The following is a 54,203-nucleotide window of genomic DNA, read 5'->3' on the forward strand; positions in this document are numbered from 1 at the left end:
TCGCCACCGAACGCAACCACAACCGCCGCGAACGCCTGCAGCGCCAGGCACAACTCACCGGACCCGCCCCACCACGCAACGACGAAGAACCACCACCCTTCTAGGTGGAGGGTGTCCCTGTGTTCGCGCTGCACGAGGGCGTGCATCACCTCGTTGACATCCGGAGATTTGGCGCTGAGCTGGTCGTCACCTAGACTCTAGGGGTTGCCTTGGGCAGACCTCGGCCGGTGAATCGTCGGCCCCGCGTGCTCTTCGGCGACTAACCGCTTTACAAGACGCGCATGCCAGGTCTTTTGGTGGGTTCTGCTTGCCCCCTGGCGTGCACACGTGAACCAGGTCAGGAGATCGAGTGATTCAGCAAGAATCGCGGCTGAAGGTCGCCGACAACACCGGCGCCAAGGAGATCTTGTGCATCCGGGTGCTCGGCGGTTCGTCGCGGCGCTACGCCGGCATCGGTGACGTCATCGTGGCCACCGTCAAGGACGCCATCCCTGGCGGCAACGTCAAGCGCGGCGACGTCGTCAAGGCCGTGGTGGTGCGCACCGTCAAGGAGCGCAGGCGCCCCGACGGGAGCTACATCAAGTTCGACGAGAACGCCGCGGTGATCATCAAGCCGGACAACGACCCTCGCGGCACGCGCATCTTCGGCCCGGTCGGCCGCGAATTGCGCGAGAAGCGGTTCATGAAGATCATCTCGCTGGCCCCGGAGGTGTTGTAGATGAAGGTCCACAAGGGCGACACCGTCCTGGTCATCGCCGGCAAGGACAAGGGCGCCAAAGGCAAGGTCCTGCGGGCATACCCGGAACGCAACCGGGTGCTGGTCGAGGGCGTCAACCGGATCAAGAAGCACACCGCGGTCTCGACCAACCAGCGCGGAGCGCGCTCCGGCGGGATCGTCACGCAGGAGGCCCCGATTCACGTGTCCAACGTGATGGTGGTCGACTCCGACGGCAAGCCGACCCGCGTCGGCTACCGGGTCGACGAGGAGACCGGCAAGCGGGTCCGCATCTCCAAGCGCAACGGCAAGGACATCTGAGGCTATGACCACGGCAGAGAAGGTGCAGCCGCGCCTGAAGCAGCGTTACCGCAACGAGATTCGCGACGCCCTGCAGAAGCAGTTCAACTACCGCAACGTCATGCAGATCCCGACGGTGACCAAGGTCGTCGTCAACATGGGGGTCGGCGAAGCGGCCCGCGACGCCAAGCTGATCAACGGCGCCGTCAACGACCTCGCGCTGATCACCGGGCAGAGGCCCGAGATCCGCAGGGCCCGGAAGTCCATCGCGCAGTTCAAGTTGCGCGAGGGCATGCCGATCGGCGTCCGGGTGACGTTGCGCGGCGATCGGATGTGGGAGTTCCTCGACCGGCTCACCTCGATCGCGCTGCCGCGTATCCGCGACTTCCGCGGGCTTTCGCCCAAGCAGTTCGACGGTGTCGGCAACTACACCTTCGGGCTGGCCGAGCAGTCGGTATTCCACGAGATCGATGTGGACAAGATCGACCGGGTCCGTGGCATGGACATCAACGTCGTCACCTCGGCGACGACCGACGACGAGGGGCGGGCGCTGCTGCGGGCCCTCGGCTTTCCGTTCAAGGAGAACTGACTAGATGGCTAAGAAGGCATTGGTCAACAAGGCCGCGCGCAAGCCGAAGTTCGCGGTGCGCGGCTACACCCGCTGCAGCAAGTGCGGCCGCCCCCGCGCGGTTTTCCGCAAGTTCGGGCTCTGCCGGATCTGCTTGCGCGAGATGGCGCATGCGGGCGAGTTGCCCGGCGTGCAGAAGAGCAGCTGGTGACAGGACACGGGGACTAGACCATGACGATGACCGACCCGATCGCGGACTTCCTGACGCGTCTGCGCAACGCCAATTCGGCCTATCACGACGAGGTGAGCTTGCCGCACTCCAAGCTCAAGGCCAACATCGCCGAAATCCTCAAGAACGAGGGATACATCAGCGATTACCGGACCGAAGACGCCCGGGTGGGCAAGTCGCTGATCATCCAGCTCAAGTACGGCCCGAGCCGGGAGCGCAGCATCGCCGGTCTGCGCCGGGTGTCCAAGCCCGGGCTGCGGGTGTACGCGAAGTCCACCAATCTGCCGCGGGTGCTCGGCGGCCTGGGCGTGGCGATCATCTCCACGTCGTCGGGGCTGCTCACCGACCGCCAGGCGGCCCGGCAGGGCGTGGGCGGCGAAGTCCTCGCGTACGTGTGGTGAGGGGGTAAGCATGTCGCGCATTGGTAAGCAGCCGATTCCGGTTCCCGCCGGGGTCGACGTGACGATCGAGGGTCAGAACGTCTCGGTGAAGGGACCCAAGGGCTCCCTCAATCTGACTGTGGCCGAGCCGATTCGGGTGGCCCGCAACGACGACGGTGCGATCGTGGTAAGCCGTCCCGACGATGAGCGGCACAACCGCTCGCTGCACGGGCTGTCGCGCACCCTGGTGTCCAACCTGGTCACCGGAGTGACCGAGGGTTACACCACCAAGATGGAGATTTTCGGCGTCGGCTATCGCGTGCAGCTCAAGGGCTCCAGCCTCGAGTTCGCGCTGGGCTATAGCCACCCCGTGGTGATCGAAGCCCCCGAGGGCATCACGTTCGCGGTCCAGTCGCCGACGAAGTTCACGGTCTCCGGGATCGACAAGCAGAAGGTCGGCCAGATCTCGGCGAACATCCGCCGCCTGCGCCGCCCCGACCCCTACAAGGGCAAGGGCGTGCGCTACGAGGGCGAGCAGATCCGCCGCAAGGTCGGAAAGACAGGTAAGTAGCCATGGCGCAAACAACCGCTGACACCGCCGCGCGAAAGCCGGTGGGGCAGAACGTATCCGCGACTCGGCGCCTCTCGCGGGTGCGCAGGCACTCGCGGCTGCGCAAGAAGATCGCGGGCACCCCGCAGCGCCCGCGGCTGGTGGTGCACCGCTCCGCGCGGCACATCCACGTGCAGCTGGTCAACGACGAGAACGGCACCACGCTGGCGGCGGCGTCGTCGATCGAGGAGGACGTGCGGGGCCTGCAGGGCGACAAGAAGGCCCGCAGCGTGCGGGTCGGCCAGCTGATCGCCGAGCGCGCCAAGGCCGCCGGCATCGACACCGTGGTGTTCGACCGCGGTGGATACACCTACGGCGGACGGATCGCGGCGCTGGCCGATGCCGCACGCGAAAACGGATTGCGATTCTGATGAACAACGTCAGCCTGATGACAACTGGAAGGACCGCATAATGGCGGAACAGTCAGCCGGCGGCCCCGAGGCCCGCGGCGACAACCGTGACGCACGCGGTGACGGCCGCGACAGCCGCGGCCGGCGCGACAGTGCCCGCGGCCGCGACCGCGACGGCGACAAGAGCAACTACCTGGAACGGGTCGTCGCCATCAACCGCGTCTCGAAGGTGGTCAAGGGCGGTCGGCGCTTCAGCTTCACCGCGCTGGTCATCGTGGGCGACGGCAACGGCATGGTCGGCGTCGGCTACGGCAAGGCCAAGGAAGTCCCGGCCGCGATCGCCAAGGGCGTCGAGGAGGCCCGCAAGGGCTTCTTCCGGGTCCCGCTGATCGGCGGCACCATCACCCACCCGGTCCAGGGTGAGGCCGCCGCGGGCGTGGTCCTGCTGCGCCCCGCCAGCCCGGGTACCGGTGTGATCGCCGGCGGCGCGGCCCGCGCCGTGCTGGAATGCGCTGGCGTCCACGACATCCTGGCGAAGTCGCTGGGCAGCGACAACGCGATCAACGTGGTGCACGCCACCGTCGCGGCGCTCAAGCTGCTGCAGCGGCCGGAGGAGGTGGCCGCCCGCCGCGGGCTGCCCATCGAGGATGTCGCCCCGGCCGGCATGCTCAAGGCGCGCCGCGAGAGCGACGCCCTGGCCAGCGCGGCCGTGGCGCGCGAGGCGCAGGCTTCGGGGACGGCGTCATGAGCCAGCTGAAGATCACCCAGGTGCGCAGCACGATCGGCGCGCGCTGGAAGCAGCGTGAGAGCCTTCGCACCCTGGGCCTGAAGCGGATTCGCCATTCGGTGATCCGCGAGGACAACCCCCAGACCCGCGGCCTGATCGCGGTGGTCAGGCACCTGGTCGAGGTGGAGTCGGCGCCCGAAGGGAAAACACAGTGACCATCAAGCTGCACGACCTCAAGCCGGCGCCGGGCGCGAAAACACCGCGCACCCGCGTCGGCCGCGGTGACGGCTCCAAGGGCAAGACCGCCGGCCGCGGCACCAAGGGCACCAAGGCCCGCAAGAACGTGCCGGCGACCTTCGAGGGCGGGCAGATGCCGATCCACATGCGGCTGCCCAAGCTCAAGGGATTCCGCAACCGGTTCCGCACCGAGTACGAGATCGTCAACGTCGGCGACATCAACAAGCTGTTTCCCGAGGGCGGTTCCGTCGGCGTGGCCGAGCTGGTGGCCAAGGGTGCGGTTCGCAAGAACGCGTTGGTCAAGGTCCTCGGCGACGGCGAACTGAGCGTCAAGGTCGAGGTGTCCGCGCACAAGTTCAGCGGCAGCGCCCGCGAGAAGATCAGCGCCGCGGGCGGGTCGGCCACCGAGCTCTGATCAGCCGAGCCGCGGAATCACCTCCGCGGCAAGGCGTTCCATCTGTTCCGAGTTCTCGGGAACGTCGACGCCGACCGGGTTGAGCAGCAGGTACTCCGCGCCGGCGTCGATCACCTCGCGCAGCCCGCGCACGACGTCGTCGGGGGTGCCCGACACCGGGACCGCGTCGATGCCAAGCATCTTCCCGTAGATGCGCCGCAGCCCGGCCAGCACCCGGTCGCGGGCCCGCGTCGCGTCGTCGTCGATCATCAGGTACACGCGCTTTCCAATCGTGAAGCGGGCGGGGTCTTTCCGCTGCTCTGAGAGTTCGCGGCGCACCACGGTGACGGCCCCGGCAAAGGCCTCGGTCGTCGACGAGCCGGCGCCCAGGAACGAATCGCCGTGGCGCACCGCCCGCGCGAGCGCCTTGGGGGCCAGGCCGCCGAGCCAGATCGGCGGGTGCGGCCGCTGCACCGGCTTGGGCTGGATGGGGAGGTCGTCGACGTCGCGGAACCGGCCATGGAACGTCACCCTCGGTTCGTCGGACCAGGCCGCCTTCATCAACTTCAGGCCCTCGGTGAAATATGAGATGTACGTTGCCTTCTCGACGCCGAAGGCCTCGAACTTGCGGAAGCCTCCGCCCGTTCCGACGCCGATGTCGAGCCGCCCGTGGCTGAGCCGGTCGACGGCCGTGGCGGCCGACGCCAGCTGCAGCGGATCGTGCAACGACGTCACCAACACGGCCACCCCGAGGCGTAGCCGCTCGGTGCAGGCCGCGCAATACGCCAGCAGCTCCAGGGGGGCCAGCAGCGGCGCCTCCCCGATGACCTGCTCGAGCACCCAGCCCCCCTCGAACCCGAGCTCCTCGGCGCGCGACAGGTAGGAGCGCAGCCCGGGGCCGTCAAAACCGTCGTAATCGGACTGGGGGATCGCGATCGAAAACCTCACCCGTTCACCGTACGGCTACGCTGGGTGGGTATGTTCGCCTTCCTACCTTCCATCCCCGGTTTGCCAAATCTGGGGGCCGAGGTCCGCGCCCTGGCCGGCCGGGTCGACACCGCGCGGCACCACGGCGTCCCCAACGGCTGCGTGCTCGAATTGGATTTGCGCTCGATGCCCCCGGAGACGACGGGCTTCGACCCGCTGAAGCTGATCACCGGCGGCGGCCGGCCGATCGCCCTGCGCGACGCCGTCGCCGCGATCCACCGCGCCGCAAACGACTCCCGCATCGCCGGGCTGATCGCGCGCGTGCAGCTGGCCGCGGCGCCGCCGGCGGCGGTTCAGGAGCTGCGCGAGGCGATCGCGGCCTTCAGCGCCGCCAAGCCGTCGCTGGCCTGGGCCCAGACCTACCCGGGCACGCTGTCCTACTATTTGGCCTCGGCGTTCGGCGAGGTCTGGATGCAGCCCTCCGGCACCGTCGGGCTGATCGGCTTCGCGAGCAACGCGACGTTTCTGCGCGACGCGCTCGATAAGGCCGGCATCGAGGCGCAGATCGTCGCGCGGGGCGAATACAAGTCGGCGGCAAACCTTTTCACCGAGGACGGCTTCACCGACGCGCACCGCGAGGCCGTCACGCGGATGCTGGAAAGCCTGCAGGAACAGGTGTGGCGGGCCGTCGCCGAATCGCGCAAGCTCGAGCCCGAGGCGCTCGACGCGCTCGCCGATCGGGCCCCGCTGCTGCGTGACGACGCGGTGTGCGCCGGCCTGATCGACCGGGTCGGGTTTCGCGACGAGGCCTACGACCGCATCGCCGAACTGATTGGCTTCGAAGGCGATCCGGACGACGAGCCGCCGCGGCTGCACCTGTCGCGCTACGCCGGCGCGGCGCGGCCCCGGCTGGCCCCGCCCGTGCCGCCGGTGCCGGGCCGGAAGCCCAAGCCGGCGTTCGCCGTGATCACGATCGACGGCGCCATCGTCGACGGGCGCGGCGGGCGCCAGTTCTTCCCGCTGGGCGGCTCGACCGCGGGTGGCGACACCATCGCGGCGGCGCTGCGCGAGGCCGCCGCCGACGATTCGGTAGCGGCGATCGTGTTGCGGGTGGACAGCCCGGGAGGCTCGGTGAGCGCGTCGGAGACCATCTGGCGCGAGGTGCACAGGGCCCGCGAGCGCGGCAAGCCCGTGGTGGTGTCGATGGGTTCGGTCGCCGCCTCCGGCGGCTACTACGTCGCGGCCGGCGCCGACGCGATCGTGGCCAACCCGGGCACGATCACCGGCTCGATCGGTGTCATCACGGGCAAGCTGGTGGTGCGCGATCTGAAGGACCGGCTGGGCGTGGCCTCGGACGCGGTGCGCACCAACGCCAACGCCGACGCCTGGTCGGTCGACGCGCCGTTCACCCCGGAGCAGCGGGCGCATCGGGAGGCCGAGGCCGACCTGTTCTACGACGACTTCGTGCGACGGGTCGCCGAGGGCCGCAAGCTGACCGCCGACGCCGTGGAAGTCGTTGCGCGAGGCCGGGTCTGGACCGGCGCCGACGCCCGCGAGCGCGGCCTGGTCGACGAGCTGGGCGGGCTTCGAACCGCGCTGCGCCGGGCCAAGGCGCTGGCCGGTCTCGACGAGGACGCCGACGTCCGCCTGGTCGACTATCCGGGTTCGTCGCTGCTGGACATCGTCCGGCCAAGGGCCTCGTCGCAGCCGGCGGCGTCGCTGCCCGACGCCGCCGCGGCGCTGCTCGGCCGCTCGATCGCCGGGACGCTGGACAACGTCGAACGGACGCTGAGCGGGGCCAGCGCGCTGTGGCTGGGCGACTCGCGCTTTTGAGCTAGTTCGATAGCCTGCCGCTGATGAAGATGATCTCGCCGAGCGGGTCGTCGTGTTCGGCCGGGGGCGCCTCGATGCCGTTGCGCCGGAACAGTTCGGTGCGCGTCACGCCCTCGGCCTGCCACCCCTTGCCGGTCAAGTAGTCGACGACGTGGTTGCGTTCGCCGGTGTAGACCAGCGACGCCATGTCGATGTCGATGCCGTGTTCACGGAAGGCGCCGGACATCTCCCGCACCCGGTCGGCGTCGAAATCGACGATGCCCGGGACGAATTCGGTGGCGATCGTGCTGCCGGGCGCGCTCAAAGCGGTGATGTCGTCGAACAACCGGTCCTGGGCCTCCGGCGGCAGGTAGATCAGCAGGCCCTCGGCCAGCCACGCCGTCGGCGCAGACGTGTCGAAACCGGCGGCGGTCAGCGCGCTCGGCCAGTCCGCGCGCAGGTCGATGGCCACGGTGCGCCGCTCGGCGGTGGGCTGGGCGCCGATGCCGGCCAGCGTGGTCGTCTTGAACTCGATCACCTGCGGCTGGTCGATCTCGTAGACCACGGTGCCATCCGGCCACGGCAACCGGTAGGCCCGCGAGTCCAACCCGGACGCCAGGATCACCACCTGCCGAATCCCGGTGCCGGCGGCCCCCATGTTTTGGACAAAGTAGTCGTCGAAGTACTTGGTGCGCACCGCCATTCCGTCGGTCATCGCCTGCATGCGCACCGACGTCGCGTTCTCGATCGCCTCGAGGTCCAGCTCGCCGTCCATCATCTTGGTAAAGAAATCCACCCCTACCGCGCGCACCAGCGGCTCGGCGAACGGGTCGTTGATCAGGCCGCGGGGGTCCTTCGACGCCATCGCCCGCCCGGCCGCGACCATCGTCGCGGTCGCGCCGACGCTGGACGCCAGGTCCCAGTTGTCGTCGTGAGTGCGAGGCACGGTGTCACCCTACTTGAGTCACCCTACTTGAGGGTGGCGGCGACGTAGCTCAGCTCCCCGAAGGTGGCCGCCATCTCCTCCTCGGGAAACTCGAAGCCGTTCTGCGCGTAGAGGTCCCGGGCGGGATGGGCCGTCACCCGCCAGCCGTGGGCGCTCAGGTAGTCGACGACGACGTTGCGTTCCCCGCGGTAGAACAGGTCGGCCGCGTTGAGGTCGAAGCCGAAGCGCTGCCAGCGCTCGCTGATGCGCTGCAGCCGCTCGTCGGAGAACGCGTTCGGGTCCGGCACGTGTTCGGTGGCCAGCCGGCTGCCGGGCGCGCTCAAAGCGGTGATGTTGTCGAACAACCGGTCCTGGGCCTCCGGCGGCAGGTACGGCAACAACCCTTCGGCGCTCCACGCCGCCGGCTGGGTGACGTCAAAACCGCCCTCCCGCAACGCCTTCGGCCAGTCGTCGCGCAGGTCGATGCCGATCGCGCGGCGCTCGGCGGTCGGGGCGGCGCCGATGCCGGCCAGCGTGGTCGTCTTGAACTCGATCACCTGTGGCTGGTCGATCTCGTAGACCACCGTGCCGGCCGGCCACGGCAGCCGGTAGGCACGGGTGTCGAGGCCGGAGGCCAGGATCACCGCCTGCCGCACCCCGGCGGCGGCGGCGCCGGTGAAGAAGTCGTCGAAAAACCGCGTCCGCACCGCGATCTGCTGGATCCGCGCCTTGCGGTTGAAGAGCGGATCGTCCTCGAAATCGATTTTCCCGTCGATGATCCGGACGAAGGGATCCAACCCGACGGCGCGAACCAGCGGATCGGCGAACGGATCGTCGACGAGCGCGTCGGGCCCCTGCGACGCCACGGCCCGAGAGGCCGCGACCATGGTGGCCGTCGCTCCCACGCTCTGCGCCGGTCCCCAGCTGTCCCCGTCGGTGCGTCCGGACTCGTTGGCCATTCGATCGCTCCTAGTTCTTCAGCGTGCCGCTGACGTAGAGCATGTCACCCATGCGCATCTCGTCGTCCTCGAACGGCGCAATCCCGTTGTGGTCGAACAGCTCTCGCAGGGTGACGGCGCTCAGGTCCCAGCCGCGGTCGCCGAGGTAGGCGACCGGTTCGTTGCGGTCGCCGAAGTAGACCAGCCCGGCCATGTCGAGGTCGAAGCCGTGCGCGCGCCAGCGCTCGGTGATGTGCTGCATGTGTTCCCTCATCTTGTCCTCGTCGCCGGGCTCGGGGTTGGGCGCGCTTTCGGTGGCCAACCGGCTGCCCGGGGCGCAGAGCTCGGTGATGGTGTCGAGCAGCCGGTCCTGCGCCTCCGGCGGCAGGTAGCCGAGCAGGCCCTCGGCGCTCCACGCGGTGGGCTGCGCCGGGTCGAACCCGGCGGCGCGGAACGCGGCCGGCCAGTCGTCGCGCAGGTCGATGGCCACCACGCGCCGCTCGGCCGTCGGCGCCGCGCCCAGCTCGGCCAGGGTGCGGCCCTTGAATTCGATGACCTCGGGCTGGTCGACCTCGTACACGACGGTCCCGGCGGGCCAGGGGAGCCGGTACGCGCGGGCGTCCAGCCCGGAGGCCAGGATCACGGCCTGCCTGATGCCGCCCCGCGTCGCGCCGAGGAAGAACTCGTCGAAGAACTTGGTGCGCACCGCCATGTTGTCGACCATGCGCGACATCGCCCCGGCCGAACCGGTCACGCCGTCGTGCACGTCGTTCAGGTCAGCGGGCTCCACCTCGCCGGCGGCCAGCCGGCTGAGGAACTCGACACCGACCGCCCGCACCAGTGGCTCGGCGTAGGGGTCGTCGATCAGCGGGCGATCGGCGCGGGTGGCCACCGCGCGGGCCGCCGCGACCATGGTCGCGGTCGCGCCGACGCTGGACGCCAGGTCCCAGGTGTCGCCCTCGTACCTGGTGGAAGTCATGTCTGCCCCTCTTCGGAAGTAGTCAAGCTAATATTTAGCCGATATAACAAGCTTCCCCCACTGTACGCTTCCCGCGATTCGCGGCAACCTTGACTGATGGCGTATCCGGTCGCGGGCAAGAAGGTGCTGATCACGGGGGCGTCGTCGGGCCTGGGGGCGGCCCTGGCCCGCGGGCTGGCCGGCCGGGAAGCGGTGGTGGGGTTGATCGCCCGCCGGCAAGATCGCCTCGCCGAGGTGCTCGCCGACTGCCGGCGGACGTCCCCGGAATCGGCGATGTGGGCGGCCGATTTGGCCGACACCGCGGCGCTGCACGACCTGGCGCTTGGCGCCTGGGACGCGCTCGGCGGCATCGACGTGCTCGTCAACAACGCCGCGATGCCCAAGCGGCGGCCCGTCGCCGCGCTGGAACCCGACGAGGTCGAGCACGTCATGCGGGTCAACTTCGTCGCGCCGATGCGGCTGACGCTGGCGCTGCTGCCGCGGATGCTCGCGCGCCGGTCCGGCATGATCGTCAACGTGTCCAGCGTCGGCGGCCGGCTGCCCATCATCCACGAATCAGCCTACTGCGCAAGCAAGTTCGCGCTGTGTGGGTGGAGCGAGGCGGTGGCCGTGGACCTGCACGGCAGCGGGGTCTCGGTGAAGCTGATCGAGCCGGGCCCGGTGGACACCGAGATCTGGGACCACCCGGGCAGCGAGGAGCCGCTGTACCGCGGGCCGAAGGTGCCCGCCGCCGAGGTGGCCGAGGGCATCATCGAGGCGCTGGGCAGCGACCGGATCGAGCACTACGTCCCCGACCTGAGAGCGGTCGTTGACGCCAAAAACGCCGACCTGGACGCGTTCGTCGCCGGCGCGGCGGCGATGGGGCGGTCATGAAGGCCCTCGTCTACGGCGTGCCACCGGAGCCGTTCGAGGTCCCCGACGGCGCGAACGCGCTGACGCAGAACCTGGCCCGCACCCCGACCGCGCTGCAAGACGTGCCGGATCCGGTTTTGCCGCACCAGGATTGGGTGATAACCCGGCCGCGGCTGACCGGCATCTGCGGGTCGGACTCCAAGCAGATCCTGATGGACTTCGGCGAGGGCGACGCCGACAACGCCATGGCCGCCTTCTGCTCCTTTCCCCAGGTGATGGGCCACGAGGTGGTCGCCGACGTGGTGGCCGTCGGGCCGAAGGCCCGGGGGCTGGAGGTCGGGCAGCGCGTCGTGCTCAACCCGTGGCTGTCGTGCGGGCCGCGCGGCGTCGAGCCGGCGTGCCCGGCATGCCAAACCGGCGACCACAGCCTGTGCTGGAGCTTCACCGACGGCGACATCAGGCCCGGCATCCACACCGGGGTGTCGGCCGACGTGACCGGCGGGTACGCCGAACTGATGCCGGCGCACGACAGCATGCTGTTCGCGGTCCCCGATTCGGTGCCCGACGAGCTGGCCGTGTTCGCCGACCCGTTTTCGGTGTCGCTGCACGCCGTCACCCGCCACCCGCCACCGGCCTCGGGACGGGCGCTGGTGTACGGCGCGGGGTCGCTGGGGTTGTGCGCGGTCGCGGTCCTGCGGGCGCTCTATCCCGACGTGGCCGTCGCGGCGGTGGCCCGCTTCGCGGCCCAGGCCGAGCTGGCCCGCCGGTTCGGGGCCGCCCCGGTGCTGGCGCACGAACCGCGCCTGGCCGTCATCGAGGAGCTGGCGGCCTGGGGTGGTGGCCGGTTGCACCGGCCGCTGCTCGGGTTGCCGATGGCCCACCCCGGCGCCGTCGACGTCGTCTACGACACGATCGGCAAGCCGGAGACGTTCGAGGTCGGGGTTCGCGTGCTGCGCGCCAGGGGGACGCTGGTGAAGGCCGGCGTCCACGCGCCGGGCCGGTGGGAGTGGAGTCCGTTGTATTTCAAGGAAATCAGCTTGGTGGGCTCGAACGCCTTCGGGGTCGAGGAGGTCGAGGGGCGGCGCCGGCACGCCATCGCCCACTACCTCGACCTGGCGTCCTCGGGCCGAATCGACTTGCGCCCCATGCTGACCCACACGTTCCGCCTCGAGCAGTGGCGGGAGGCGTTCCTGGCGCTCGCCGACCAGGCCGGCAGCGGCGCGGTGAAGGTGGCGTTCGACCAGCGTTAGAGCAGGGCGCCGTGGGATCCCATGATGGGCAGGTCGATGGGGGTGACGGTCGAGCAGGATGCCCAGCGCGCGCCGGCCGGTGTTGCCGGTCGACCACTGAACCACGCGGCGGCGTGCCATGGGCCCCACCGTGATCGGGGCCCTAGGCGGGGCGGGTGGCGCGGTAAAAGTTCAACCGCCCCAGGATGCGGTGCCGCTGCGAGGCGACCTCGGCGCACACGAACCCGGCCCCCGTCAGCAGGCGGGGAATCGCGTCGCCGAGGTTGCCGGCCGCGTGGGGGTTGCGCCGGATGAGCCGTCCCGGCAGGCCGGGGTCGGCCGTGTCACCGCCGATGTCGACCAGGTGCAGCCGGCCGCCGGGGCGAAGGACGCGGAAAACCTCGGACGCCGCAGCGGTTTTCGCGTCGTCGCGGATGTGGTGCAGCATCATCGAGGACAGCACCCGGTCGAATTCGCCCTCGCCGTAGGGGAGCCGCTCGGCGTAGCCGGTGTCGAAGCGGACCCCGTCCGCCTTTCGCCGCGCCCGGTCAAGCGCCCGGGGGTCGGGATCGCAGCCGACCACCTCCAGGTGGGGATGGGCGCGTTGGGCGCGGATCGTGAGATTACCGGTGCCGCAACCGATTTCCAGGATGCGACGGCATCCGGCGAGCTCGGCCTGGGCGATCAGCGTGGCGTGGACCCTCTTCATGCCCAGCAGGCGTGACAGCGGGTCGTACGTCGGCAGCAGCCAGTCGCGGCCGGCGGCGGGCAGGTAATCATGTGGATGATGTTTCGTCACAGGCTCCATGGTGATCGTGTGAATAGCCCTAGGATTGGGCGATCCTTGGCGAAACCTGGACTATCTTTGGTGCCGTGACCCGTCCGACCCGGCTGGTCCGCCAGCGCGCGGGGGTGCCGATCTATGAGTACCGGACGGACCCCGACACGCCCCCGGTGTCGGTCGTGCGCTCCGGTCCGCAGGATTTCGTCGAGCGCGGCCGCCACATTCACGACTTTCCGGCGCTTTGGTACCTGCCCGCGTCGGGGCTGGTGTACGTGGCGGCCGCGGGTCAAGTGCTCGACCCGGGGCGGCTGGCCGATCGCGACCCCGGTGTCGCGGTGTTCTTCGACCCAGCCGCGCTGGGTGAGGGCGCCCGCTCGCCGTGGCCGGCGTGGCGGGCGCACCCGCTGCTGTTCCCGTTCCTGCACGGGCACGCCGGCGGCATCCTGCGCCTGCAGCTGCCCGCGCCGCGCCGGCCGGCGTGGGACGCCGCGATCCGCTCGATCGAGACCGAGCTTGCCGGGCGGCAGGAGGGTTATCGGCAGGCCACCCTGGCGCACCTCACGCTGTTGTTGATCGACCTGGCGCGGCTGGCGGGCCCGGTGGTGGCCGAGCTGCGGCGCGCCGGCGAACCGCTGCTGGCCCGGGTGTTCGAGGTCATCGACCGACGTTTCGCCGGGCCGTTGTCGCTGCGCGACGTCGCGGCCGAGGTCGGCGTGACGCCGGGGCATTTGACCACCGTGGTGCGCCGGCGCACCGGGCGCACCGTCGGCGAATGGATAACCGAGCGGCGGATGGCCGCGGCCCGTGCCCTGCTGGCCGACACCGACCTGCCGGTTGCCGAGATAGCGCGGCGCGTCGGGCTGCCCGATCCCGGTTACTTCAGCCGATTGTTCGGCCGGGCGCACGGCGCCTCTCCGCGCAACTGGCGCGGTGCATGCGTGCCCCGAGAGTGAATCTCACGACGCCTCCGCGGCGTGTCGCGTCGCGCATTTCACGCTCGGCGTGGCCCGTCACGCGTTCGCCCGCAGGTAGCTGTACACCCCGGCGAAGTTGCGGTTCACGTCTTCGGGAATGGGCACCGGACCGCCGAGAGCCCTTGCGCCCCAAACTATCTGGGCCGTCCGCTCGACCAGGGCGGTGACGTGCAGGACCTTGTCGGGCCGGGGTCCCACCGCCACCAGGCCGTGGTTGGCGATCAGCGCGGCGGCGCGGCCCTCGAGCGCCTTGACCGCGTTGGCGCCGACGTCGGGCGTGCCCGAGGCGGCATAGTCGGCGCACCGGATCTCGCCGCCGCAATAGACGGCGAACTCGTCGATGCAGGCCGGAATGCTTTGGTGCGCAATGGCAAACATCGTCGCCCACACCGGGTGGCTGTGGATGACGGCGCCGATGTCGTCGAACGCCTGGTAGCACGCCAGGTGCAGCTGCATCTCCGACGACGGGGCCCGGCCGTCCGCGGCGCGCAGCACGCCGCCCCGCGGGTCGACCAGCACCAGGTCGTCGAGCCGCATGTCGCGATAGTCCACCGACGACGGCGTGATCACGATGTTGCCGTCGGCGCGCCGCGCCGAGATGTTGCCGGCGGTGCCCTCGACCAGGCCGCGCCGCAGCATCTCCTTGGCCGCGTCCAGCACCGCGGTTTCGGGACTTTCGACGAACTTCATCGGGCCAGCACCTCCCGGTTGACGATGTTCGCGGGCGTCTTTCCGTTCAGCAGCGCCTCCAGATCGTCGGCCACCAGCTGCGCCTGCCGAGCCTCAGTGTTCCACGTCGCGCCCCCGATGTGCGGCGTCAGCACGACGTTGGGCATGCCCACCAGCGGATGATCGGGGGCCAGCCACTCCCCGACGAAGTGGTCCAGGCCGGCGGCGGCCACCTTCCCCCCGCGCAGCGCGTCGACGAGCGCGTCGGTGTCGTGCAGCTGGGCGCGCGCGGTGTTGAGGAACACCACCCCGTCGCGCATGGCCGCGAACTGCTCGGCGCCGATCATCCCGACCGTGGCGTCGGTGACCGGCGCGTGCAGCGACACCACGTCGGCCTCGGCCAGCAGCTCGCCGAGCCCGTGGCGGGCCTCCTCGTTGTACGGGTCGTGGGCGATGACCCGCATGCCCAATCCCGAGAGCCGCCACCGCAGCGCCCGCCCCACCGCGCCCAGCCCCACCAGGCCCGCGGTGCGCCCGGCGATCTCCCAGCCGCGGAACCGCTGATACGGAATGCTGCCGTCGCGAAAGATGTTGCCGCTGCGCACATCCGCGTCGGCGGTCAGCAGATGCCGGGTGGCGGCCAGCAGCAGCGCCACCGCCATCTCGGCGACCGCGTCGGCGTTGCGGGCCGGGGTGTTCAGCACCGGGATGCCGGCCGCGGTGGCCCCCTCGACGTCGACGTTGTTGGGGTCGCCGCGGGTGGACGCGATCGCGCGCAGGCCGAGGTCGAACACCGGGCCGCGCACCGAGTCACCTTCCACGACAACCACATCGGCGCGCTCCGCGGCGATCCGGTCGGCGAGCTCCTCGGGGGTATAGATGCGCAGCGGCCGCTGGTCGATCCACGGGTCGTACACCACGTCGGCCAGCCGCTGCAGCTTGGCGAACCCGGGCCCACGCAGCGGTGCCGTCACCAAGGCGCGGTGTCTTGAGGTCATGGACCCCAATGCTGGCGTACGGTGACGCCAGTGTCACGCTCGAACGTTCAGGACGTCACGATCGGCATCGACATCGGCAGCACCGCGGTCAAGGCGGTGGCGGCCGACGCCGACGGCCGCGTGACGGCGCGGGTGCGCATCCCGCACGAGCTGCGGGTGCCCGCCCCCGGTCGGCTCGAGCACGACGCCGACGCCGCGTGGCGGCGCGGCCCGCTCGCGGCGCTCGAGCGGCTGGGCGCGGTGCCCGACGTCCGGGCGGTGGCCGTCGCGGCGATGGTCCCCTCGCTGGCCGCCGTCGACCCCGCCGGCGCGCCGATCACCCCCGGCCTGCTGTACGGCGACGAACGGGGCCGGGCGCCCGGCGACCCCGGCGAACGGGCCCAGCCGCTGCCGGCGCTGGGGGAGGCCGAGCAGTTCCTGCGCTGGACGGCCGCCGCCGCGCCCGGCGCGGCGGGCTACTGGCCGGCGCCGGCGGTCGCCAATCACGCGCTCGCGGGCCAGGCGGTGATCGACGTCGCCACGGCCGCGACCTCCTTCCCGCTGTTCGACGGGACCGGCTGGGACGCCGCCGCGTGCGCCGAGCGCGGCGCCACCGTGGAGCAGATGCCGCGGGTGCAGACCATCGGGTCGGCCGCCGGGCGGGTGCGGGGCAACGGGCCGGTGCTGGCGGTCGGCGCCATCGACGCCCTGTGCGAACAGCTCGTCGCCGGCGCCGACCGGGAGGGCGACGTGCTGGTGCTGTGCGGCACCACCCTGATCGTGTGGACGACCGTGGGCGAGCACCGCCAGGTACCCGGCCTGTGGACCATCCCGCACACCGAGCCCCACAAGAGCAAGATCGGGGGCGCCAGCAACGCCGGCGGCCTCTTCCTCGGCTGGGTGGATCGCGTTGTGGCACAAGCCGATCCGGCGGCGGCCGAGCCCAGGCGGGTGCCGGTGTTCTCGCCCTACATCCGCGGCGAGCGCACCCCGTTCCACGACCCGGATCGTCGCGCCGTCCTCGACGCGCTGGACCTCACCCACGACGCCGCGGCGCTGCGGCGCGCGGCCTACGAGGCGTCGGGCTTCGTCGTCCGTCAGCTCATCGAGCTGAGCGGAGCGCCGGTGGCGCGCATCGTGGCCTCCGGCGGCGGCACGCTGGACCGGTCGTGGATGCAGGCCATCGCCGACGCCACCGGGCGCCCGGTGGAGGTGTCCGAGGTGGCGGAGGGGGCCGCGCTGGGGGCGGCCTTCCTCGGGCGCATCGCGGCGGGCCTGGAAACCACGATCGCCGACGGCGCCCGCTGGGCCCGCACCGGGGAAACCGTCGAACCGAACTCCGCGTGGACCGAGCCGGTCGCGGACCGCTACCGGCGCTTCCTCGAGCTGGGGAGCCGCAGATCGGGCGCCTTACCTCCGGCGGCGTTCTAGTCTGGTGCAATGACTGACCACGACCGCAAGGCGGCCCGTCGGGAAATTGCCGACGCCCTGTTGAAAGCCCTCGAACGCCGGCACGAAATCGCCGATGTCGTGGTGGAGTCCGAGAACAAGGCGGCCGCGGTCGAGGCGATCGTCAAGCTGCTCGACACGTCGCACGTCGCCGCCGAGGCGGTGATGGGCATGTCGTTCGACCAGCTCACCATCGACTCGCGCCGCAAGATCCTGGCCGAGCTCGAGGACCTGAACAAACAGCTCAGCTTCACCCTGGGCGAGCGCCCGGCGAGCTCGGGGGAGACCCTCGAGCTGCGGCCGTTTTCCGCCGACGAGGACCGCGACATCTTCGCCGCCCGCACCGAGGACATGGGCGCCGCAGGCGACGGGTCGGGCGGGCCGGCCGGCAACCTCGACGACGAGATCAGGGCGGCGCTGAGCCGCCTCGACGACGAGGAGGCCGCGTGGTTCGTCGCGGTCGACTCGGGGCAGAAGGTCGGCATGGTGTTCGGCGAGCTGGCCCACGGCGAGGTGAACGTGCGGATCTGGATCCACCCCGAGCACCGCAAGAAGGGTTACGGCACCGCGGCGCTGCGCAAGTCGCGCACCGAGATGGCCTGGTGCTTCCCGGCGGTGCCGCTGGTGGTCCGCACGCCGCCGGCCAGGCCCGCGTAGCTACGCCAGCACCGCGGTGACGGCGACGCTGTTTCGCAGCGTCTCCGGGCTGTCGCCGGGGGGAACGGGCAACCCGGCCTCGGCGAACATGTCCGCGCGGGTGCGTGTCGCGACCCGCCAGCCGCGGTCGCTCAGGTACTGCGCCGCCGGGGTGCGCTCGCCGTGATAGATCAGGGTCGACACGTCGACGTCGAACCCGAACTGCCCCCAGCGGCGCATCATCGCCTTGGCGCGCTTCTCGAGCAGCGGCATCCCGGCGCGGTGGTATTCCGTCGCCAGCCGGCTGCCCGGGGCGCTGAGCGCGGTGATGTCGTCGAACAGCTTGTCCTGAGCCCATGGCGGCAGGTACATCAGCAGGCCCTCGGCGCTCCAAGCGGTCGGCGCGGACTCATCGAATCCCTTGTCGCGCAAGGCGGCCGGCCAGTCGTCGCGCAGGTCGACCGAGACGGTCCGGCGCTCCGCGGTGGGCTCGGCGCCCAGCTCGGACAGCGTCGTGGACTTGAACTCGATGACGGCGGGCTGGTCGACTTCGTAGACGACGCTGCCCGCCGGCCACGGCAGCCGGTAGGGGCGCGAGTCCAAACCGGCGGCCAAAATCACCGCCTGCCGGACGCCCGCGGCGGTGGCGTCGGTGAAGAAGTCGTCGAAGTATCGAGTGCGCACCGCCATCATGTCGACCATGCGCGCCAGGTTGAACTCCACGTCGGGATCGGCGTGGGGGTCGGGTCCGCCGCTCTCGTCGGTGATCTCGCCGTCGAGCACGCGGATGAAGAATTCCTTGCCCACCGCGCGAACCAGCGGGTCGGCGAAGGGATCGTCGATCAGGGCGCCCGGCCGCTTGCTGGCCAGGGCGCGGGCGGCGGCCACCCAGGTCGCCGTCGCTCCCACGCTCGAGGCCAGATCCCAGGTGTCTTGGTCGGTGCGCGTCATGCGTAAGACTCCCTCTCAGGTCAGCGTCGCGGATACGTACTTGATGTCACCGAAGGCGACCATCGACGGCCCACTCGGAAATTCAAATCCGTTGGCGGCATACAGTTCCGGCGTGGTGTGGACGGTGGTTTGCCAGCCGCGGCCGGTCAGGTAGGCCACCACGTCGTTGCGTTCACCGGGGTAGACCAGGTCGGCCCAATTGATGTTGAGGCCCAGGCGGCGCCAGCGTTCGCTGATCTCGTTGCCCCGCTTCTCGATGCGGTCGCGGATGTCGGGCACGTAGCCGGTGCCGATCGCGCTGCCGCGGGCCGACAGCGCGGTGACGTTGTCGAACAGGCGGTCCTGCGCGTCCGGCGGGAGGTAGCCCAGCAACCCCTCCGCGATCCAGGCCGTGGGCCGCCCGGCGGCGAATCCGGCGCCGCGCAGCGCCGCCGGCCAGTCGTCGCGCAGGTCGACGCCCACGGCGCGGCGGTCGGCGGTCGGGGTGGCGCCGAGGTCGGCCAAGGTGCGCGTCTTGAAGTCGATCACCCGGGGCTGGTCGATCTCGTAGACGACGGTCCCGTCCGGCCACGCCAGCCGGTACGCGCGGGTGTCCAGCCCCGAGGCGAGGATGACGGCCTGCCGGACGCCGGCCGCCGTGGCCTCCAGGAAGAAGGAATCGAAGAAACGGGTCCGCACCGCCATGCCCTCGCTGAGCCGCCGCGGGGTGAACGCCGGATCGTCCTCGGCAGCCTCCACCTCGCCGTCCATCAGCTGGATGAAGGCGTCGACGCCGACGGCCCGCACCAGCGGCTCGGCGAACGGATCGTCGATCAGCGGGTCCGGACCCCGGGACGCCAGCGCCCGGCGGGCGGCCACCGCGGTGGCCGTCGCCCCCACGCTGGACGCGAGATCCCAACTGTCCCCGTCCGATCGCTTGCCCTGCGAGTCAGACATCGGCGCCGCTAACCCAGCGTCGCGGTGACGGCGACCATGTTGCGGAGCTGGGACTCGTCGTCGTCGGGGAAGACCAGGCCGTAATCGGCGAAGAACTCCCGGCGCGGCCGGGTCGCCACCTGCCAGCCGCGCTCGCCCAGGTAGTCGACCACGTTGCTGCGTTCGCCGTCGAAGAACAGGCCCGACAAATCGATGTCGCAGCCCAGGTTGGCCCACCGCTGGTTGAACTGCTTGGCGCGTTCGCTCATCGTCCGGCCCGAATCGCCGTGGTACTCGGTGGCCAGCTTGCTCCCCGGCGCGCTGAGCTCGGTGATGTTGTCGAACAGCCGGTCCTGCGCCTCGGGCGGAAGGTACATCAGCAGGCCTTCGGCGCTCCACGACGTCGGCTGGGCGGGGTCGAACCCGCTGCGCCGCAACGCCTCCGGCCAGTCGTCCCGCAGGTCGACGGCCACGGTGCGCCGGTCCGCGGTCGGTTCCGCGCCCAGGTTTGCCATGGCGGTGGTCTTGAACTCGACGACCTTGGGCTGGTCGACCTCGTAGACCACGCTTCCCGGCGGCCAGGGCAGCCGGTAGGCGCGCGCGTCCAGGCCGGCGGCCAGGATCACCGACTGGCTGATCCCGTCGCGCGCGGCATTGAGGAAGAAGTCGTCGAAGAACCGGGTGCGCACGGCGATCGAATCGGTCTCGAGCCGCAGGTCGCGTTCGCCGCTGGCCTCGTCCGCCGCCAGCACGTCACCGTCGACGAGGCGGACGAAGAACTCCAGGCCGACCGCCCGCACCAGCGGCGCGGCGAACGGATCGTTGATGATCGCGTCGGTCTCCGCGCTGGCCAGCGCGCGGGCGGCGGCCACCATGGTGGCGGTCGCGCCGACGCTGGAGGCCAGGTCCCAGGTGTCCTGATCGGTGCGCGTCATGTCGCCCCTTCGATAGTTAGCAACTGCAACGAGCCACCGAAACTCTACGCCTTCCGGCCGTCACCGCGGCGGCCGTTACCGGACCCGCCCGGACCAGCTGTTAGTCTCGTACACGGTTTGACGCGCGACGCCGTATGTCCTGCCTGCGGGTATTCGAGCGACTGACGCAGGATGACCCCAGGAATAACCGCGGGCCGGCCAGACCAGGAGGAAGAGTGCTTTCGGCTTTCATCTCATCGCTGCGGACAGTCGATCTGAGACGGAAGATCCTCTTCACGCTGGGCATCGTCGTCCTCTACCGCGTCGGCGCCGCGCTGCCCTCCCCGGGCGTGAACTACCCGAACGTGCAGCAGTGCATCAAGGAGGCCAGCGGCGGCGAGGCCGGCCAGATCTACTCGCTGATCAACCTGTTCTCCGGCGGCGCGCTGCTCAAGCTGACGGTGTTCGCGGTGGGCGTGATGCCCTACATCACCGCCAGCATCATCGTGCAGCTGCTCACCGTGGTCATCCCGCGCTTCGAGGAGCTCCGCAAGGAGGGCCAAGCGGGCCAGGCCAAGATGACCCAGTACACCCGCTACCTGGCGATCGCGCTGGCCATCCTGCAGGCCACCAGCATCGTGGCGCTGGCGGCCAACGGCGGCCTGCTGCAGGGCTGCTCCCTGGACATCATCGCCAACCAGAGCATCTTCACCCTGGTGGTCATCGTGATGGTGATGACGGCCGGCGCGGCGCTGGTGATGTGGATGGGCGAGCTGATCACCGAACGCGGCATCGGCAACGGCATGTCGCTGCTGATCTTCGTCGGCATCGCGGCGCGCATTCCCGCCGAGGGCAAGACCATCCTGGACAGCCGCGGCGGCGTCATCTTCGCCGCCGTCTGCGTCGCCGCGCTGATCATCATCGTCGGCGTGGTGTTCGTCGAGCAGGGGCAGCGGCGCATCCCGGTGCAGTACGCCAAGCGCATGGTGGGCCGGCGCATGTACGGCGGCACCTCGACGTATCTGCCGCTCAAGGTCAATCAGGCCGGCGTCATCCCGGTCATCTTCGCCTCGTCGCTGATCTACATCCCGCACCTGATCACCCAGCTGGTCCGCAGCGGCAGCGGCGGCGTGGGCAACAGCTGGTGGGACAAGTTCGTCGGCAGCTACCTGTCCGACCCGAGCGACCCGGTCTACATCGGCATCTACTTCAGCCTGATCATCTTCTTCACGTACTTCTACGTGTCCATCACCTTCAACCCCGACGAGCGCGCCGACGAGATGAAGAAGTTCGGCGGGTTCATTCCCGGCATCCGGCCGGGCAAGCCGACCGCCGACTACCTGCGCTACGTGCTGAGCCGGATCACCCTGCCCGGCTCGATCTACCTGGGGGCCATCTCGGTGCTGCCCAACATGTTCCTCCAGATCGGCAACGGGGGAGCGGTCCAGAATTTGCCCTTCGGCGGTACTGCGGTTTTGATCATGATCGGCGTCGGTTTGGATACGGTCAAACAAATCGAGAGTCAGCTCATGCAGCGCAACTACGAAGGGTTCCTCAAGTGAGAGTCGTTTTGCTGGGGCCGCCGGGGGCGGGCAAGGGGACGCAGGCCCAAAAGCTCGCCGAAAAGCTCGGCATCCCGCAAATCTCGACCGGGGAGCTGTTCCGCAGCAACATCGAAAACGGCACCAAACTCGGCCTGGAGGCCAAGCGCTACCTGGACGCCGGCGACCTGGTGCCCTCGGACCTGACCAACCAGCTCGTCGACGACCGGCTCGACGACCCGGACTGCGCCAACGGTTTCATCCTCGACGGCTACCCGCGCTCGCTCGAGCAGGCCAAGGCGCTGCACGAAATGCTCGGGCGCCGCGGCTGCGACATCGACGCGGTGGTGGAGTTCCGCGTCTCGGAGGACGAGTTGCTCAAGCGGCTCAAGGGCCGCGGCCGCGCCGACGACACCGAGGACGTCATCCACAACCGGATGAAGGTCTACCGCGACGAGACGGCCCCGCTGCTCGAGTACTACAGCGACGAGCTCAAGACCGTCGACGCCGTCGGCTCGGTGGACGAGGTGTTCGCGCGCGCGCTGCAGGCGCTGGGCCAGTAACCATGGGCGCGCTGGCGCGGCTGCGAAGTCGCAGGGTCGTGCCGCAGCGCAGCCCCGCAGAGCTCGACGCGATGGCCGCCGCCGGCGCCGTGGTGGCCGCCGCCCTGCGGGCGGTGCGGGCGGCCGCGGTCGCCGGGACGTCGACGTTGGGCCTCGACCAGATCGCCGAGTCGGTGATCCGCGAAGCCGGCGCCACGCCGTCGTTTCTGGGCTACCACGGCTACCCGGCGTCGATCTGCGCGTCGGTCAACGACCGGGTGGTGCACGGCATCCCGTCGGCCGCCGAGATCCTGGCGCCCGGCGACCTCGTGTCGATCGACTGCGGGGCGGTGCTGGACGGCTGGCACGGCGACGCCGCGGTGACGTTCGGGGTCGGGACGCTGGGCGCGGCCGACGAGGCGCTCCGCGACGCGACCAGGGAGGCGCTGCAGGCCGGGATCGCGGCGATGGTCCCCGGCAACCGGTTGACCGACGTGGCGCACGCCATCGAGATGGGCGCCCGCGCGGCCGAGGCGCGCTACGGGCTCCCGTTCGGGATCGTCGAGGGCTACGGCGGCCATGGCATCGGCCGGCACATGCACATGGACCCGTTTTTGCCCAACGAGGGCGCGCCTGGGCGCGGCCCGCTGCTGGCCCCGGGCTCGGTGCTGGCGATCGAACCGATGCTGACGCTGGGCACCGGCAAGACCGTCGTCCTCGACGACGAATGGACCGTGACCACCGCCGACGGGTCGCGCGCGGCGCATTGGGAGCACACCGTCGCGGTCACCGACGCCGGGCCGCGGATCCTGACGCTCGGCTAGCGGGGGCGTGAACTAAACACCTGCTGCGCTCGTTTCCCCGGCAGGAGGTGATCGAGTGGCTCGTGTGGCCGGCAGTCGGGGCGCGTCCGGGGCTGCCGAAGCCGCTCTGATGAAGGCGCTTTACGACGAACACGCCGCGGTGCTGTGGCGCTACGCGCTGCGGTTGACGGGGGACGCCAGCCAGTCCGAGGACGTCGTCCAGGAGACCCTGCTGCGCGCGTGGCAGCATCCGGAGGTCGTCGGCGACACCGAGCGGTCGGCCCGGGCGTGGCTGTTCACCGTCGCGCGCAACATGATCATCGACGACCGGCGCAGCGCCCGGTTCCGCAACGTGGTCGCTTCGCTGGACGAAGACGGCGCGCCGGAGCAGTCGACGCCGGACGAGGTGAACGCGGCGCTGGACCGGCTGCTGATAGCCGAGGCCATGGCCCAATTGTCCGTCGAGCACCGCGCCGTGATCGAGCGGTCCTATTACCGCGGATGGACCACCGCCCAGATTGCTACCGACCTGGAGATAGCCGAAGGAACAGTGAAGTCGCGATTACACTATGCCGTACGGGCATTGCGGCTCACTCTGCAGGAACTCGGGGTCACGCGATGACCATCCCGATGGTCATGGGCTTCGAATACTTGAGGGGTGACAGGAGATGGACGAGATGAGGACGCCGCTGAACGGCATCGGCCCGCCCGGTGACAACGAGGTGTTCGGGTTGACGACGGGGGACGACCACCGCTACGCGCTGTGGGACGCCGCATACGTGCTGGGGTCGCTGTCTGCCTCCGACCGCCGGGAATTCGAGGCGCACATGGCCGGCTGCCCGCAGTGCCGGGAGGCCGTCGCCGACCTGAGCGGGGTGCCGGCCCTGCTTTCGCGGCTCGACCGCGCCGAAGTGGCCGCGATCGACGACTCCGGCCGCGGTTCTTCCGACACGCCGCCGATGTCGCCGGAGCTGTTGCCGTCGCTGCTGGCGACGGTGCGCTGGCGGCGGCGCCGCACGCGCGTGGCCACCTGGGTGGCCTCGTCCGCCGCGGCCGCGGTGCTGGGCGTCGGCGTGCTCGTCGGCGTGCAGGGATTCACCTCGACACCGCCGCAGCAGGCGACGGCGGCCTCGCAGCCGATGGCGCAGGTCGGTACCACCCTGCTGGCATCGACGGTGCAGGTGAGCAGCCAGCACTGGGGCACGTTCATCAACCTCAAGTGCGTCTGCCTGGCGCCGCTGAACGCCCACCACGACACGCTGGCGATGGTGGTGGTGGGCCGCGACGGCAGCCAGACCCGGCTGGCGACGTGGGTGGCCGAACCGGGTCACACCGCGACGCCCGCGGGCAGCGTCTCGACGCCCGTCGACCAGATCGCCGCCGTGCAAGTCGTTTCCGCGGACAGCGGCCAGGTTCTGCTGCAGCGTTCCCTGTAGGCCCCCGCGGAACTGCGCGGCGGGGTGAACTGAAGTTAGCCGCGCGTCGTAGTACAGGACATGTCCAGGAAGCAGCGGGTGGTCGACCTCGTCGTCGAGCGTCTCGCGTCGGCCGGCGTCTCCCACATCTTCGGTGTGGACGGCGCCAACATCGAGGACCTCTACGACGCGGCGCACTTCCGGTCCGACATCACCGCCGTGCTGGCCAAGCACGAGTTTTCCGCGGCCACCATGGCCGACGGGTACAGCCGCAGCGGCGCCGGGCTCGGGGTCGTGGCAGCCACTTCGGGCGGCGGGGCGCTGAATCTTGTAGCGGCCCTTGGGGAGTCGTTCACCAGCCGGGTCCCGGTGCTGGCCCTCGTCGGGCAGGCGCCGACGGTTTTGGACGGCCGGGGCAGCTTCCAGGACACCAGCGGCCGAAACGGATCGCTGGACGCCCGCGCGGTGTTCTCCGCGGTGTCGGTCTCGTGTGAGCGGGTCCTCACCCCCGCCGGGGTCGCGCCCGCGCTGTCGCGGGCGATCGCCGCGGCCCGCACCGGCGGCCCGGCGGTTCTGTTGCTGCCCAAGGACGTTCAGCAGGGTTTTTTGGACTACGCGCCGGACGGCTGCGGACCGCACACGCTGCGCCCCATCGGCAACCCGCAACCCATCCTCGGGATTTTGCGCGATGCCGACGGCCCGGTCACCATCATCGCCGGCGAGCAGGTCGCCCGCGACGACGCCCGCGCCGAGCTGGAAGCGCTGCGCGCGGTGCTGCGGGCGCGGGTGGCGACCGTGCCCGACGCCAAGGACGTGGCCGGGACGCCGGGCCTCGGGTCCTCGTCCGCGCTGGGGGTGACTGGAGTCATGGGTCACCCTGGCGTGGCCGAAGCGGTGGCCGGCAGCGCGGTGTGCCTGGTGGTCGGCACCCGCCTCTCGGTCACCGCGCGCGCCGGCCTCGACGACGCGCTGGCGGCGGTGCCGACCGTGTCGATCGGCTCGGCCCCGCCGTATGTTCCGGCCACCCACGTGCACACCGACGACCTGCGCGGCTCGCTGCGCATGCTGACCCAGGCGCTGTCCGGGCCGGGGCGGCCGATGCGGGTGCGGGTGCCCGACACGGTGCGCCGCACCGAGCTGGCGCCGCCGCCGTTCGCCGGCCCGGGTCTGCGCTACCGCGACGCGATGGCCGTGCTCGACGACTGCCTGCCCGAGGGTTCCGACATCGTGGTCGACGCCGGCAACACCGGCGCCGCGGCGATCCACTACCTGCCGGCGCGGCGGGGCGGCCGGTTCGCCGTCGCGCTCGGCATGGGCGGCATGGGCTACAGCTTCGGGGCCGGCATCGGCATGGCCTTCGGGCGCGCCGACGCCCGGCGGCCCCGCGGGCGCACCGTGGTGATCGCCGGCGACGGAGCCTTTTTCATGCACGGCATGGAGATCCACACCGCCGTGCAGTACCGGCTGCCGGTGACGTTCGTGTTGTTCAACAACAACGCCCACGCCATGTGCGTGACGCGCGAGCAGTTGTTCTACGACGACCTTTACAGCTACAACCGGTTTCGGGCCAGCCGGCTGGGCGCCGGGCTGGCCGCGATGTTCCCGGGCCTGACGTCGGTCGACGTCGCCGACCGCGACGGCCTCGCCGCAGCCATGCGCGCGGCGCTGGCCGCCGACGGCCCGGCGGTGATCGGCGTCGAGTGCGCCGCGGACGAGATGCCGCCCTTCGCACCGTTTCTCGCCCAGCTGTCGGCCACAGCGCCGGCAGCACAACAGATTCCGACCGCAAAGGAGAACCGGACCGATGTCGCTGCCAGCGCTTGAGGACATCCCGACCCCGATCGACGGGGTGACCCGAATCGAGACCAGCCCCAAAGAAAAGGCCACGCCGATCATCATGGATATGATGCGCTCGGTCTACCCGCACGATCAGGTCTTCGGGCAGTACTGCACCGTCAACGACTACGTCGACTGCCCGCCCGACGAGCTGTACGACTACATGGCCGACACCCGCAGCCTCGAGGAGTGGACGTACAGCCTGCGCGGCTTCACGCCCACCGAGGAGCCCGGCCTGTGGCTGGCCTTCGACCGGCTCGGCAACGAGACGAAGATCTTCACCCGCACCGTCGCCAACCCGCAGGCCCGGACCGTCGACTACCACTGCGCCTGGGATCAGGGCAAGCACCTGTGGATGATCTATTTGATGCGGGTGGTCGACGCGCAGCTGGTGCTCGACAAGCCGGGTTCGGTTGTGCTGTGGACGAATTGCCACCACCCGTTCTACGACCACAACCCGTACCCCGAGACCGCTCCGCCGCAGCGCCCGGTGTGGGTCGGCGACTTCTGGGACATGTTCAGCGCCGGCCACCTGCTGGAGCTGAAGAACCTCAAGGCGATCGCCGAGTACCGCCACCGCAACGGGCTGCCGGTGACCCCCAAGTGGATGGCCGAACAGGGGTGGGAATCATGACCGAGCCAACCGTGAGCCTGATCGACGTCTCGACCTATCTGCCCGGCGCACCGATCGGCGCCGACTACTATGCCCAGTTCGCCGAATCCGACGATCTGCGGGACAACATCATGTTCCGGGCGCCCAAGTTTCGCCATCACGTCGCGCCCGACGAGAGTTCGATCGACATGATCGAGCGCGCGGCGGCGGGCCTGATCGAGCGGCACGGCCCCGACGTCGTCGAGGGCGCCGACGTGCTGATCACCCACACCCAGGTGCCCGACATGGCGTTCTACGGCCAAGGCGGGGGCATCGCGCACCGGCTGGGCATGCGCCCGTCGTGGGTGCTCGACCTGAACAACGGCGGCTGCGCCGCATTCGTCTTGGCGCTCAACGTCGCCCGCAAGCTGCTGTCGTCGGGCGCGGGGCATTCCGCCCTGATCGCCATCGCGCAAAACGCCGCCGGGCAGTTCTTCGACCAGCCGACGATTCGGCGCAAGGCGCAGTCCGCGGTGCCCGGTGACGGGGCGGCGGTGGGGCTGGTGACGCTGTCCGACCGGTCACCGATCCTCGACGTCGAGTGCCGCACCTACGGCGAGTACGCCGGCGAGATGACGCTGTCCTTCGACCCGCCGCGCAAGTGGTGGCAGCCCGGCCCCGGCGAGGGCAGCATCGGCTTCACCGAAAGCAAGATCACCAAGGTGCTGGCCCGCGGCAACCGGCAGGTCCCCGAGGTGGCGCTGGCGGTCTGCGACCGAATCGGCTTGCCCGCCAAAGACATCGACCTGTTGGTCACCAACCAGCCCAACCGCGCGTTTTTGCGCAACTGGCGCGATGCGCTGGAATTGCCGCCCGAACGCCACCGGGACACGTTCGACGAGTGCGGCAACCTGTTCGGCGCCGGGATCCCGGTCAACCTGGACCACGCGATCGCCGACGGTCAGCTCGCCGCCGGCGACGTGGTGATGATGGCGGCCTTCGCCCACGCCGGCGACTTCGCCGGCGCGGCGGCGGTGCGCTGGGGTGGGCGAGCCTGATGCAGCCCGTCCCCAGCCCCTTCGCCACCGAGATCGACGAGGCGTTTCCCAACGCCGTCGACCCGCTCGCCTTGTCGCTCAACGAGAATCCGTTTCCGCCGCTGCCCGCGGTGCGGTCGGCGTTGATCCGCTCCATCTACGCGGCCAACCGGTATCCGGAGTTCCTGCCGGAGCGGCTGCGCGGACTGATCGCGGACCACGTGGGCCTGCCCGCCGACCACGTGGTGCTGGGCGCCGGCGCGACGGGGGTGGTGTCACAGGCCCTGCACGCGCTGACGACGCCGGGCGACGCGATCGCGATGGCGGCGCCGAACTTCGACGGGTATCCCATCCTCGCGCAGATGGCCCGGCTGAGGCCTTCGACCGTGCCGCTGGACGACGACGGCCACAACGACCTCGACGGGCTGGCCGACGCCGCCGCGACCGCCCGCGTGGTGGTGGTGTGCCGCCCGCACAACCCGACCGGCACGCTGGAGCCCGTCGCCGATCTGTTGCTGTTCTTGCGCCGGGTGCCGCGCGACACCGTGGTCCTGCTCGACGAGGCCTACATCGAATTCGCCGCCCCCGAGCTGCGGGTCGACCCTTCCACGTTGCTGGCGCAGTTCCCGAACGTGGTGGTGGTGCGGACGTTCTCGAAGGCCTACGGCCTGGCCGGGCTGCGGATCGGCTACGGCCTGGCGGCACCGGAGCTGGCGCGCACGCTGTGGTCCCAGCAGCTGCCGTTCGGCATCGCGCTCACCAGCCTGCTCGCGGTCGCGGCGTCCTACCAGGCCGAAGACCAACTGCTGCAACGGATCCAGTCGATCAACGCCGAGCGCCGCTACCTGCGGATGCGGCTGAGCGCGCTGGGGATCTACACCACCGACGCCCACGCGAACTTCATGTATCTGCCTTCGAGGGGTGGGCGGGACCAAGCGTGGCATGAGGTGTTCGCCGACAGCGGGCTGCACGTCCGCCATTACCCGGACGGGGGCGCACGGATCACCGTGGGCAACCGCGCGTCGACGCTGGCGGTGCTGTCGGCGATGGGAAAGACCTCGCTTCGGCCGTAGATGCGGTAAGAAAAGGGCGTGGGCGCCTCACGATCCAAACGCGATCCGATCGCCGCGGCGCGCGAAAACTGGGAGCGCGCCGGGTGGGGCGAGGTGTCGCAGGGCATGGTTGCGGTCACGTCGGTGATGCGCGCGCACCAGATCCTGCTGGCCCGCGTCGAGACCGCGCTGCGCCCCTACGACCTGAGCTTCTCGCGCTACGAGCTGCTGCGCCTGCTGGCGTTCAGCCGGACCGGGGCGCTGCCCATCACCAAGGCGTCCGATCGCCTGCAGGTCCACGTCACCAGCGTCACCCACGCCATCCGCCGGCTGGAGGCCGACGGGCTGGTGCAGCGGGTGCCCCACCCCACCGACGGGCGCACCACGCTGGTGCGGATCACCGACCTCGGTCGCTCCACGGTCGAGGACGCCACCGTCACGCTCAACGAGCAGGTGTTCGCCGACATCGGAATGGATGCCGGGGAGTCCGAAGCCCTGGTGTCGTCGATAGAAACGTTGCGGCGCAACGCCGGCGACTTCTCCGATTGAGCAGCGGGTGCTTCAGCGGAGCATCTCGATGACCGCGCTGAAGTCCTTGTCGGCGTGGGAGGCGTCGGACGCGATGAACCCGGCGTAGATCTCGGCCGCGTGGGTGCCCAGCGGGGCCGACGAACCGGTCGACGCGACGGCATCCATCGCCAGGCCCAGGTCCTTGTTCATCAGCGCGGTGGCGAATCCCGGCTTGAAGTCGTTGTTGGCCGGAGACGTCGGCACCGGACCGGGCACCGGGCAGTTGGTGTGCACGGCCCAGCAATTGCCCGTCGCGCCGGTGATGACGTCGAACAGCGACTGCGCCGACAGCCCCAGCTTCTCGGCCAGCACGAACGCCTCGCCGATCACGATCTGCTGCACCGCCAGCACCATGTTGTTGCACACCTTGGCGGCCTGCCCCGCCCCGGCCGCGCCGCAGTGAATCACCTTGCCCGCCATCGGTTCCAGCACCGGCCGCGCGCGCTGCAGCGCAGATTCGTCGCCGCCGACCATGAAGGCCAGCGTCCCGGCGACCGCGCCCTTGACCCCGCCGGACACCGGCGCGTCCAGCTGCGAAACCCCGTGCGACTCGGCCAGCGAATGCACCTCGCGGGCGTCGTTGACCGAGATCGTCGAGCTGTCGATGAACAGCGCGCCGGCCCGCGCGGCGGGCAGGATCTCGGCGTAGCAGCGCTTGACCACGTCGCCGTTGGGCAGCATGGTGATCACCACGTCAGCGTCCTCAACCGCGTCGACGGGGGTGTCGAAGACCGCGACGCCGTGGGCGGTCGCGGCGGCGGCGGCCACGGACGCCGGATCGAACCCCCGCACCTTATAGCCCGCCTCGATAAGGTTGGCCGACATGGGCGCGCCCATGTTGCCCAGACCCAAAAACGCGACGCTGGGAAGCTCTGTCATGGCTGCCTTTCTAAGCGGTTTTGCGGAACCGGCCCGCCTCGGCACGGCCGATGACCACCCGCATGATTTCGTTGGTCCCTTCCAGGATCCGGTGCACGCGCAGATCGCGCACGATCTTCTCCAGACCGTACTCGCGCAGATAGCCGTAGCCGCCGTGCAGTTGCAGCGCCTTGTCGGCGACGTCGAAACAGGTGTCGCTGACGTAGCGCTTGGCCATCGCGCACAGCTCCACCTTGTCGGGGTCGTCGGCGTCCAGCGCGCTTGCCGCGCGCCACAACATCATTCGCGATGTCTGAAGCCCGGTCGCCATGTCGGCCAAGGCGAACCGGACGGTCGGCTCGTCGAGCAGCGCGGCGCCGAACGCCTCCCGGTCGCGCACGTAGGCACCCGCCTTGTCGAAGGCGGCCTGCGCGCCGCCCAGTGAGCACGCCGCGATGTTGAGCCGGCCGCCGTTGAGCCCCTTCATCGCGATGCCGAAGCCGGCGCCCTCGCCGTCGGTGCCGCCGATCATCGCGTCGGCGGGCACCCGCACCCCGTCCAGGATCACCTGGGCGGTGGGTTGGGCGTGCCAACCCATCTTCTCCTCGGGCGCGCCGAAACTCAGCCCCGCGGTGCCCTTTTCGACGACGAAGGCGGAGATCCCGCGCGGGCCCTCACCGCCGGTCCTCGCCATCACCACGTACACGTCCGACGCTCCCGCGCCGGAGATGAACTGCTTGACGCCGTCGAGCACATAGTCGCCACCGTGTTTGACGGCGCGCGTGCACAGCGCGCTGGCGTCCGATCCGGCGCCGGGCTCGGTGAGGCAGTAGCTGGCGATGAGGTCCATCGCGGCCAACCGCGGCACCCAGGCCTTGCGTTGCTCCGGGGTGCCGAACGCGTCGATCATCCAGGCGCACATGTTGTGGATGGACAGGAAGGCGGCGGTGACGGGGTCGGCGATGGCCAACTGCTCGAAGATGCGGACCCCGTCGAGCCGGCGCAGCCCGCTGCCGCCGACGTCGTCGCGACAGTAGATGGCCGCCATGCCGAGCGCGGCGGCCTCGCGCAACACGTCCGTCGGGAAGTGTTTGGTGGCATCCCATTCCAGGGCGTGCGGGGCGATGCGTTTGGCGGCGAACGATGCCGCGGTCTCGGTGATGACGCGTTCGTCGTCGTTGAGGGTGAACATCGGCATTTAATTCATTGTCGGGATGACGAATTCGGCACCGTCTTTGATGCCCGACGGCCACCGCGACGTCACCGTCTTGGTCTTGGTGTAGAAGATGATCGACGAGGGGCCGTGCTGGTTGAGGTCGCCGAAGCCGGAGCGCTTCCAGCCGCCGAAGGTGTGGTAGGCCACCGGAACCGGGATCGGCACGTTGACGCCGACCATGCCCACCTGCACCCGGGACACGAAGTCGCGGGCGGTGTCGCCGTCGCGGGTGAAGACCGCCACGCCGTTGCCGTACTCGTGCTCCGAGGGCAGCCGCAGGGCCTCCTCGTAGTCGTGCGCGCGCACCATGCACAGCACCGGGCCGAAAATCTCGTCGGTGTAGATCGACATGTCGGGGGTGACGCGGTCGAACAGGGTGGGGCCGATGAAGAACCCGCCCTCGAGGTTGGCGTCACCGAACGTGAGGTCGTCGCTGGTCCGTTCGCGGCCGTCGATGACGATCTCGGCGCCCGCGTCCACGCCCTGGCCGATGTAGTCGCGGACCCGCGCCACGGCGGCCTCGGTGACCAGCGGCCCGTAGTCGGCCTTGGGGTCCAGACTGTGCCCGACGCGCAGGTTGTTGATCCGTTCGATCAGCCTGGCGCGCAACCGTTCCGCGGTCTGTTCGCCCACGGGCACCGCGACGCTGATCGCCATGCAGCGCTCCCCGGCGCTGCCGTAGCCGGCGCCGATCAGCGCGTCGACGGCCTGGTCGAGGTCGGCGTCGGGCATGACGATCATGTGGTTCTTGGCGCCGCCGAAGCACTGCGACCGCTTGCCGTTCGCCGCGGCCGTCGCGTAGATGTACTGGGCGATGTCGGAACTGCCGACGAAGCCGACCGCCTGGATGTCCCGGTGGTGCAGGATGGCGTCGACGGCCTCCTTGTCGCCCTGCACCACCTGGAAGACGCCCGGCGGCAGGCCGGCCTCCAAGAACAGCTCGGCCAGGCGCACCGGCACCGACGGGTCACGCTCAGAAGGCTTGAGCACGAAGGCGTTTCCGCAGGCGATGGCGGGCCCGGCCTTCCACAGCGGGATCATCGCGGGGAAGTTGAACGGGGTGATGCCCGCGACCACGCCCAGCGGCTGGCGCAGCGAGTAGACGTCGATGCCCGGACCGGCGCCCTCGCTGTACTCGCCCTTGAGCAGGTGCGGGATGCCGATGCAGAACTCGATCACCTCGATGCCGCGCTGGATGTCGCCGCGCGAGTCGGCGACCGTCTTGCCGTGCTCGAGGGACAACAGCTCGGCGAGTTCGTCGCTGTGTTTGTTGACCAGCTCGATGAACCGCATCATCACGCGGGCCCGGCGCTGCGGATTCCAAGCGGCCCAACCCTTTTGGGCCTCGACCGCGGAGGCCACCGCGGCGTCGACGTCGGCCTGGCCGGCCATGACGACCTGCGCCTGCACCTGCCCGGTGCTGGGGTTGAAGACGTCGGCGGTGCGGGTGGACTGGCCGGCGGTGCGCTTCCCATCGATGAAGTGCGGGATCTGAGTGGTCATGGTGTCCTCGAATGTCGGCTACGCGCGAATACTTGCATATCCTAGTAACTTGGGGCCCGCGTGGCAAGGTGGGTGACTCGTCGCGCTTCACCGCGCTGTTCAGCGTTTCTGCGTGTCAGAAGAGGGTCTTGGCGTCGACGCGGCACGCGCCCGCGAAACGTTGCTGGCCGAAAGCGTCCGGCCACCTGTGGCGGCTGACCGGATCGTCGTACCAACGCTGCGAGCCGCGTATGAGGGCGCGGTGCGAGCCGTGGCGGGCGACTGCGTCATTCACATCATGCCGATGGGCACCGGGATCGAGCTGAGCAAATCGGCCGACGTGGCGCTGGATATCGGCCGCACCGTTGGGTGTTCGGTTGATCAGAGCGATTTCACGCTGCCGGAGTTGCCGCAAGCGTGGCGGAATCAGCCGGTGGGGTGGACCACGGAGGGATTTCCGCCGTACATACCGAGGCCGAAAGGCTAGCCTTTACCCGGTATGCGCACCGTCGAGGCCGACTACCTGGTTGTCGGCGCGGGCGCCATGGGCATGGCGTTCATCGACACGCTGGCATCCGAAACGGACGCCCGCGTGGTGGTGGTCGAACGCCGCGAGGTGTGCGCGTACTACGACCACGTCATGCGGCAAAAGCTTTTGCCGACGGGGCGGGTCTCCTACTTTCCGATGAGCGAATACCGCGGCGACGGCCGGTTTGTGACGCTCGCCGGGACCCAGTGCGCGGTCGCCGTGACGCGTCGCCTCGTCGACGCCACCCACATGCGGGCCTGCTCGCCCCGGCATCGGCCCAAAAACCGCGGGTGCTGGACCGGATCCTGGGCATGGCCCGCTCGGCGCTGTCGGCCGGCGCCGCCAAGCTGGACGAGCTGATGGCGCGCGAGACCGCGTGTAACCCCGGCCGATATTGATCGGTGAAGGAGGCACGTGGCCGCACACCAAGAGCCCGTCGGCCCGCGCCCGCTGCGCGCGGTGCCCGACAGTGGCCAGCACGACGGCTATCCCGACTGGGAGGCCGTGTACTTCGACAACGCGGCCTGGTTGTACCGCACGCTGTTCGCGCGCGTCGGCAACCGGGCCGACGCCGAGGACCTCACAGCCGAGGTCTTCCTCGCCGCGCTGCGGCCGCTGCGCCTGTCCGCGAGCGTGGGCGAGGTCCGCGCCTACCTGCGGGCCACCGCGCGCACGGTGTTGGCCGCGCACTGGCGCGAGACGATGGGCCGGGAGATAACCTCGATCGACGACATCGAAGAACCGCCCGGCAGCGAGGAGGCGATCAGCACCGCGCCCCAGCGCGTCGCGAAGGTTCTCGACAGCCTGCCGGACCGGTATCGCCGGATTCTGGAAATGCGTTTCCTGCAAGGAGATTCGATCAAGGAGGCCGCCACCCAGCTGGGGATCAGCGTCGCGAACGCCAAAGTGCTGCAACACCGCGCCCTGCGGCTGGCGGCACAGGTCAACGATGGAGGCCACTCATGAACGCGCGAGGACTGCGCCGCTACGTCGATGACTTGCTGCGGGGCCGCCGCCCCAGGCCGTTTGCGCCCGACGACTTCGAGGCGGCGCAGATCCGCACGGCGATCGAGCTGCGGGCCGCCCGCCAGGATGGCGACGCGCCGAGCCAGGAGTTCCTCACCGACCTGCACCGCCGGCTCGCCGAGCAGATGACCGGCGCGCCGCCCGACGCGCCGGCGAAGCCGAACACGACGCGCCGCCAGGTCATCGTCGGCACGTCGGCCGCCGCGGTCGCCGCGGCCGCCGCGGTCACCGTCGACCGGGCGGTGGTCGGCGTCCCCGCCGAAAACCCCGCGGTGGCCGGAGAGCTCACGCCCAACGACGGAAGCTGGCAGCGCGTCGCGGCCAGCTCGGACGTGCCCGACGGCGCGATGCATCCATTCGACCTGGGGTCGGTCACCGGCTTCGTCCGCCGGGCCGACGGCAAGGTCGAGGCCGTGTCGGGGGTCTGCACCCACCAGGGCTGCCGGCTGTGGTTCGACGCGCCGGCCGACACGCTGCGCTGCCCGTGCCACACGACGTCGTTCTCGCCGACCGGGCAGGTGCGCACCCATCAACTGCCGATCGCGCCGAAACCCTTGCCCGCGCTGATGGTCCGCGAGGTCAACGGGGTCATCGAGGTGTTGGCCCCGCCGCGCCGCGACCAACCGGCCTAGAGGCCTTTCACGCGGTGTAACCCACCGCCCTATCTCTTGGCATGACCACCATGCTTCGCGAAAAACACCTGGGCTCGGTTGCCTCGGTTGCCGCAATTGCCGCCGCCGCGCTGTTGCTGGCCGGATGCTCGAGCTCGCGGCAGGCGGCACCGCAGCCGCCGCAGTCGGTGACGATGCCGGCGATGCCCGGAATGTCCGGTGCGCCGGCGGGTCCCACCTCGGCGACCGACGCGCCCGTTGCGGCCGCCGGCGACGCGGTCACCATCGACAACTTCGCCTTCGCCCCCGCGACGCTGACGGTCCGCGCCGGCGGCACCGTCACCTGGACCAACCGCGACGAAGAGCCACACACGGTGGCCGCCACCGACGGATCGTTCCACTCGCCCGGGATGGGCACCGGGGCAACGTATTCCCACACCTTTGCGACCGCGGGGAAGTTCGACTACGTCTGCTCGATCCACCCGTCCATGCACGGCACCGTGGTGGTGACCCCATGACCGAACACGACCCGCGCACCATGAACCGCCGCCAGCTCATCCGCCACACCGCGTGGTTCGGGGCGGCCGTCGGCATCGCCGTGGCCGGCGGCGAGGTGATCTCCCACGTCGCCGGTTCGGCTACGGCCGCCCATGCCGCGACCCGGCCCGCCCTGCGGTTCGCCCAGGTCAGCGACAGCCACATCGGGTTCACCGGCGCAGCCAACCCCAACGTCGCCGACACCTTCAACCACGCCATCGATCGCGTCAACAACCTCGGCTACACACCGGATTTCGTCATCCACACCGGCGACCTCACCCACCTGTCGACCCCGGAACAGTTCGACCAGGTCAAGCAGATGATGACCCAGCTGAACACCCCGCACGTCTTCACGGTGCCGGGCGAACACGACTCGGTCGACGACGCGGGGCAAAAGTACCGCAGCGCCTTCGGCGCGGGCACCCGCGGCGACGGGTGGTACAGCTTCGACATCGCCGGCGTGCACGTGATCGCGCTGGTGAACACCTTGAACCTCAAAAAGCTCGGGCACCTGGGCAGCGACCAGCTGGACTTCGTGCGAAAAGACGTCGCGGGTTTGTCGAGTGACACCCCGATCGTCGTGTTCAGCCACATCCCGCTGTTCGCGATGTACCCGGACTGGGGTTGGGGTACCGACGACGCCACCCAGGCGCTGAGCTATTTGAGCCGCTTCTCGTCGGTCACCTGCCTCAACGGGCATGTGCACCAACTGTTTTCCAAGACCGAGGGCAACGTCCACTTCTACAGCGGAACGACGACCGCCTATCCGTTACCGCAGCCCGGCGACGGTCCCGCGCCCAAGCCGGTCACGCTGCCGGCCGGAAAGCTCGGTGACGCCCTGGGCGTGCGCGAGGTCGGCTACACCAAAGGGCAGACCGCGCTGGCGCTGAAGGAGATTAAGCTGCAATGAGATTCGTTCTTCGGCTCGCCCTGGCCCTCGCCCTCGCCGTGAGCGCGGCCAGCCACGCCTACCTTTATGTCCACGGCTACCGACACATTCCGATGATCGGGCAGGCGTTCCTGATCCAGGTCAGCGTGTCGCTCGCGTTGGCGGTGCTGATCATCGGCGGTGGTCCGCGGTGGCTGGACTGGGCCGCGGCCGCGACGGCGGGCGGCTCCCTGGCGGCGTTCGTGCTGTCGCGGACCGTCGGGCTGTTCGGCTTCTCCGAGACCGGATGGGACCCGTCACCCTTCGCGGCGATCAGCGTCGCCACCGAAGCGTTGACGGTGGTGCTGTGGGCGGTCGCCGTCGTCGCGTCGGCTCAGGCGTCGAAAACGGTGGTCCCGGTGCCGCTCGGGCTGTACGAGAGGTAGATCGGATGTTGCAGGAAGGGAGCGATTCCGGTGTTGAAGTTGCCCCCGAGGAGGCTGGGCACGATTGGAATCTGGTTTGCACCGACCGTCGTGGTGTACAGCAACGTCTTTCCGTCGGGGGTGTAGACGGACACCTTGGTGCCCGACGGCAGGTATCCGTTGGAATTCTGGGCGCCGATGTTGTCCGGCACGGATCCTTGCAGGCCCCCCGAATCGATGAATGCACCCGAAGTCGAATGCAAAGCGCCGTTGTTGAAACGCACGTCCAACGTCGCCGACGGCGCTCCGGTGACGGAGGCGATGGGCGTCAGCGGGTTGGTGCCGAATTGCATGACGCCCGCGGGCTCGTCGATCAGCACGCCCTGACCGAAAGTGCCCGGCAAAGCCGTCACGGGACTGCTGCTGAGCGGTCCGCCCCCGGGATTGACCCCGACGCCCAAGACGGCCGGGAGGTTCGACGTCGGATACGGATTTGTGAAGATGAAGTCGACGGTTTGGGTTGCGGACGTAACCACGCCAATGGTGGTGGGCTGGGTGACGATTCCGTTCCCGAAGTTCACCGTCGCCCGGTAAGTGTTGTAGGTCTCGGTCAACGTATTCCCGGGTTCGCCGTAGGTGATGGTCAGCCCGGTCTTGAGGGGCGCGCCGAGCGTCGCCAGGTTGACGTCTTGGGACGGCAGGATGAGACCGCGGGATCCGGTGTCGACGATGGCGGACACCGTCGGTCCGCCGCCCACCGAGATGTTCGCCATGATGTCGTTGTTCGACAGCGTGATCGGGACGGTGGCCAGGCCGGGAGCGCCCGGGGCCCCCGCCGCGCCGGCCAACAGGCCGCCGCGGCCGCCGGCGCCGCCGAGTGCCGCGGGGCCACCGGTGCCGCCGTTTCCGCCGTTGCCGATCAACCCCGCGGGTCCGCCGGCGCCCCCGCGCGCCCCGACGGCGGTGCTGTTTCCGCCGTTTCCGCCGTTGCCGTACAAAAGCCCACCCGGCCCACCGGCCGTCCCCACCCCGTGCGCATTGGTGGTGCCGTTGGCGCCGTTGCCGATGAGCGGACGCCCCAGCACCGAGTTGGTCGGGGCATTGATCAGCTCGAGGATGCCCTGCTGGAGGGTTTGCAGCGGGTTCGCGTTGGCGGCCTCGGTGGCGGCATAGGCGCCGGCGCTGGCGTCGAGGGCCCGCACCAACTGGGTGTGGAACGCGGCGGCCTGGGCGCCCAGCGTCTGATAATTCGAGGCGTGCTGGGAAAAGAGCGCCGCGATCGCCGCCGAAACCTCGTCACCGGCGGCGGCCAGCACCCCCGTCGTGGGGCCCGCTGCCGCCGCGTGCGCCGCGGTGATCGCCGAGGCAACGCTCTTTAAATTTGTTGCCGCTTCGGTCACCGATTCCGGAATCGCGATCACAAACGACATACGAGCCCCCAGGCGTAGCCCCGATAACGACGTCGCATCCCGATCGCGACAAATCGGATAGTAGCGATCGGCAAAAATGGAATTGCACGTTTTCAAGACGCATTCGCGGCAAATGCAAAACCGGTGCCTTGTTTGGGCGAGTCACCGGGACCAAAGGATCAACTCACGTTTGACGCATATCGCCGACGAAGCGCTGCGCCTCTTCCCAGCTGGGCAGCAGGCCCGAGGCGCGCACCTCGGCGAGGCTCGGTGCGGCGGCGTCACGGTCGGACAGGCTGGGTGCGGCGCCGCCGACCAGCGGCCAGTCGATGGCCAACGCGGGATCCGTCGCGCAGATCGTGTGCTCGCGCTGCGGGTTGTATTCCGCCGAGCACAGGTACATCACCGTGGAATTGTCTTGCAGCGCAAGGAAACCGTGACCGAGGCCCTCGGAGATGTAGATCGTTTTGCGCTGCGAGTCGTCGAGCAAAACCGAGTCCCACTGGCCGAAAGTCGGTGAGCCGACCCGGATGTCGACGACCACGTCGAAGACCGCGCCGGAAACGCAGGTCACGTATTTGGCCTGGCTGGGGGGCAGCTGCGCGAAGTGGATACCGCGCAGCACGCCGGCCGCCGAGACCGAGCAGTTGGCCTGGCGCACGTCCAGCCGATGGCCGGCGAACCCGGTGAACCCGCGGTCGGTGAGCCACTCGAAAAACAAGCCGCGCGAATCGCCGTGGATCTTCGGGGTGATCTCCCAGGCGCCGGGGACCTTCAGCTCGCGAACCTCCATCTCACCGCCCACGTTCGGCGTAACGGGCCTCGGCCGCGTCCTTCAACGGCCGCCACCATGATTCGTTGGCGCAATACCAGTCGATGGTGGACCGCAACCCCTCTTCGAAGTCGGTGTGCTTTGGCGCCCAGGACAATTCGTTGCACAGCAGCGACGGGTCGATGGCGTAGCGCAGGTCGTGGCCCGCGCGGTCGGGGACCCGGTCGAAATCGTCGGGGTCGCGGCCCATCATCTTCAGCAGGGTGCGCAGCACGCTGAGGTTGTCGCGCTCACCCTGGGCGCCGATCAAATAGGTCTGGCCGATGCGGCCTTTTTCGAGGATCAACCGGACCGCGCTGTTGTGGTCCTCGACGTGAATCCAGTCGCGGACGTTGGCGCCGCGGCCGTACAGCTTGGGTCGCCGGCCGGTGAGCACGTTGGTGATCTGGCGCGGAATGAACTTCTCGATGTGCTGATACGGCCCGTAGTTGTTGGAGCAGTTGGAGATCGTGGCGCGCACGCCGTAGGACCGCACCCAAGCGCGGACCAGCATGTCGGCGCTGGCCTTGGTCCCCGAGTAGGGGCTCGACGGGTTGTAGGGCGTCGACTCGGTGAACCGCTGCGGGTCGTCGAGCTCCAGGTCGCCGTAGACCTCGTCGGTGGAGATGTGGTGCAGCCGCACACCGTAGCGCCGGACCGCCTCCAGGATGGTGTACGTGCCGATCACGTTGGTGTGCAGGAACGGCTCGGGGTCGTCCAGGGCGTTGTCCACGTGGCTTTCGGCGGCGAAATGCACGACCGCGTCGGCCTCGGCGACCAGGGTGTCGACCAGCGGCGCGTCGGTGATGTCGCCCTCCACCAGCCTGATGGCGTCTTCGACGTCGGCAAGCGACTCGCGCCGCCCGGCATAGGTGAACGCGTCGAGCACCGTCACGGCATCATCGGGGTGCTCGCGCACCGTGCTGTGCACGAAGTTAGCGCCGATGAAACCGGCGCCGCCGGTGACCAGCAATCGCATGGCCCAAACCCTAGCCGAGCGCGGTCGTCAGCTTGGGGGAGTTAGCCCTAATGGCCCGGCCAGCTCGCCCAGCGCGCTCACCAACTCGTCGTCGTTCGCGCTGCCCAGCACCTGGATCGCCACGTGGTCGGCGCCGGCTTCGCAATGCTCGTTGAGGCGGTCGGCGACGGCCCCGGGGGTGCCGTAGGCCACCACGGCGTCGATCAGCCGGTCGCTGCCGGGCTTGGCGACGTCGTCCTGGGTGAAGCCCAGCCGCAGCCAGTTGTTCACGTAGTTGCCCAGGCTCAGGTAACGGTCGACGGTCCGGCGGCCGATCGAGCGGGCCTGTCCGGTGTCGGTGCTCAGCACCGCCTTGTGTTCCGGTGCCAAAAACACCGACCCGCCCAGCTGCTCGCGGGCCTTGGCGGTGTGCTCGGGCGTCGTCAGGTACGGGTGGGCGCCGGCGCTGCGCTGCGCCGCCAGCCGCAACACCCGCGGGCCCAGCGCCGCTAGCACCCGGCGGCTGGTCGGCACCATCGCCGCGTCGAGCGCGTCCAGGTAGGCCACCAGCGCGTCGTAGGGCTTGACGTACTCCTGGGTGTGCTCGGGGTGGCCGGTCCCGATGCCGAGCAAAAACCGTCCGGGGAAAGCGTTTTCGATGCGCTCGTAGGACTCGGCGACCGTCGGCGCCGGCGCGGACCAGATGTTGACGATCCCCGTGGCCAGCTGCAGCGACGTGGTCTGTTCGAGGGCCGGGTCGACCCACGCCAGGTCCGCGTCCGGCGAACCGCCGACCCAGACCGCGCCGTATCCGAGCGATTCGATCCGCGTGGCCAGCTCCGGTGTGATCGAGCGGGTGGCGAGGAATACGCCGAAGCGGCCCAGGTCCGGTTTCAGGCCGGCTGCGGCGGTCATCTGGATCCCCCTCGAAGACGCGTGTCGGCTCAGGGCTGGGTCAGCCCGAGCGGCCCGGCCAATTCGGCCAGCGCCGAGACAAGGTTTTCATCTCTGGTGAGGACCTGCACGGGGACGTGGTCGGCGCCGGCGTCGAGGTGCTCCTTGAGCCGCGCCGCGATTTGGTCCGGGGTGCCGTAGGCGACGACGGAGTCGACCAGGCGGTCGCTGCCCGGCCGGGTGACCTCGTCGTCGGAAAAGCCCAGCCGCTTCCAGTTGTTGCGGTAGTTGGCCAGGTTGAAGTAGATGTCGAGCGCCCTGCGGCCGACCGCGCGGGCCTGCTCGGGATCGGTGGTCAGCACCGCCTTGTGCTCGGGCGCCAAAAACGCCGACGGGCCGATCAGCTCGCGCGCCCGCGCGGTGTGCTCCGGGGTGGTCAGGTAGGGGTGCGCGCCGGCGGCCCGCTCCGCGGACAGCTTCAGCACCCGCGGGCCCAGCGCCGCCACCACGCGCCGGTGGGCGGGCACGCCGTACTCGTCGAGCTGTTTCAGGTACTCCACGAGCGCGTCGTAGGGCTTACGGTACTCGGCGTGGGCTTCGGGGTGCCCGACGCCGATGCCCAGCAGGAAGCGCCCGGGGTAGGCGTTGTCGATGCGGTGGAAGGACTCGGCGACCGGCTTGGCGGCCGCGGTCCAGATGTTGACGATCCCGGTCGCCACCTGCAGCGTCGTCGTCGCCTCGAGGATGGGCTCGACCCACGCCAGCTCCGCGGGCGGCGAGCCGCCCACCCAGACGGCCCCGTAGCCCAGGGACTCGATCTCTTTGGCCTGCTGGGGGGTCACGCCGCGTCCGAACGATCCGAACCGGCCGAGGTTGGGTTTGGCTGCATCGGTCATGGTCGTTGTCAACCCGCGGAACCGGGCCCCTATTCCGTGCTGTCAGCGGCGGCCGGGACCTCGAGCGGGAGCAGCACGATGAACCGCGTGTCGCCGGGAACGGATTGCACCCGCAGGTCCCCGCGGTGCTTCTTGACGACGATGTTCCAGGCCAGATCCAGGCCGAGGCCGGTGCCTTCCCCGACCGGCTTGGTGGTGAAGAACGGCTCGAAGATCCGCTCGCGAACCTCGTCGGGCACGCCGGGGCCGGTGTCGCAGATCTCGATGCGGGCCATCTTCTCGCCTTCTCGGCGGGTGCGGATGGTCAGGGTGCCGCCTTCGTCGCGCATCGCGGCGATCGCATTGTCGATGATGTTCGTGAACACCTGGTTGAGATCGCCTGGGTAACAAGGGATTTGGGGAAGGGACTTGTCGAGTTCCTTGACCACCTGGATGGCGGCGCCCCCTCGTGCGTTCGGGCCCAGGCGATCGGCGAACATCGTGAGCGTGCTGCGCAGCAGTTCGTGGACGTCGGCGACCTGGAACGGGGCCCGGTCCAGCTGCGAATACTGCTTGGCGTCGGCGACCAGCGCCGAGATCCGTTTGCTCGCCTCCAAGATCTGGTTCAGCAGCAGCTCGCCCTCGACGGTGTAGCTCAGCCAGCGGATGGCCTTCTCCAGCGACGTCGCCGAGCCGAGATCCTCGGTCGCCGCGGCGATGCGTTCCAGCCAGTCGGTGTCGACGCCCCCTTCGACGAAGGTCGGCGCGATGTCCCACCCGTCCTCGACGCCGTGGTCCTCCAGCCATCCGCCGACGGCGTCCTCCAAGTCGGCCGTCTCGATCGCGCTCATGTTCGCCGACGGCGCCTTGGCCACCTGGACCGCGAGCTCTTCCTGCAGCCGCACCAGCGCCCGCAGCGCCTCGGGCGTGACGGTCCCGTCGGCGAGCATCGCGAGCTTCTGGCGCATGCCGGCGACCCGCTGCCGCAGCTCGGCCGCGGCGCGGACGGTGGCCGCCGCGGGGTTGTTCAGCTGATGGGTCAACCCGGCGGACAGCTGGCCCAGCGCCAGCAGCTTCTCCCGGTTGGCGATGATCCGGCGGGTGCGCTCGAGCCCGACCGCCATGCCGTCGAGCAGGTGCACGGCCATCGGGAACTGATCCTTCATAAAGCGCGCGAACGCGGGCGCGTCGAGCACGAAGAACCGCGACGGCTTCGTGACATAGACGGTCGCGTCGTAGCTCTGATGCTGCGGCTGGCCGGTGAAGGCGCGCCAGGCGCCGCAGTACACCCCGCGCTGTGAGGTGCGGTTCGTCTCGATGTCCTGGCCGCCCGAGAGCTTCGACATCACCAGCTCGCCCTCGATCAGGACGTACAGGCACGTCGCCGGCTCGCCCTCGACGCAGATCGGGCCGGGCTCGTACTGCTCGACGTGCCCGCTGGCGCACAGCATCTCGAGTTGCCGGTCGGTGAGCGCCTCGAACAAAAACAGGGTGCGCAGCTCGTCGGGCCGGCACGGCACCGGGGCGGTCACGGGCGTCAGGCCTTCGCCAGGTAGCGGTGCACCAGCATCACGGCCATCGACCCTTCGCCGACGGCGGCCGCGACCCGCTTGGCGGACGCGGAACGCACGTCGCCGGCGACGAACACCCCGGGCACGCTGGTCTCCAGGTGGTGCGGCGGGCGGTCCAGGGTCCAGCCGCACACGTTGCGCAGGTCGGGGCCGGCCAGGATGAAGCCGTGGTCGTCGCGGGCCAGCACCCCGTCCAGCCACTCGGTGCGCGGGACGGCGCCGATGAAGACGAACATCCGGGCGCAGGCGACCTCCTCGGTGTCGCCGGTGCGGTTGTCGACCAGGGTCAGCTTCTCCAGGTGATCGGTCCCGGTGGCGCACTGCACCTCGGTGCAGGTGCGCACGCTGATCTTGGGGTTCTGCTCGATCTGCTGGATCAGGTAGTGCGACATCGACGCGGTCAGCGAGGGGGCGCGCACCACGATCGTCACCGCTTTGGCCTCGCGGGACAGGTGCATCGCGGCCTGCCCGGCGGAGTTGGCCCCGCCGATCACGTACACCTCCTCGCCGGTGCACTCCGACGCGATGGAGGTGGCCGCCCCGTAGTAGACGCCGCGGCCGACGAGCTCGTCGCACCCGGTCGCGGGCAGCTGGCGGTAGGCGACCCCGGTGGCGACGATGACGGCGTGCGCGTCGATGGAGCCGCCGTCGGAGAACCGCACGGTGCGCGCGCACCCGTTGACCTCCAGCGCGGTGGCGGTGCGGGCGGTGATGAGTTCGGCGCCGAACTTCTCGGCCTGCTTGCGCGCCCGCTGGGCCAGCTGGCTGCCCGAGACCCCGTCGGGGAAACCCAGGTAGTTCTCGATCCGCGAGCTCTGGCCGGCCTGGCCGCCGGTCGCGGTGCGCTCGATCAGCACGGTGCGCAGGCCCTCGGAGGCCCCGTAGACCGCCGCGGCCAGGCCCGCCGGCCCGCCGCCGATGACGACCAGGTCGTAGAACTCCTGCGACGGGGCGGTGGTCAGGCCCAGCGTGGCGGCCAGTTCGGCGTCGCTCGGGTCGACCAGGGGGTCGCCGCGCTCGGTGACGACGACCGGCAGCCGCAGCCCGTCCTCGCCGGCGGCCGCCAGCAGCCGCTCGCCCTCGGGTTCGTCGGCCATGAACCAGGTGTAGTAGAGCCCGTTGCGGGCCAAAAAGTCGCGGACCTGCCAGGACCGCGCCGACCAGCGGTGCCCGATCACCTTGGTGTGCGGGATGGCGTGTTCGGGCGTGCGCTTCCAGGCGTCCAGCAGCGCGTCGATGACGGGGTAGAGCTTTTCTTCCGGTGGGTCCCACGGCTTGAGCAGGTAGTGGTCAAGGTCGACGACGTTGATGGCGTCGATGGCGGCGTGCGTGTCGGCGTAGGCGGTGAGCAGCACGCGGCGCGCCGTCGGGTACAGGTCCATCGCCTGTTCGAGGAACTCGATGCCCGTCATCTGGGGCATCCGGTAGTCGGCGATGAGCGTCGCGACCGTCTCGCCGCGCAGTTTGAGCTGCTTGAGGGTGTCGAGGGCCTCGCCGGCCGATTCGGCCCGCACGATCCGGTGCTCCTCGCCGTAGTGGCGGCGCAGGTCGCGCGCCACCGCGCGGGAGACGGCGGGATCGTCGTCGACGGTCAGGATCACGGGTTTGCGTGGCTGGGTGGTGTCGCCGCCGGCGGGTGTGGTCATCAGCGTCAAGTATGCGCTTGTCAGCGGCCCCACGGGAGGTTGGGAAGGGGCCCCGGATTCCTCCCTCGGCGATTTTGGCCAGGGCCGATGACCGGGTATCGTGGACCAACGGTGCGGAATCCGCGCCGACTTTTTGCGTGCCCAGTCTCCCGGAAATCGCGGAATTTCCCGTCACCGGCTCACGTTTTAAGTCGGGGTGAACGCCGCGCCGAACCGGGCGCTGACGCGAACGAAACGAATGACGAGGATTCGAAGAAGAGTATGGCCAAGAAGGACGGTGCCATCGAGGTCGAGGGCCGCGTGGTCGAGCCCCTGCCCAATGCGATGTTCCGCATTGAGCTGGAGAACGGTCACAAGGTGCTCGCCCACATCAGCGGCAAGATGCGGCAGCACTACATCCGCATCCTGCCCGAGGACCGGGTGGTGGTGGAGCTGTCTCCCTACGACCTGTCCCGGGGCCGCATCGTGTACCGGTACAAGTAACCCCAGCCCGAACCGACCACCGACGAGTAGCAGAACAGGATCGAACAGCCGTGAAGGTGAACCCCAGCGTCAAGCCAATCTGTGACAAGTGCAGGGTGATCCGTCGGCACGGGCGGGTCATGGTGATCTGCTCCGATCCGCGCCACAAGCAGCGCCAGGGCTAGTCCCCTAATAACAACTGAATGCAGACCTCCCAGCACCAGTGAGCGGCTGGCATCTAGAAGAGATGGGCCGGCTCATCCACGCCCGGACGGAGGCCGGGCCCCACTTCGACGTTTGGAGGGGAACGGGCTGGGATCAGACCTCCGCAGAGATAAGAGGAAGCGCCACCTATGGCACGACTAGTAGGCGTCGATCTGCCGCGCGACAAGCGGATGGAGGTCGCGCTGACCTACATCTTCGGCATCGGCCGCACCCGCTCGAACGAGATTCTGGCGGCCACCGGCATCGACAAGGACCTGCGCACCAGGGACCTGACCGACGACCAGCTCACCCACCTGCGTGACTACATCGAGGCCAACCTCAAGGTGGAGGGTGACCTGCGCCGCGAGGTGCAGGCCGACATCCGCCGCAAGATCGAGATCGGCTGCTACCAGGGCCTGCGGCACCGCCGTGGCCTGCCGGTGCGCGGCCAGCGAACCAAGACCAATGCGCGCACCCGCAAGGGCCCCAAGCGCACCATCGCAGGCAAGAAGAAGGCCAGGTAATCGATGCCACCGAAGAAGGCAAGTGGTGCTGCGGCGCCCAAGAAGGGCCAGCACAAGACCCGCAAGCGGGAAAAGAAGAACATCCCGCACGGCGCCGCGCACATCAAGAGCACGTTCAACAACACGATCGTGACGATCACCGACCCGCAGGGCAACGTCATCGCGTGGGCGTCGTCGGGGCACGTCGGCTTCAAGGGCTCGCGCAAGTCGACGCCGTTCGCCGCCCAGCTGGCCGCGGAGAACGCCGCCCGCAAGGCCCAGGAGCACGGCGTGAAGAAGGTCGACGTGTTCGTCAAGGGCCCGGGCTCGGGTCGGGAGACCGCGATCCGCTCGCTGCAGGCCGCCGGACTCGAGGTGGGCGCGATCGCCGACGTCACCCCGCAGCCGCACAACGGATGCCGTCCGCCGAAGCGCAGAAGAGTCTAGGAGAAAGTCATGGCTCGTTACACCGGACCCGTCACCCGCAAGTCGCGCCGGCTGCGCACCGACCTCGTCGGCGGCGACCAGGCGTTCGAGAAGCGTCCCTACCCGCCCGGCCAGCACGGCCGCGCGCGGATCAAGGAAAGCGAATACCTGCTGCAGCTGCAGGAGAAGCAGAAGGCCCGCTTCACCTACGGCGTGATGGAAAAGCAGTTCCGCCGCTACTACGAAGAGGCCGTGCGGCAGCCCGGCAAGACGGGTGAGGAGCTGCTGCGGATCCTGGAAAGCCGGCTGGACAACGTGATCTACCGCGCCGGCCTGGCGCGGACCCGCCGGATGGCCCGCCAGCTCGTCAGCCACGGCCACTTCACGGTCAACGGCGTGCGCGTCGACGTCCCCAGCTACCGGGTGTCGCAGTACGACATCATCGACGTGCGGGAGAACTCGCTGAACACCGTGCCGTTCCAGATCGCGCGGGAGACCGCGGGCGACCGCCCGATCCCGAGCTGGCTGCAGGTGGTGGGGGAGCGGCAGCGCATCCTGGTCCACCAGCTGCCCGATCGCGCGCAGATCGACGTGCCGCTCACCGAGCAGCTCATCGTCGAGTACTACTCGAAGTAAAGAACTTTCGAGCCACCCGGCTCGAAACCTTAAAACGGCATCAAATAGCGGGTGCCGAGAAGGAGAAGAAACCCATGCTGATCTCTCAGCGACCCACGCTGTCGGAGGAAGTCCTCACCGACAACCGGTCCCAGTTCGTCATCGAGCCGCTCGAGCCCGGATTCGGTTACACCCTGGGCAATTCGCTGCGGCGCACGCTGCTGTCGTCGATTCCCGGCGCGGCCGTCACCAGCATCCGCATCGACGGCGTGCTGCACGAGTTCACCACCGTGCCCGGCGTCAAGGAAGACGTCACCGACATCATCTTGAACCTCAAGGGCCTGGTGGTTTCGTCCGAGGAGGACGAGCCGGTCACCATGTACCTGCGCAAGCAGGGACCGGGTGAGGTCACCGCGGGCGACATCGTGCCGCCGGCCGGCGTCACCGTGCACAACCCGTCCATGCACATCGCGACGCTGAACGACAAGGGCAAGCTCGAGGTCGAGCTCGTCGTCGAGCGGGGCCGCGGCTACGTCCCGGCCGTGCAGAACCGGGCGTCGGGCGCCGAAATCGGCCGCATCCCAGTCGATTCCATCTACTCGCCGGTGCTCAAGGTCACCTACAAGGTGGACGCCACCCGTGTCGAGCAGCGCACCGACTTCGACAAGCTGATCCTGGACGTCGAGACCAAGAGCTCGATCACGCCGCGCGACGCGCTGGCGTCGGCGGGCAAGACGCTGGTCGAATTGTTCGGCCTGGCACGCGAACTCAACGTCGAGGCCGAGGGCATCGAGATCGGGCCGTCGCCGGCCGAGGCCGACCACATCGCGTCGTTCGCCCTGCCGATCGACGACCTGGACCTGACCGTGCGGTCCTACAACTGCCTCAAGCGCGAGGGCGTGCACACCGTCGGGGAACTGGTCAGCCGCACCGAGTCCGACCTGCTGGACATCCGCAACTTCGGCCAGAAGTCCATCGACGAGGTGAAGGTCAAGCTGCACCAGCTGGGCCTGTCGCTCAAGGACAGCCCGCCCACGTTCGACCCGTCGGAGGTCGCCGGCTACGACGTCGCCACCGGCACCTGGTCCACCGAGGCCGCCTACGACGACCAGGACTACGCGGAAACCGAACAGCTCTAAACTTTCTCGACACTAAGGAGCGTCAGCAATGCCCAAGCCCACCAAGGGCCCTCGCCTCGGCGGGTCGTCGCACCAGAAGGCCCTGCTGGCCAACCTGGCCACCTCGCTGTTCGAGCACGGCCGGATCAAGACGACCGAGCCGAAGGCCCGTGCGCTGCGTCCGTACGCGGAAAAGCTGATCACGCACGCCAAGAAGGGCACGCTGCACAACCGTCGAGAGGTTCTCAAGAAGATCCGCGACAAGGACGTGGTGCACGCCCTGTTCGAGGAGATCGGGCCGTTCTTCGCCGACCGCAACGGCGGCTACACCCGCATCATCAAGGTCGAGGCGCGCAAGGGCGACAACGCCCCGATGGCCGTGATCGAGCTGGTGCGGGAGAAGACGGTGACCTCGGAGGCCGACCGGGCGCGCCGGGTCAAGGCGTCGAAGAAGGCCGCCCCCGAGGCCCCCGAGGTGCAAGCGGCGGCGCCGCAGCCGGCGGTCGAGGAGGCTCCGGAACCGGCTACCGACGCCGAGGCCAAGGCCGAGGAGGAGCACGACAAGGCCATCAAGGCCAGGGCCGAGGCCGAGGCCGACGCGGCTGACGAGGCTGACGAGAGTTAACGAGACCGTCCGGCTGCGGCTCGACGTCGCTTACGACGGAACGGATTTCGCGGGCTGGGCGGACCAGGCCGGGCAGCGGACCGTCGCCGGCGTCCTCGGTGAGGCGCTGACGACGGTCTTCCGCACCCCGGTGCGGCCGCGCGCGGCCGGGCGCACCGATGCCGGCGTGCACGCCACCGGCCAGGTGGCCCATGTCGACGTGCCGGGCGACGCCCTGCCCAACGCCTACCCGCGCGCGCCGCGGGCGGGTGAACCCGAGTTCCTGCCGCTGGTGCGCCGCCTGGGCCGATTCCTGCCCCCCGACGTCCGGGTGCTCGAAATCGCCCGCGCCCCTGCGGGTTTCGACGCGCGGTTCTCGGCGCTGCGCCGCCACTACAGCTACCGGCTGTCGACGGCCCCCTACGGCGTGCAGCCGCAGCTGGCGCGCTACGTCACCGCGTGGCCGCGGGTGCTGGACGTCGACGCGATGGCCGCCGCGTCTCGAGACTTGTTGGGGCTGCACGACTTTGCGGCGTTCTGCCGCCAGCGCGAGGGCGCCACCACCATCCGCGACCTGCAGCGGTTCGACTGGTCGCGCGAGGGCGATCTGATCACCGCGCACGTCAGCGCCGACGCGTTCTGCTGGTCGATGGTCCGCTCGCTGGTCGGGGCGCTGCTGGCCGTCGGCGAGCACCGGCGCCCGGCCTCGTGGTGCCGCGAGTTGCTTTCGGCCACGGACAGATCCAGCGACTTCGCCGCCGCGCCGGCGCACGGCCTGACGCTGATCGGCGTGGACTACCCGCCCGACGACCAGCTGGCCGCGCGCACGCTGATCACCAGGGACCTGCGCACGCGGGACTAGTGGCGATCGCGGCGACGCTAGACCTTGGCGGCGACGAAACCGGCGGCCTGGTTCGTCAGGCCGGGCACGTAGCCTAAGTGCGCCTTCCACTGGTTGCCGTTCGAGCAGATCGGGTCGCCGGGGTTGCACAGGTCGATGGTCTTGCCGTCGAAGTTTGGGGTTAGCGCGCTCATCAGCCCGCCGGCGCGCGCGGACGGATTGCCGAACAGGGCGACGGCCGCGACGTGGTCGGCGGCCCCGGCGGGCAGCGGCTGGCGAAAGCCGAGCGCGGAAACCGGTGCGGCGGTGACGATGTCGACGACGGCGGCGCCCTGGGAGTAGCCGCCGAGCACCACCTTGGTGTTCGGGCAGTTGTTGGCCATCTGTTGCACGTGGTTGCTGGCGTCGTTCGCGCCGTCGGCGGCGGCCAAGAAGTCCTTGTTCGCCGGGTAGTTAACCCCGTACGCGCCAACGCTTTTGCGGGTCTTTGCGCGCAGCGAGCTGATGAAGGCCTGGCCCACCTTTCCGACACCGGGCGGCTCGTCGGTGCCGCGGGCGAACACCACCTCGACGTCGGGGCAGGCCGCCGCCGCCCGCGGCAACCATTGCGGGGCCAACCAAAAGACGACCGCCGCAAAAAATGCGGCGGCCAGCACCAGGCGGATGAGCCTCACACAACGATGTTACGGGCGCAATTGTCAAGCGTCGGTAACGATTCAGACAAGCGGTGCTTGCGGGATCGGGGCGTTGGGGGCGACCGGCGTGTTCGGGTCGTTCGGCGCGGGCACCGACGGGCCCGATCCCGGCGTCTGCGGGCCGTACCCCGGCGTCTGCGGCCCGTACTGGGGCCCGTACTGGGGCCCGTATTGGGGCCCCGAGCCGGGCACCTGCTGGCCCGCGCCCGCCAGCAGCCGCGACGCCACGAACGCCGCCGCCTGGTCGGTGTAGGCGGGCACGTAGCCCTCGGTGTGACCGCTCCACTCGTTGCCCGGCCCGGCGTGGCAGATCGGGTCGGTGGGGTTGCACAGGTCGATCGCCTTGGACCCGAGCAGCGCGCTCCGGGTGGGCAGCGTGCCGCCGGCGCGGTCGGCCACGTCGCCGAAGGTGGCGACGGCGGTGATGTTCTTGGCGTATTCGGGCGGCAGCGAGTTGCCCCAGTTGATGCCGCCGATCGGGACGCCGGCCACGATGTCCATCACCGAGGCGCCCTGCGAGTAGCCGCCCAGCACGATCTGGGTGTTCGGGCACTTGGCGACCGCCTGCTTGACGCGGTTGATGGTGTCGTTGGCGCCGTCACCGCCGTGCAGCTGCAGCTTGCTGGCGGCGTAGTTCACCCCGTAGGTGTCGTAGGTCAGTCCCGGGGTCTGCTGGCGCAGCGCGTCGACGAAGGCGTCGCCGACGCGGCCCATGCCGGGGGGCTCGTTGGTGCCGCGGGCGAAGATGACCTCGACGTTCGGGCAGTCATCGGCGGCGGCAACCGGGGCCATGGACGCGATGGACGCGATAGACGGCGCGAACAGCAGGCCCGCGGCGCTGACCAGTGCAGAAACCCCGGGGCCTACCCAGCGGACGATGCGGTGGGAAGACACGCCGAAATATTACCGGCAACCAGCGCGGCGGAGAAAACTCGCCGACCGGCCGGCTGCCCGCCGGCGGTCGCAGATTTCTGCTGCGCCGCCTGGAATGCGCGTTGCTGGACCGCGACATCAACACGGTCGACGAACCACTGCGCGCGCACTCGGCGTCGCTCACGGCCGGCTGTGTCCTGGCGGCCGTCGCCGTGGCCGGGTGCGCGGTGCTGGGTTTGCTGCGGCCCCGCGCGGACCTCGAGCACACCCGGATCGCGATGGTCCAGCCGTCCGGCGCGCTGTACGTGCGCGTGGGCGATATCTGGCACCCGGCACTGAACCTGGCCTCGGCGCGGTTGATCGTCGGGGCGGCCGACAGCCCGCGACCGGTGCGTGAGTCCGATTTGAGCCGCACCAAACGCGGTCCGCTGCTGGGCATTCCGGGCGCCCCGCAGCTGCTCGGCAAGCCGCTGCCGCCTGACCAGTCCGCGTGGACGATCTGCGACACCGACGCCACCGGCGCCACGACGGTCGTCGTCGGGCCCGCCGACGTGCCGGCGTTCGCGCGCGTGGCGGCCGACCAGGCCATGCTGGTCGCACCCCCCGCTGGTTCGCCGGCATACCTGCTCTACAACGGCCAGCGAGCGGTGGTGGACCTCGCCGACGCCGCGGTGCTGCGGGCGCTCAGGCTGGAGGGCCGCAGCCCGCGGCTCGTCTCGCGGTCGTTGCTGAACGCGGTGCCCGAGGCGCCCGCGATCAGCGTCCCGCGCATCCCGGGCGCCGGCGGCCCGGCGGCCGGGCTGCCGGGGTTCGCCGTCGGCGCTGTGCTGCGCATCGGGCGCGGCGGCGGTGAGCAGTATTACGCCGTGCTGGCCTCGGGCGTCCAGCGCATCGGGCAGGTGGCGGCGGACCTGCTGCGCTTCCGCAACTCACAGGGCACCACCGATGCGGTCGCGGTGGCCCCGGACGTGATCCGGGCCGCCGGAGTCGTCGACACCCTGCCGGTGGCCGGTTACCCGGACCGGGCGCCCACCCTGACCGACGGTGCCGGCACGGTGTGCGTCGGGTGGCGGCCGGTGCCGACGGGGCATCCCGACCTCGCGTTCCTGCACGGGACCGGCGTGCCGGTGCCGTCCGGACGAGCGCCGGTGGGCCTGGCGCGAGCCGACGGCCGCGGTCCCGCGCTGGACGCGGTGTATTTGCCACCCGGCCGGAGCGCCTACGTGCGCGGGGAGGGCCGGGGCGGCGCGCGATACCTCGTCATCGACACCGGGGTGCGGTTCGCGATTCACGACGACGAGGCGGAACGTGACCTCGGGCTCTCGGCCCCGGCCGCCGCGCCGTGGCCGGTGTTGGCCGCGTTGCCGTCCGGGCCGGAGCTGGCCAGGCAAAGCGCCTCAGCCGCCCACGACGCGGTTGCGGGGCCGTAACCGCGGCGCGGCCGCGCCGGCCGCGAGCACCGCTGTCAGCGCGAGCAGGCAGATGGCCGTGCCGCGCAGCGCCGTGGCCCGTGCGCCGAGATGTGGCGGCCCCGGCGGGGGCGGCGTGGCGATCGGCGGCGCGGTGTCGTTGTGGGGGTGTCCGGCGGCGCACCGGCGTCGGTGCTGATCGCCGCCAGGGCATCGATCGTGCCGCTGCCCACAAGCGGATCCCACCCGGCGGGCGGGTGGTGCGCGGTCGACTCGATGCGCTGCATCACCTGCCGCGCGGTCAACGCCGGAAACCGGGCCCGGATCAGCGCGGCCACGCCACTGACCAGCGGGGCGGCGTAGCTGGTGCCGGACACCGGTTCCGAGCCGAGCGGAGTCACCGCCTCGCCGAGCGCCGCGACGTCCACCCACGGCCCGGCAAGCGTGAACGCCGACGGCGTCCCGTCGGCGCTGACCGAGCCGACCGTGAGCACGTAGTCGTCGTACCAGGCCGGGCTGGCCACCACCGATACGGTCTGCCAGGTCGCGTCCGGCCGTTGGGGCGGACACTGGGCGGCCCCACCGGTGTTGCCCGCCGCGGCCACGATCACGGCATTCTTGACGTCCACCGCGTAGGCCAGGGCGGCACCCAGCGCTCGGTCGTCGGGCGCCGACGCGACCGGAACGCAAGCCACCGACGAAACGTTGATCACCGATGCGCCGAGGTCGGCCGCCGTCCTGATGGCCTTGGCCATGGTGTCGACGTCTCCGACCCCGGCGCGGGACCGCGCGCCGGCGGGAGCGAACTTCGCGCTGGACTGGCGGATGCTGATCAACGTGGCCTCGGGCGCCACCCCGCCGAACCCGTCGGCAGCCGAATCCGGTCTGGCGGCGATGATCGCGGCGAC

At 70.0% G+C, this 54,203-nt stretch carries 63 protein-coding genes and 2 pseudogenes (1 of these 65 running past the window's edge); 42 read left to right on the top strand and 23 right to left on the bottom strand.

Features of this window, described 5'->3' with window-relative positions; all coding sequences use genetic code 11:
* Positions 1-349: 349 nt before the first annotated feature.
* From rplN to rplO, 10 genes are read left to right on the top strand one after another with little or no spacing between them, the layout of a single operon-like run.
* Complete coding sequence (rplN, locus tag AWC19_RS17085) at positions 350-718, top strand: 50S ribosomal protein L14 (RefSeq protein WP_003403649.1); 369 nt, start codon at positions 350-352, stop codon at positions 716-718.
* Positions 719-1,036 (top strand): 50S ribosomal protein L24, encoded by a 318-nt coding sequence (gene rplX / locus AWC19_RS17090; protein WP_085079251.1) that lies wholly within the window; start codon positions 719-721, stop codon positions 1,034-1,036.
* Between the two features lie 4 nt (positions 1,037-1,040).
* Positions 1,041-1,604 (top strand): 50S ribosomal protein L5, encoded by a 564-nt coding sequence (rplE, locus tag AWC19_RS17095; RefSeq protein WP_085079252.1) that lies wholly within the window; start codon positions 1,041-1,043, stop codon positions 1,602-1,604.
* Between the two features lie 4 nt (positions 1,605-1,608).
* On the top strand, positions 1,609-1,794 hold the full coding sequence (locus AWC19_RS17100; RefSeq protein ID WP_011739072.1) for a type Z 30S ribosomal protein S14: 186 nt from the start codon (positions 1,609-1,611) through the stop codon (positions 1,792-1,794).
* A 20-nt stretch (positions 1,795-1,814) separates the two neighbouring features.
* Complete coding sequence (rpsH, locus tag AWC19_RS17105) at positions 1,815-2,213, top strand: 30S ribosomal protein S8 (RefSeq protein ID WP_085079253.1); 399 nt, start codon at positions 1,815-1,817, stop codon at positions 2,211-2,213.
* A 10-nt stretch (positions 2,214-2,223) separates the two neighbouring features.
* Entirely contained in the window at positions 2,224-2,763 is a 540-nt protein-coding gene (gene rplF / locus AWC19_RS17110; protein WP_085079254.1) for a 50S ribosomal protein L6, read from the top strand.
* Between the two features lie 41 nt (positions 2,764-2,804).
* Positions 2,805-3,173, top strand: a complete 369-nt coding sequence (gene rplR / locus AWC19_RS17115) for a 50S ribosomal protein L18 (protein ID WP_085079355.1) — start codon at positions 2,805-2,807, stop codon at positions 3,171-3,173.
* Positions 3,174-3,213: 40 nt separating this feature from the next.
* Positions 3,214-3,900 carry a 30S ribosomal protein S5 gene (gene rpsE, locus AWC19_RS17120; protein ID WP_085079255.1) on the top strand — a complete coding sequence of 229 codons (687 nt, stop codon included), beginning with the start codon at positions 3,214-3,216 and terminating at the stop codon, positions 3,898-3,900.
* Positions 3,897-4,094, top strand: a complete 198-nt coding sequence (gene rpmD / locus AWC19_RS17125; RefSeq protein ID WP_085079256.1) for a 50S ribosomal protein L30 — start codon at positions 3,897-3,899, stop codon at positions 4,092-4,094. Before rpsE ends, rpmD begins: the two co-directional genes overlap by 4 nt.
* Positions 4,091-4,531: a 50S ribosomal protein L15 gene (gene rplO / locus AWC19_RS17130; RefSeq protein WP_085079257.1), complete on the top strand. Its 441-nt coding sequence runs from the start codon at positions 4,091-4,093 to the stop codon at positions 4,529-4,531. Before rpmD ends, rplO begins: the two co-directional genes overlap by 4 nt.
* Here rplO and AWC19_RS17135 read toward each other — a convergent pair whose 3' ends face one another.
* A complete protein-coding gene (locus tag AWC19_RS17135) occupies positions 4,532-5,458 on the bottom strand; it encodes an LLM class flavin-dependent oxidoreductase (RefSeq protein WP_085079258.1) in 927 nt (308 codons plus the stop codon). It abuts the gene before it with no gap.
* 30 nt (positions 5,459-5,488) lie between these two features.
* Between AWC19_RS17135 and sppA the strand changes: the two genes are divergently transcribed.
* Positions 5,489-7,270: a signal peptide peptidase SppA gene (gene sppA, locus AWC19_RS17140; protein WP_085079356.1), complete on the top strand. Its 1,782-nt coding sequence runs from the start codon at positions 5,489-5,491 to the stop codon at positions 7,268-7,270.
* A gap of 1 nt (position 7,271) precedes the next feature.
* On the opposite strand, the gene AWC19_RS17145 is transcribed toward sppA, so the two are convergent.
* Genes AWC19_RS17145 through AWC19_RS17155 form a run of 3 tightly spaced genes read right to left on the bottom strand, consistent with a single transcriptional unit; the run spans position 7,272 to position 10,091 of the window.
* Positions 7,272-8,195, bottom strand: a complete 924-nt coding sequence (locus AWC19_RS17145; protein WP_085079259.1) for a class I SAM-dependent methyltransferase — start codon at positions 8,193-8,195, stop codon at positions 7,272-7,274.
* Between the two features lie 23 nt (positions 8,196-8,218).
* On the bottom strand, positions 8,219-9,133 hold the full coding sequence (locus AWC19_RS17150; protein ID WP_085079260.1) for a class I SAM-dependent methyltransferase: 915 nt from the start codon (positions 9,131-9,133) through the stop codon (positions 8,219-8,221).
* A 10-nt stretch (positions 9,134-9,143) separates the two neighbouring features.
* Positions 9,144-10,091 carry a class I SAM-dependent methyltransferase gene (locus tag AWC19_RS17155; protein WP_085079261.1) on the bottom strand — a complete coding sequence of 316 codons (948 nt, stop codon included), beginning with the start codon at positions 10,089-10,091 and terminating at the stop codon, positions 9,144-9,146.
* A 96-nt stretch (positions 10,092-10,187) separates the two neighbouring features.
* Between AWC19_RS17155 and AWC19_RS17160 the strand changes: the two genes are divergently transcribed.
* On the top strand, positions 10,188-10,964 hold the full coding sequence (locus AWC19_RS17160) for an SDR family NAD(P)-dependent oxidoreductase (protein WP_085079262.1): 777 nt from the start codon (positions 10,188-10,190) through the stop codon (positions 10,962-10,964).
* Positions 10,961-12,193: a zinc-dependent alcohol dehydrogenase gene (locus AWC19_RS17165; protein ID WP_085079263.1), complete on the top strand. Its 1,233-nt coding sequence runs from the start codon at positions 10,961-10,963 to the stop codon at positions 12,191-12,193. The genes AWC19_RS17160 and AWC19_RS17165 overlap by 4 nt, the downstream gene beginning before the upstream one ends.
* 142 nt (positions 12,194-12,335) lie before the next feature.
* Here the strand turns inward: AWC19_RS17165 and AWC19_RS17170 are convergent, their stop codons facing one another.
* Positions 12,336-12,971 carry a class I SAM-dependent methyltransferase gene (locus AWC19_RS17170; protein WP_372508606.1) on the bottom strand — a complete coding sequence of 212 codons (636 nt, stop codon included), beginning with the start codon at positions 12,969-12,971 and terminating at the stop codon, positions 12,336-12,338.
* Between the two features lie 74 nt (positions 12,972-13,045).
* On the opposite strand from AWC19_RS17170, the gene AWC19_RS17175 reads away from it, so the two are divergent.
* Positions 13,046-13,909, top strand: a complete 864-nt coding sequence (locus tag AWC19_RS17175; RefSeq protein ID WP_085079265.1) for a helix-turn-helix transcriptional regulator — start codon at positions 13,046-13,048, stop codon at positions 13,907-13,909.
* Between the two features lie 57 nt (positions 13,910-13,966).
* On the opposite strand, the gene AWC19_RS17180 is transcribed toward AWC19_RS17175, so the two are convergent.
* Positions 13,967-14,620 carry an L-fuculose-phosphate aldolase gene (locus AWC19_RS17180; protein ID WP_085079266.1) on the bottom strand — a complete coding sequence of 218 codons (654 nt, stop codon included), beginning with the start codon at positions 14,618-14,620 and terminating at the stop codon, positions 13,967-13,969.
* Positions 14,617-15,597, bottom strand: a complete 981-nt coding sequence (locus tag AWC19_RS17185; RefSeq protein ID WP_085079267.1) for an NAD(P)-dependent oxidoreductase — start codon at positions 15,595-15,597, stop codon at positions 14,617-14,619. The genes AWC19_RS17180 and AWC19_RS17185 overlap by 4 nt, the downstream gene beginning before the upstream one ends.
* A 21-nt stretch (positions 15,598-15,618) precedes the next feature.
* Between AWC19_RS17185 and AWC19_RS17190 the strand changes: the two genes are divergently transcribed.
* Both AWC19_RS17190 and AWC19_RS17195 read left to right on the top strand, forming a co-directional pair.
* Positions 15,619-17,007: a xylulokinase gene (locus tag AWC19_RS17190; protein ID WP_085079268.1), complete on the top strand. Its 1,389-nt coding sequence runs from the start codon at positions 15,619-15,621 to the stop codon at positions 17,005-17,007.
* Between the two features lie 9 nt (positions 17,008-17,016).
* Positions 17,017-17,682: a GNAT family N-acetyltransferase gene (locus AWC19_RS17195; RefSeq protein ID WP_085079269.1), complete on the top strand. Its 666-nt coding sequence runs from the start codon at positions 17,017-17,019 to the stop codon at positions 17,680-17,682.
* On the opposite strand, the gene AWC19_RS17200 is transcribed toward AWC19_RS17195, so the two are convergent.
* Genes AWC19_RS17200 through AWC19_RS17210 form a run of 3 tightly spaced genes read right to left on the bottom strand, consistent with a single transcriptional unit; the run spans position 17,683 to position 20,462 of the window.
* Positions 17,683-18,612 (bottom strand): class I SAM-dependent methyltransferase, encoded by a 930-nt coding sequence (locus tag AWC19_RS17200; protein ID WP_085079270.1) that lies wholly within the window; start codon positions 18,610-18,612, stop codon positions 17,683-17,685.
* A 15-nt stretch (positions 18,613-18,627) separates the two neighbouring features.
* The gene (locus AWC19_RS17205) at positions 18,628-19,548 is read right to left on the bottom strand and encodes a class I SAM-dependent methyltransferase (RefSeq protein WP_085079271.1); all 921 of its coding nucleotides are present in this window, start codon (positions 19,546-19,548) and stop codon (positions 18,628-18,630) included.
* A gap of 8 nt (positions 19,549-19,556) precedes the next feature.
* Positions 19,557-20,462 (bottom strand): class I SAM-dependent methyltransferase, encoded by a 906-nt coding sequence (locus tag AWC19_RS17210; RefSeq protein WP_085079272.1) that lies wholly within the window; start codon positions 20,460-20,462, stop codon positions 19,557-19,559.
* A 215-nt stretch (positions 20,463-20,677) separates the two neighbouring features.
* Here AWC19_RS17210 and secY point away from each other — a divergent pair, with 215 nt between their 5' ends.
* The 10 genes from secY to AWC19_RS17260 are packed head-to-tail and all read left to right on the top strand — an operon-like array spanning position 20,678 to position 29,808.
* Complete coding sequence (gene secY / locus AWC19_RS17215) at positions 20,678-22,003, top strand: preprotein translocase subunit SecY (protein WP_085079273.1); 1,326 nt, start codon at positions 20,678-20,680, stop codon at positions 22,001-22,003.
* A complete protein-coding gene (locus AWC19_RS17220; protein ID WP_085079274.1) occupies positions 22,000-22,545 on the top strand; it encodes an adenylate kinase in 546 nt (181 codons plus the stop codon). The genes secY and AWC19_RS17220 overlap by 4 nt, the downstream gene beginning before the upstream one ends.
* A gap of 2 nt (positions 22,546-22,547) precedes the next feature.
* Positions 22,548-23,348, top strand: coding sequence for a type I methionyl aminopeptidase (gene map / locus AWC19_RS17225; RefSeq protein WP_085079275.1), 801 nt, complete (start codon positions 22,548-22,550; stop codon positions 23,346-23,348).
* Between the two features lie 55 nt (positions 23,349-23,403).
* Positions 23,404-23,949, top strand: coding sequence for a sigma-70 family RNA polymerase sigma factor (locus tag AWC19_RS17230; RefSeq protein ID WP_085079276.1), 546 nt, complete (start codon positions 23,404-23,406; stop codon positions 23,947-23,949).
* A gap of 46 nt (positions 23,950-23,995) precedes the next feature.
* Positions 23,996-24,763 carry an anti-sigma factor family protein gene (locus AWC19_RS17235; protein WP_085079277.1) on the top strand — a complete coding sequence of 256 codons (768 nt, stop codon included), beginning with the start codon at positions 23,996-23,998 and terminating at the stop codon, positions 24,761-24,763.
* Between the two features lie 60 nt (positions 24,764-24,823).
* Positions 24,824-26,566 carry a thiamine pyrophosphate-binding protein gene (locus AWC19_RS17240; RefSeq protein ID WP_085079278.1) on the top strand — a complete coding sequence of 581 codons (1,743 nt, stop codon included), beginning with the start codon at positions 24,824-24,826 and terminating at the stop codon, positions 26,564-26,566.
* Entirely contained in the window at positions 26,547-27,212 is a 666-nt protein-coding gene (locus AWC19_RS17245) for an SRPBCC family protein (RefSeq protein ID WP_085079279.1), read from the top strand. The genes AWC19_RS17240 and AWC19_RS17245 overlap by 20 nt, the downstream gene beginning before the upstream one ends.
* Positions 27,209-28,228: a 3-oxoacyl-ACP synthase III family protein gene (locus AWC19_RS17250; RefSeq protein ID WP_085079280.1), complete on the top strand. Its 1,020-nt coding sequence runs from the start codon at positions 27,209-27,211 to the stop codon at positions 28,226-28,228. Before AWC19_RS17245 ends, AWC19_RS17250 begins: the two co-directional genes overlap by 4 nt.
* Complete coding sequence (locus AWC19_RS17255) at positions 28,228-29,280, top strand: aminotransferase class I/II-fold pyridoxal phosphate-dependent enzyme (RefSeq protein ID WP_085079281.1); 1,053 nt, start codon at positions 28,228-28,230, stop codon at positions 29,278-29,280. Before AWC19_RS17250 ends, AWC19_RS17255 begins: the two co-directional genes overlap by 1 nt.
* Before the next feature lie 18 nt (positions 29,281-29,298).
* Entirely contained in the window at positions 29,299-29,808 is a 510-nt protein-coding gene (locus tag AWC19_RS17260) for a MarR family winged helix-turn-helix transcriptional regulator (RefSeq protein ID WP_085079282.1), read from the top strand.
* A gap of 12 nt (positions 29,809-29,820) precedes the next feature.
* On the opposite strand, the gene mmsB is transcribed toward AWC19_RS17260, so the two are convergent.
* From mmsB to AWC19_RS17275, 3 genes are read right to left on the bottom strand one after another with little or no spacing between them, the layout of a single operon-like run.
* Positions 29,821-30,708 carry a 3-hydroxyisobutyrate dehydrogenase gene (gene mmsB / locus AWC19_RS17265; protein WP_085079283.1) on the bottom strand — a complete coding sequence of 296 codons (888 nt, stop codon included), beginning with the start codon at positions 30,706-30,708 and terminating at the stop codon, positions 29,821-29,823.
* Positions 30,709-30,718: 10 nt separating this feature from the next.
* A complete protein-coding gene (locus tag AWC19_RS17270; protein WP_085079357.1) occupies positions 30,719-31,879 on the bottom strand; it encodes an isobutyryl-CoA dehydrogenase in 1,161 nt (386 codons plus the stop codon).
* 6 nt (positions 31,880-31,885) lie between these two features.
* Positions 31,886-33,406, bottom strand: a complete 1,521-nt coding sequence (locus AWC19_RS17275; protein ID WP_085079284.1) for a CoA-acylating methylmalonate-semialdehyde dehydrogenase — start codon at positions 33,404-33,406, stop codon at positions 31,886-31,888.
* Positions 33,407-33,623: 217 nt separating this feature from the next.
* Between AWC19_RS17275 and AWC19_RS31415 the strand changes: the two genes are divergently transcribed.
* The 7 genes and pseudogenes from AWC19_RS31415 (at position 33,624) to AWC19_RS17310 (ending at position 37,402) form a co-directional block, all read left to right on the top strand.
* Positions 33,624-33,872, top strand: coding sequence for a DUF7956 family protein (locus tag AWC19_RS31415; RefSeq protein ID WP_483869936.1), 249 nt, complete (start codon positions 33,624-33,626; stop codon positions 33,870-33,872).
* A 12-nt stretch (positions 33,873-33,884) separates the two neighbouring features.
* Positions 33,885-34,193: pseudogene (locus tag AWC19_RS17285) on the top strand (NAD(P)/FAD-dependent oxidoreductase); the annotation flags it as partial.
* A 135-nt stretch (positions 34,194-34,328) separates the two neighbouring features.
* Positions 34,329-34,880: an RNA polymerase sigma factor gene (locus AWC19_RS17290; RefSeq protein ID WP_085079285.1), complete on the top strand. Its 552-nt coding sequence runs from the start codon at positions 34,329-34,331 to the stop codon at positions 34,878-34,880.
* The gene (locus AWC19_RS17295) at positions 34,877-35,572 is read left to right on the top strand and encodes a Rieske (2Fe-2S) protein (protein WP_085079286.1); all 696 of its coding nucleotides are present in this window, start codon (positions 34,877-34,879) and stop codon (positions 35,570-35,572) included. Before AWC19_RS17290 ends, AWC19_RS17295 begins: the two co-directional genes overlap by 4 nt.
* 41 nt (positions 35,573-35,613) lie before the next feature.
* Positions 35,614-36,069, top strand: a complete 456-nt coding sequence (locus AWC19_RS17300; protein WP_169718124.1) for a cupredoxin domain-containing protein — start codon at positions 35,614-35,616, stop codon at positions 36,067-36,069.
* Positions 36,066-36,998 (top strand): metallophosphoesterase family protein, encoded by a 933-nt coding sequence (locus AWC19_RS17305; RefSeq protein ID WP_085079287.1) that lies wholly within the window; start codon positions 36,066-36,068, stop codon positions 36,996-36,998. The genes AWC19_RS17300 and AWC19_RS17305 overlap by 4 nt, the downstream gene beginning before the upstream one ends.
* Positions 36,995-37,402 (top strand): hypothetical protein, encoded by a 408-nt coding sequence (locus AWC19_RS17310; RefSeq protein WP_085079288.1) that lies wholly within the window; start codon positions 36,995-36,997, stop codon positions 37,400-37,402. Before AWC19_RS17305 ends, AWC19_RS17310 begins: the two co-directional genes overlap by 4 nt.
* Here AWC19_RS17310 and AWC19_RS31225 read toward each other — a convergent pair.
* The 7 genes from AWC19_RS31225 to AWC19_RS17345 all read right to left on the bottom strand — a co-directional run bounded on the left by AWC19_RS31225 (position 37,351) and on the right by AWC19_RS17345 (position 45,545).
* On the bottom strand, positions 37,351-38,811 hold the full coding sequence (locus AWC19_RS31225) for a PecA family PE domain-processing aspartic protease (protein WP_085079289.1): 1,461 nt from the start codon (positions 38,809-38,811) through the stop codon (positions 37,351-37,353). The two genes, AWC19_RS17310 and AWC19_RS31225, sit on opposite strands and share 52 nt — an antisense overlap.
* Before the next feature lie 163 nt (positions 38,812-38,974).
* Positions 38,975-39,583, bottom strand: coding sequence for a dTDP-4-dehydrorhamnose 3,5-epimerase (gene rfbC / locus AWC19_RS17320; RefSeq protein ID WP_085079360.1), 609 nt, complete (start codon positions 39,581-39,583; stop codon positions 38,975-38,977).
* A gap of 1 nt (position 39,584) precedes the next feature.
* Entirely contained in the window at positions 39,585-40,580 is a 996-nt protein-coding gene (gene rfbB / locus AWC19_RS17325) for a dTDP-glucose 4,6-dehydratase (RefSeq protein ID WP_085079290.1), read from the bottom strand.
* 27 nt (positions 40,581-40,607) lie between these two features.
* Positions 40,608-41,474 (bottom strand): LLM class F420-dependent oxidoreductase, encoded by an 867-nt coding sequence (locus AWC19_RS17330; protein WP_085079291.1) that lies wholly within the window; start codon positions 41,472-41,474, stop codon positions 40,608-40,610.
* 29 nt (positions 41,475-41,503) lie between these two features.
* Positions 41,504-42,349 (bottom strand): LLM class F420-dependent oxidoreductase, encoded by an 846-nt coding sequence (locus AWC19_RS17335; RefSeq protein ID WP_085079292.1) that lies wholly within the window; start codon positions 42,347-42,349, stop codon positions 41,504-41,506.
* Positions 42,350-42,378: 29 nt separating this feature from the next.
* Positions 42,379-43,860, bottom strand: coding sequence for an ATP-binding protein (locus tag AWC19_RS17340; RefSeq protein ID WP_085079293.1), 1,482 nt, complete (start codon positions 43,858-43,860; stop codon positions 42,379-42,381).
* Positions 43,861-43,865: 5 nt separating this feature from the next.
* Complete coding sequence (locus AWC19_RS17345; protein ID WP_085079361.1) at positions 43,866-45,545, bottom strand: NAD(P)/FAD-dependent oxidoreductase; 1,680 nt, start codon at positions 45,543-45,545, stop codon at positions 43,866-43,868.
* 261 nt (positions 45,546-45,806) lie between these two features.
* On the opposite strand from AWC19_RS17345, the gene infA reads away from it, so the two are divergent.
* The 8 genes from infA (at position 45,807) to truA (ending at position 50,339) form a co-directional block, all read left to right on the top strand.
* Complete coding sequence (infA, locus tag AWC19_RS17350) at positions 45,807-46,028, top strand: translation initiation factor IF-1 (RefSeq protein ID WP_003418601.1); 222 nt, start codon at positions 45,807-45,809, stop codon at positions 46,026-46,028.
* A gap of 50 nt (positions 46,029-46,078) precedes the next feature.
* Entirely contained in the window at positions 46,079-46,192 is a 114-nt protein-coding gene (gene rpmJ / locus AWC19_RS17355) for a 50S ribosomal protein L36 (RefSeq protein ID WP_003879483.1), read from the top strand.
* 168 nt (positions 46,193-46,360) lie between these two features.
* Entirely contained in the window at positions 46,361-46,735 is a 375-nt protein-coding gene (gene rpsM, locus AWC19_RS17360; RefSeq protein ID WP_085079294.1) for a 30S ribosomal protein S13, read from the top strand.
* A 3-nt stretch (positions 46,736-46,738) separates the two neighbouring features.
* Entirely contained in the window at positions 46,739-47,161 is a 423-nt protein-coding gene (gene rpsK / locus AWC19_RS17365; protein WP_085079295.1) for a 30S ribosomal protein S11, read from the top strand.
* A gap of 9 nt (positions 47,162-47,170) precedes the next feature.
* Positions 47,171-47,776 (top strand): 30S ribosomal protein S4, encoded by a 606-nt coding sequence (gene rpsD, locus AWC19_RS17370; protein ID WP_085079296.1) that lies wholly within the window; start codon positions 47,171-47,173, stop codon positions 47,774-47,776.
* 74 nt (positions 47,777-47,850) lie between these two features.
* Positions 47,851-48,894 (top strand): DNA-directed RNA polymerase subunit alpha, encoded by a 1,044-nt coding sequence (locus AWC19_RS17375; RefSeq protein ID WP_085079297.1) that lies wholly within the window; start codon positions 47,851-47,853, stop codon positions 48,892-48,894.
* 28 nt (positions 48,895-48,922) lie between these two features.
* Positions 48,923-49,498 carry a 50S ribosomal protein L17 gene (rplQ, locus tag AWC19_RS17380; protein ID WP_085079298.1) on the top strand — a complete coding sequence of 192 codons (576 nt, stop codon included), beginning with the start codon at positions 48,923-48,925 and terminating at the stop codon, positions 49,496-49,498.
* Positions 49,476-50,339 (top strand): tRNA pseudouridine(38-40) synthase TruA, encoded by an 864-nt coding sequence (gene truA / locus AWC19_RS17385; RefSeq protein WP_085079299.1) that lies wholly within the window; start codon positions 49,476-49,478, stop codon positions 50,337-50,339. The genes rplQ and truA overlap by 23 nt, the downstream gene beginning before the upstream one ends.
* 17 nt (positions 50,340-50,356) lie before the next feature.
* On the opposite strand, the gene AWC19_RS17390 is transcribed toward truA, so the two are convergent.
* Both AWC19_RS17390 and AWC19_RS17395 read right to left on the bottom strand, forming a co-directional pair.
* Positions 50,357-50,977, bottom strand: a complete 621-nt coding sequence (locus tag AWC19_RS17390) for a cutinase family protein (RefSeq protein ID WP_085079362.1) — start codon at positions 50,975-50,977, stop codon at positions 50,357-50,359.
* Positions 50,978-51,034: 57 nt separating this feature from the next.
* The gene (locus AWC19_RS17395) at positions 51,035-51,907 is read right to left on the bottom strand and encodes a cutinase family protein (protein WP_085079300.1); all 873 of its coding nucleotides are present in this window, start codon (positions 51,905-51,907) and stop codon (positions 51,035-51,037) included.
* Positions 51,908-51,915: 8 nt separating this feature from the next.
* Here AWC19_RS17395 and eccB point away from each other — a divergent pair, with 8 nt between their 5' ends.
* Complete coding sequence (gene eccB / locus AWC19_RS17400) at positions 51,916-53,316, top strand: type VII secretion protein EccB (protein WP_085079363.1); 1,401 nt, start codon at positions 51,916-51,918, stop codon at positions 53,314-53,316.
* On the opposite strand, the pseudogene mycP reads toward eccB, so the two are convergent.
* Positions 53,284-54,203, bottom strand: a pseudogene (mycP, locus tag AWC19_RS17405) (type VII secretion-associated serine protease mycosin); it runs 387 nt beyond the window's last position. The gene eccB and the pseudogene mycP sit on opposite strands and share 33 nt — an antisense overlap.

Source organism: Mycobacterium palustre (assembly GCF_002101785.1).
GTDB lineage: Bacteria > Actinomycetota > Actinomycetes > Mycobacteriales > Mycobacteriaceae > Mycobacterium > Mycobacterium palustre.

Coding starts and splice junctions, on each gene's coding strand:
- AWC19_RS17245 (WP_085079279.1), top strand. CDS start 26,547: ATGTCGCTGCCAGCGCTTGAGGACATCCCGACCCCGATCGACGGGGTG.
- AWC19_RS17240 (WP_085079278.1), top strand. CDS start 24,824: ATGTCCAGGAAGCAGCGGGTGGTCGACCTCGTCGTCGAGCGTCTCGCG.
- AWC19_RS17180 (WP_085079266.1), bottom strand. CDS start 14,620: ATGAAGTTCGTCGAAAGTCCCGAAACCGCGGTGCTGGACGCGGCCAAG.
- AWC19_RS17375 (WP_085079297.1), top strand. CDS start 47,851: ATGCTGATCTCTCAGCGACCCACGCTGTCGGAGGAAGTCCTCACCGAC.
- AWC19_RS17330 (WP_085079291.1), bottom strand. CDS start 41,474: ATGACCGCCGCAGCCGGCCTGAAACCGGACCTGGGCCGCTTCGGCGTA.
- infA (WP_003418601.1), top strand. CDS start 45,807: ATGGCCAAGAAGGACGGTGCCATCGAGGTCGAGGGCCGCGTGGTCGAG.
- AWC19_RS17165 (WP_085079263.1), top strand. CDS start 10,961: ATGAAGGCCCTCGTCTACGGCGTGCCACCGGAGCCGTTCGAGGTCCCC.
- rplX (WP_085079251.1), top strand. CDS start 719: ATGAAGGTCCACAAGGGCGACACCGTCCTGGTCATCGCCGGCAAGGAC.
- sppA (WP_085079356.1), top strand. CDS start 5,489: ATGTTCGCCTTCCTACCTTCCATCCCCGGTTTGCCAAATCTGGGGGCC.
- rpsD (WP_085079296.1), top strand. CDS start 47,171: ATGGCTCGTTACACCGGACCCGTCACCCGCAAGTCGCGCCGGCTGCGC.
- AWC19_RS31225 (WP_085079289.1), bottom strand. CDS start 38,811: ATGTCGTTTGTGATCGCGATTCCGGAATCGGTGACCGAAGCGGCAACA.
- map (WP_085079275.1), top strand. CDS start 22,548: ATGGGCGCGCTGGCGCGGCTGCGAAGTCGCAGGGTCGTGCCGCAGCGC.
- rfbC (WP_085079360.1), bottom strand. CDS start 39,583: ATGGAGGTTCGCGAGCTGAAGGTCCCCGGCGCCTGGGAGATCACCCCG.
- rfbB (WP_085079290.1), bottom strand. CDS start 40,580: ATGCGATTGCTGGTCACCGGCGGCGCCGGTTTCATCGGCGCTAACTTC.
- rpsE (WP_085079255.1), top strand. CDS start 3,214: ATGGCGGAACAGTCAGCCGGCGGCCCCGAGGCCCGCGGCGACAACCGT.
- AWC19_RS17300 (WP_169718124.1), top strand. CDS start 35,614: ATGACCACCATGCTTCGCGAAAAACACCTGGGCTCGGTTGCCTCGGTT.
- AWC19_RS17160 (WP_085079262.1), top strand. CDS start 10,188: ATGGCGTATCCGGTCGCGGGCAAGAAGGTGCTGATCACGGGGGCGTCG.
- rpsK (WP_085079295.1), top strand. CDS start 46,739: ATGCCACCGAAGAAGGCAAGTGGTGCTGCGGCGCCCAAGAAGGGCCAG.
- AWC19_RS17195 (WP_085079269.1), top strand. CDS start 17,017: ATGACTGACCACGACCGCAAGGCGGCCCGTCGGGAAATTGCCGACGCC.
- AWC19_RS17295 (WP_085079286.1), top strand. CDS start 34,877: ATGAACGCGCGAGGACTGCGCCGCTACGTCGATGACTTGCTGCGGGGC.
- rpmD (WP_085079256.1), top strand. CDS start 3,897: ATGAGCCAGCTGAAGATCACCCAGGTGCGCAGCACGATCGGCGCGCGC.
- rpsH (WP_085079253.1), top strand. CDS start 1,815: ATGACGATGACCGACCCGATCGCGGACTTCCTGACGCGTCTGCGCAAC.
- AWC19_RS17155 (WP_085079261.1), bottom strand. CDS start 10,091: ATGACTTCCACCAGGTACGAGGGCGACACCTGGGACCTGGCGTCCAGC.
- rplF (WP_085079254.1), top strand. CDS start 2,224: ATGTCGCGCATTGGTAAGCAGCCGATTCCGGTTCCCGCCGGGGTCGAC.
- AWC19_RS17310 (WP_085079288.1), top strand. CDS start 36,995: ATGAGATTCGTTCTTCGGCTCGCCCTGGCCCTCGCCCTCGCCGTGAGC.
- mmsB (WP_085079283.1), bottom strand. CDS start 30,708: ATGACAGAGCTTCCCAGCGTCGCGTTTTTGGGTCTGGGCAACATGGGC.
- AWC19_RS17250 (WP_085079280.1), top strand. CDS start 27,209: ATGACCGAGCCAACCGTGAGCCTGATCGACGTCTCGACCTATCTGCCC.
- rplE (WP_085079252.1), top strand. CDS start 1,041: ATGACCACGGCAGAGAAGGTGCAGCCGCGCCTGAAGCAGCGTTACCGC.
- AWC19_RS17150 (WP_085079260.1), bottom strand. CDS start 9,133: ATGGCCAACGAGTCCGGACGCACCGACGGGGACAGCTGGGGACCGGCG.
- AWC19_RS17305 (WP_085079287.1), top strand. CDS start 36,066: ATGACCGAACACGACCCGCGCACCATGAACCGCCGCCAGCTCATCCGC.
- AWC19_RS17200 (WP_085079270.1), bottom strand. CDS start 18,612: ATGACGCGCACCGACCAAGACACCTGGGATCTGGCCTCGAGCGTGGGA.
- AWC19_RS17205 (WP_085079271.1), bottom strand. CDS start 19,548: ATGTCTGACTCGCAGGGCAAGCGATCGGACGGGGACAGTTGGGATCTC.
- AWC19_RS17100 (WP_011739072.1), top strand. CDS start 1,609: ATGGCTAAGAAGGCATTGGTCAACAAGGCCGCGCGCAAGCCGAAGTTC.
- rpsM (WP_085079294.1), top strand. CDS start 46,361: ATGGCACGACTAGTAGGCGTCGATCTGCCGCGCGACAAGCGGATGGAG.
- AWC19_RS17335 (WP_085079292.1), bottom strand. CDS start 42,349: ATGACCGATGCAGCCAAACCCAACCTCGGCCGGTTCGGATCGTTCGGA.
- AWC19_RS17255 (WP_085079281.1), top strand. CDS start 28,228: ATGCAGCCCGTCCCCAGCCCCTTCGCCACCGAGATCGACGAGGCGTTT.
- AWC19_RS17275 (WP_085079284.1), bottom strand. CDS start 33,406: ATGACCACTCAGATCCCGCACTTCATCGATGGGAAGCGCACCGCCGGC.
- AWC19_RS17345 (WP_085079361.1), bottom strand. CDS start 45,545: ATGACCACACCCGCCGGCGGCGACACCACCCAGCCACGCAAACCCGTG.
- AWC19_RS17185 (WP_085079267.1), bottom strand. CDS start 15,597: ATGACCTCAAGACACCGCGCCTTGGTGACGGCACCGCTGCGTGGGCCC.
- AWC19_RS17270 (WP_085079357.1), bottom strand. CDS start 31,879: ATGTTCACCCTCAACGACGACGAACGCGTCATCACCGAGACCGCGGCA.
- rplQ (WP_085079298.1), top strand. CDS start 48,923: ATGCCCAAGCCCACCAAGGGCCCTCGCCTCGGCGGGTCGTCGCACCAG.
- AWC19_RS17210 (WP_085079272.1), bottom strand. CDS start 20,462: ATGACGCGCACCGATCAGGACACCTGGGACCTGGCCTCCAGCGTCGGC.
- AWC19_RS17235 (WP_085079277.1), top strand. CDS start 23,996: ATGGACGAGATGAGGACGCCGCTGAACGGCATCGGCCCGCCCGGTGAC.